The sequence below is a fragment of the Pseudomonas sp. CCC4.1 genome, assembly GCF_035019225.1.
Classification (GTDB): domain Bacteria; phylum Pseudomonadota; class Gammaproteobacteria; order Pseudomonadales; family Pseudomonadaceae; genus Aquipseudomonas; species Aquipseudomonas bubulae.
Genome location: NZ_JASJWL010000027.1, coordinates 1 through 56,633, shown reverse-complemented (window position 1 = coordinate 56,633; position 56,633 = coordinate 1). Strand labels below are relative to the sequence as shown.

At 59.3% G+C, this 56,633-nt stretch carries 52 protein-coding genes, 1 other RNA gene, 1 pseudogene and 1 riboswitch (1 of these 55 running past the window's edge); of the genes and pseudogenes, 34 read left to right on the top strand and 20 right to left on the bottom strand.

Annotated elements, in window-relative coordinates; genetic code table 11:
* A riboswitch (yybP-ykoY riboswitch) is annotated at window positions 1-20 on the bottom strand; it reaches 100 nt to the left of the window's first position.
* A gap of 50 nt (window positions 21-70) precedes the next feature.
* Window positions 71-1,069, bottom strand: coding sequence for a class I SAM-dependent methyltransferase (locus QN377_RS12940; protein ID WP_095001557.1), 999 nt, complete (start codon window positions 1,067-1,069; stop codon window positions 71-73).
* Window positions 1,070-1,099: 30 nt separating this feature from the next.
* On the bottom strand, window positions 1,100-2,065 hold the full coding sequence (locus QN377_RS12935) for a 2-hydroxyacid dehydrogenase (protein WP_322213572.1): 966 nt from the start codon (window positions 2,063-2,065) through the stop codon (window positions 1,100-1,102).
* 80 nt (window positions 2,066-2,145) lie between these two features.
* Between QN377_RS12935 and QN377_RS12930 the strand changes: the two genes are divergently transcribed.
* The 3 genes from QN377_RS12930 (at window position 2,146) to QN377_RS12920 (ending at window position 5,552) form a co-directional block, all read left to right on the top strand.
* Complete coding sequence (locus QN377_RS12930; RefSeq protein WP_016779501.1) at window positions 2,146-2,775, top strand: LysE family translocator; 630 nt, start codon at window positions 2,146-2,148, stop codon at window positions 2,773-2,775.
* Window positions 2,776-2,916: 141 nt separating this feature from the next.
* On the top strand, window positions 2,917-4,674 hold the full coding sequence (locus tag QN377_RS12925) for a DUF1302 domain-containing protein (RefSeq protein WP_322213568.1): 1,758 nt from the start codon (window positions 2,917-2,919) through the stop codon (window positions 4,672-4,674).
* A 155-nt stretch (window positions 4,675-4,829) separates the two neighbouring features.
* Complete coding sequence (locus QN377_RS12920; protein ID WP_095020339.1) at window positions 4,830-5,552, top strand: OmpA family protein; 723 nt, start codon at window positions 4,830-4,832, stop codon at window positions 5,550-5,552.
* A gap of 205 nt (window positions 5,553-5,757) precedes the next feature.
* Here the strand turns inward: QN377_RS12920 and QN377_RS12915 are convergent, their stop codons facing one another.
* Entirely contained in the window at window positions 5,758-6,192 is a 435-nt protein-coding gene (locus tag QN377_RS12915) for a YhcB family protein (RefSeq protein WP_016779504.1), read from the bottom strand.
* 139 nt (window positions 6,193-6,331) lie between these two features.
* Here QN377_RS12915 and QN377_RS12910 point away from each other — a divergent pair, with 139 nt between their 5' ends.
* The 3 genes from QN377_RS12910 to zapE all read left to right on the top strand — a co-directional run bounded on the left by QN377_RS12910 (window position 6,332) and on the right by zapE (window position 9,533).
* Window positions 6,332-6,967: an alpha/beta hydrolase gene (locus QN377_RS12910; protein ID WP_095001553.1), complete on the top strand. Its 636-nt coding sequence runs from the start codon at window positions 6,332-6,334 to the stop codon at window positions 6,965-6,967.
* A gap of 24 nt (window positions 6,968-6,991) precedes the next feature.
* On the top strand, window positions 6,992-8,347 hold the full coding sequence (locus QN377_RS12905; protein WP_095001552.1) for a tryptophan--tRNA ligase: 1,356 nt from the start codon (window positions 6,992-6,994) through the stop codon (window positions 8,345-8,347).
* A 91-nt stretch (window positions 8,348-8,438) separates the two neighbouring features.
* The gene (gene zapE, locus QN377_RS12900) at window positions 8,439-9,533 is read left to right on the top strand and encodes a cell division protein ZapE (protein WP_095001551.1); all 1,095 of its coding nucleotides are present in this window, start codon (window positions 8,439-8,441) and stop codon (window positions 9,531-9,533) included.
* A 43-nt stretch (window positions 9,534-9,576) separates the two neighbouring features.
* On the opposite strand, the gene QN377_RS12895 is transcribed toward zapE, so the two are convergent.
* The 3 genes from QN377_RS12895 to QN377_RS12885 all read right to left on the bottom strand — a co-directional run bounded on the left by QN377_RS12895 (window position 9,577) and on the right by QN377_RS12885 (window position 12,979).
* The gene (locus QN377_RS12895; protein ID WP_095001550.1) at window positions 9,577-10,599 is read right to left on the bottom strand and encodes an asparaginase; all 1,023 of its coding nucleotides are present in this window, start codon (window positions 10,597-10,599) and stop codon (window positions 9,577-9,579) included.
* A 135-nt stretch (window positions 10,600-10,734) separates the two neighbouring features.
* The gene (locus QN377_RS12890) at window positions 10,735-11,670 is read right to left on the bottom strand and encodes a GlxA family transcriptional regulator (RefSeq protein WP_169916835.1); all 936 of its coding nucleotides are present in this window, start codon (window positions 11,668-11,670) and stop codon (window positions 10,735-10,737) included.
* A gap of 268 nt (window positions 11,671-11,938) precedes the next feature.
* Window positions 11,939-12,979 (bottom strand): NADP(H)-dependent aldo-keto reductase, encoded by a 1,041-nt coding sequence (locus tag QN377_RS12885; RefSeq protein ID WP_322213566.1) that lies wholly within the window; start codon window positions 12,977-12,979, stop codon window positions 11,939-11,941.
* Between the two features lie 246 nt (window positions 12,980-13,225).
* Between QN377_RS12885 and rplM the strand changes: the two genes are divergently transcribed.
* The 7 genes from rplM (at window position 13,226) to QN377_RS12850 (ending at window position 18,135) form a co-directional block, all read left to right on the top strand.
* Window positions 13,226-13,654: a 50S ribosomal protein L13 gene (gene rplM / locus QN377_RS12880; protein ID WP_007917032.1), complete on the top strand. Its 429-nt coding sequence runs from the start codon at window positions 13,226-13,228 to the stop codon at window positions 13,652-13,654.
* Between the two features lie 14 nt (window positions 13,655-13,668).
* The gene (gene rpsI, locus QN377_RS12875; RefSeq protein ID WP_003216038.1) at window positions 13,669-14,061 is read left to right on the top strand and encodes a 30S ribosomal protein S9; all 393 of its coding nucleotides are present in this window, start codon (window positions 13,669-13,671) and stop codon (window positions 14,059-14,061) included.
* A gap of 255 nt (window positions 14,062-14,316) precedes the next feature.
* Entirely contained in the window at window positions 14,317-14,910 is a 594-nt protein-coding gene (petA, locus tag QN377_RS12870; protein ID WP_083369776.1) for a ubiquinol-cytochrome c reductase iron-sulfur subunit, read from the top strand.
* Complete coding sequence (locus tag QN377_RS12865; RefSeq protein ID WP_016779512.1) at window positions 14,910-16,121, top strand: cytochrome b; 1,212 nt, start codon at window positions 14,910-14,912, stop codon at window positions 16,119-16,121. Before petA ends, QN377_RS12865 begins: the two co-directional genes overlap by 1 nt.
* Window positions 16,121-16,900 (top strand): cytochrome c1, encoded by a 780-nt coding sequence (locus QN377_RS12860; RefSeq protein ID WP_095018292.1) that lies wholly within the window; start codon window positions 16,121-16,123, stop codon window positions 16,898-16,900. Before QN377_RS12865 ends, QN377_RS12860 begins: the two co-directional genes overlap by 1 nt.
* A 186-nt stretch (window positions 16,901-17,086) precedes the next feature.
* A complete protein-coding gene (locus QN377_RS12855; RefSeq protein ID WP_322213561.1) occupies window positions 17,087-17,704 on the top strand; it encodes a glutathione S-transferase N-terminal domain-containing protein in 618 nt (205 codons plus the stop codon).
* 17 nt (window positions 17,705-17,721) lie between these two features.
* Window positions 17,722-18,135 carry a ClpXP protease specificity-enhancing factor gene (locus QN377_RS12850; RefSeq protein ID WP_095018293.1) on the top strand — a complete coding sequence of 138 codons (414 nt, stop codon included), beginning with the start codon at window positions 17,722-17,724 and terminating at the stop codon, window positions 18,133-18,135.
* 53 nt (window positions 18,136-18,188) lie between these two features.
* Here the strand turns inward: QN377_RS12850 and QN377_RS12845 are convergent, their stop codons facing one another.
* From QN377_RS12845 to QN377_RS12830, 4 genes are all read right to left on the bottom strand, one after another.
* A complete protein-coding gene (locus tag QN377_RS12845) occupies window positions 18,189-18,770 on the bottom strand; it encodes a BON domain-containing protein (RefSeq protein WP_095001546.1) in 582 nt (193 codons plus the stop codon).
* Complete coding sequence (locus QN377_RS12840; protein ID WP_095001545.1) at window positions 18,767-19,360, bottom strand: phosphoheptose isomerase; 594 nt, start codon at window positions 19,358-19,360, stop codon at window positions 18,767-18,769. The genes QN377_RS12845 and QN377_RS12840 overlap by 4 nt, the downstream gene beginning before the upstream one ends.
* Before the next feature lie 134 nt (window positions 19,361-19,494).
* Window positions 19,495-19,860 carry a YraN family protein gene (locus QN377_RS12835; protein ID WP_095001544.1) on the bottom strand — a complete coding sequence of 122 codons (366 nt, stop codon included), beginning with the start codon at window positions 19,858-19,860 and terminating at the stop codon, window positions 19,495-19,497.
* Window positions 19,860-21,632, bottom strand: coding sequence for a penicillin-binding protein activator (locus QN377_RS12830; protein ID WP_095018294.1), 1,773 nt, complete (start codon window positions 21,630-21,632; stop codon window positions 19,860-19,862). The genes QN377_RS12835 and QN377_RS12830 overlap by 1 nt, the downstream gene beginning before the upstream one ends.
* Window positions 21,633-21,867: 235 nt before the next feature.
* Here QN377_RS12830 and rsmI point away from each other — a divergent pair, with 235 nt between their 5' ends.
* The 18 genes from rsmI to lpxC all read left to right on the top strand — a co-directional run bounded on the left by rsmI (window position 21,868) and on the right by lpxC (window position 41,400).
* Window positions 21,868-22,722, top strand: a complete 855-nt coding sequence (rsmI, locus tag QN377_RS12825) for a 16S rRNA (cytidine(1402)-2'-O)-methyltransferase (RefSeq protein WP_095001542.1) — start codon at window positions 21,868-21,870, stop codon at window positions 22,720-22,722.
* A 140-nt stretch (window positions 22,723-22,862) separates the two neighbouring features.
* An RNA gene (gene rnpB / locus QN377_RS12820) (RNase P RNA component class A) lies at window positions 22,863-23,216 on the top strand.
* Between the two features lie 357 nt (window positions 23,217-23,573).
* A complete protein-coding gene (gene mraZ / locus QN377_RS12815) occupies window positions 23,574-24,029 on the top strand; it encodes a division/cell wall cluster transcriptional repressor MraZ (protein WP_095001541.1) in 456 nt (151 codons plus the stop codon).
* Window positions 24,026-24,973: a 16S rRNA (cytosine(1402)-N(4))-methyltransferase RsmH gene (rsmH, locus tag QN377_RS12810; RefSeq protein WP_165446504.1), complete on the top strand. Its 948-nt coding sequence runs from the start codon at window positions 24,026-24,028 to the stop codon at window positions 24,971-24,973. The genes mraZ and rsmH overlap by 4 nt, the downstream gene beginning before the upstream one ends.
* Complete coding sequence (gene ftsL / locus QN377_RS12805) at window positions 24,970-25,263, top strand: cell division protein FtsL (RefSeq protein WP_019823808.1); 294 nt, start codon at window positions 24,970-24,972, stop codon at window positions 25,261-25,263. The genes rsmH and ftsL overlap by 4 nt, the downstream gene beginning before the upstream one ends.
* Complete coding sequence (locus tag QN377_RS12800; RefSeq protein ID WP_095018295.1) at window positions 25,260-27,008, top strand: peptidoglycan D,D-transpeptidase FtsI family protein; 1,749 nt, start codon at window positions 25,260-25,262, stop codon at window positions 27,006-27,008. Before ftsL ends, QN377_RS12800 begins: the two co-directional genes overlap by 4 nt.
* On the top strand, window positions 27,008-28,471 hold the full coding sequence (locus QN377_RS12795) for a UDP-N-acetylmuramoyl-L-alanyl-D-glutamate--2,6-diaminopimelate ligase (protein WP_095018296.1): 1,464 nt from the start codon (window positions 27,008-27,010) through the stop codon (window positions 28,469-28,471). The genes QN377_RS12800 and QN377_RS12795 overlap by 1 nt, the downstream gene beginning before the upstream one ends.
* Window positions 28,464-29,831, top strand: coding sequence for a UDP-N-acetylmuramoyl-tripeptide--D-alanyl-D-alanine ligase (locus QN377_RS12790; protein WP_322213558.1), 1,368 nt, complete (start codon window positions 28,464-28,466; stop codon window positions 29,829-29,831). The genes QN377_RS12795 and QN377_RS12790 overlap by 8 nt, the downstream gene beginning before the upstream one ends.
* On the top strand, window positions 29,831-30,913 hold the full coding sequence (gene mraY, locus QN377_RS12785; protein WP_095001537.1) for a phospho-N-acetylmuramoyl-pentapeptide-transferase: 1,083 nt from the start codon (window positions 29,831-29,833) through the stop codon (window positions 30,911-30,913). The genes QN377_RS12790 and mraY overlap by 1 nt, the downstream gene beginning before the upstream one ends.
* A 5-nt stretch (window positions 30,914-30,918) precedes the next feature.
* Entirely contained in the window at window positions 30,919-32,265 is a 1,347-nt protein-coding gene (gene murD / locus QN377_RS12780; protein WP_095001536.1) for a UDP-N-acetylmuramoyl-L-alanine--D-glutamate ligase, read from the top strand.
* Window positions 32,262-33,476, top strand: coding sequence for a putative lipid II flippase FtsW (gene ftsW, locus QN377_RS12775; RefSeq protein ID WP_095001535.1), 1,215 nt, complete (start codon window positions 32,262-32,264; stop codon window positions 33,474-33,476). Before murD ends, ftsW begins: the two co-directional genes overlap by 4 nt.
* The gene (gene murG / locus QN377_RS12770) at window positions 33,466-34,536 is read left to right on the top strand and encodes an undecaprenyldiphospho-muramoylpentapeptide beta-N-acetylglucosaminyltransferase (RefSeq protein WP_095026394.1); all 1,071 of its coding nucleotides are present in this window, start codon (window positions 33,466-33,468) and stop codon (window positions 34,534-34,536) included. Before ftsW ends, murG begins: the two co-directional genes overlap by 11 nt.
* Complete coding sequence (murC, locus tag QN377_RS12765) at window positions 34,529-35,989, top strand: UDP-N-acetylmuramate--L-alanine ligase (RefSeq protein ID WP_095001533.1); 1,461 nt, start codon at window positions 34,529-34,531, stop codon at window positions 35,987-35,989. The genes murG and murC overlap by 8 nt, the downstream gene beginning before the upstream one ends.
* Window positions 35,986-36,942, top strand: a complete 957-nt coding sequence (locus tag QN377_RS12760; RefSeq protein ID WP_088379010.1) for a D-alanine--D-alanine ligase — start codon at window positions 35,986-35,988, stop codon at window positions 36,940-36,942. Before murC ends, QN377_RS12760 begins: the two co-directional genes overlap by 4 nt.
* A gap of 4 nt (window positions 36,943-36,946) precedes the next feature.
* On the top strand, window positions 36,947-37,813 hold the full coding sequence (locus QN377_RS12755; protein WP_095001532.1) for a cell division protein FtsQ/DivIB: 867 nt from the start codon (window positions 36,947-36,949) through the stop codon (window positions 37,811-37,813).
* A gap of 15 nt (window positions 37,814-37,828) precedes the next feature.
* Window positions 37,829-39,088 (top strand): cell division protein FtsA, encoded by a 1,260-nt coding sequence (gene ftsA, locus QN377_RS12750; protein ID WP_016779533.1) that lies wholly within the window; start codon window positions 37,829-37,831, stop codon window positions 39,086-39,088.
* 73 nt (window positions 39,089-39,161) lie between these two features.
* The gene (ftsZ, locus tag QN377_RS12745) at window positions 39,162-40,376 is read left to right on the top strand and encodes a cell division protein FtsZ (RefSeq protein ID WP_095001531.1); all 1,215 of its coding nucleotides are present in this window, start codon (window positions 39,162-39,164) and stop codon (window positions 40,374-40,376) included.
* Between the two features lie 112 nt (window positions 40,377-40,488).
* Window positions 40,489-41,400: a UDP-3-O-acyl-N-acetylglucosamine deacetylase gene (gene lpxC, locus QN377_RS12740; RefSeq protein ID WP_019823785.1), complete on the top strand. Its 912-nt coding sequence runs from the start codon at window positions 40,489-40,491 to the stop codon at window positions 41,398-41,400.
* Between the two features lie 50 nt (window positions 41,401-41,450).
* On the opposite strand, the gene QN377_RS12735 is transcribed toward lpxC, so the two are convergent.
* The 8 genes from QN377_RS12735 to QN377_RS12700 form a co-directional block, all read right to left on the bottom strand.
* Window positions 41,451-42,995: a sensor domain-containing diguanylate cyclase gene (locus QN377_RS12735; RefSeq protein ID WP_306109649.1), complete on the bottom strand. Its 1,545-nt coding sequence runs from the start codon at window positions 42,993-42,995 to the stop codon at window positions 41,451-41,453.
* 35 nt (window positions 42,996-43,030) lie between these two features.
* Window positions 43,031-44,524 carry a GGDEF domain-containing protein gene (locus QN377_RS12730; protein ID WP_095018298.1) on the bottom strand — a complete coding sequence of 498 codons (1,494 nt, stop codon included), beginning with the start codon at window positions 44,522-44,524 and terminating at the stop codon, window positions 43,031-43,033.
* Window positions 44,525-44,609: 85 nt separating this feature from the next.
* Window positions 44,610-45,929 carry an OprD family porin gene (locus tag QN377_RS12725; protein ID WP_095018299.1) on the bottom strand — a complete coding sequence of 440 codons (1,320 nt, stop codon included), beginning with the start codon at window positions 45,927-45,929 and terminating at the stop codon, window positions 44,610-44,612.
* A gap of 191 nt (window positions 45,930-46,120) precedes the next feature.
* Window positions 46,121-46,345, bottom strand: coding sequence for a hypothetical protein (locus tag QN377_RS12720; RefSeq protein WP_095001528.1), 225 nt, complete (start codon window positions 46,343-46,345; stop codon window positions 46,121-46,123).
* Window positions 46,346-46,574: 229 nt separating this feature from the next.
* Entirely contained in the window at window positions 46,575-47,918 is a 1,344-nt protein-coding gene (locus QN377_RS12715; RefSeq protein WP_095018366.1) for a heavy metal sensor histidine kinase, read from the bottom strand.
* 28 nt (window positions 47,919-47,946) lie between these two features.
* On the bottom strand, window positions 47,947-48,621 hold the full coding sequence (locus QN377_RS12710; RefSeq protein ID WP_095001527.1) for a heavy metal response regulator transcription factor: 675 nt from the start codon (window positions 48,619-48,621) through the stop codon (window positions 47,947-47,949).
* Between the two features lie 8 nt (window positions 48,622-48,629).
* Window positions 48,630-51,725 carry a multidrug efflux RND transporter permease subunit gene (locus QN377_RS12705; RefSeq protein ID WP_095018300.1) on the bottom strand — a complete coding sequence of 1,032 codons (3,096 nt, stop codon included), beginning with the start codon at window positions 51,723-51,725 and terminating at the stop codon, window positions 48,630-48,632.
* Complete coding sequence (locus QN377_RS12700; protein WP_095018301.1) at window positions 51,722-52,867, bottom strand: efflux RND transporter periplasmic adaptor subunit; 1,146 nt, start codon at window positions 52,865-52,867, stop codon at window positions 51,722-51,724. The genes QN377_RS12705 and QN377_RS12700 overlap by 4 nt, the downstream gene beginning before the upstream one ends.
* A 271-nt stretch (window positions 52,868-53,138) precedes the next feature.
* Here QN377_RS12700 and QN377_RS12695 point away from each other — a divergent pair, with 271 nt between their 5' ends.
* From QN377_RS12695 to QN377_RS12690, 3 genes and pseudogenes are all read left to right on the top strand, one after another.
* A complete protein-coding gene (locus QN377_RS12695) occupies window positions 53,139-53,366 on the top strand; it encodes a hypothetical protein (RefSeq protein ID WP_095001524.1) in 228 nt (75 codons plus the stop codon).
* Between the two features lie 152 nt (window positions 53,367-53,518).
* Window positions 53,519-53,800: pseudogene (locus tag QN377_RS22865) on the top strand (PAS domain-containing protein); the annotation flags it as partial.
* 258 nt (window positions 53,801-54,058) lie between these two features.
* Entirely contained in the window at window positions 54,059-55,105 is a 1,047-nt protein-coding gene (locus QN377_RS12690; protein WP_370688595.1) for a methyl-accepting chemotaxis protein, read from the top strand.
* Here QN377_RS12690 and QN377_RS12685 read toward each other — a convergent pair.
* On the bottom strand, window positions 55,102-55,575 hold the full coding sequence (locus QN377_RS12685; RefSeq protein WP_095001522.1) for a GNAT family N-acetyltransferase: 474 nt from the start codon (window positions 55,573-55,575) through the stop codon (window positions 55,102-55,104). The two genes, QN377_RS12690 and QN377_RS12685, sit on opposite strands and share 4 nt — an antisense overlap.
* 5 nt (window positions 55,576-55,580) lie before the next feature.
* Complete coding sequence (locus QN377_RS12680) at window positions 55,581-56,480, bottom strand: chemotaxis protein (RefSeq protein WP_095001521.1); 900 nt, start codon at window positions 56,478-56,480, stop codon at window positions 55,581-55,583.
* Between the last annotated feature and the right edge of the window lie 153 nt (window positions 56,481-56,633).

The window sequence follows — 56,633 nt, the reverse complement described above, 5'->3', positions numbered from 1 at the left end:
TACTCCCCTAGGACGGAGCGGATTCTGCCTAGGCAAATCCGATCCGGCAAGCTCTTATTTTTCCGCAGGCTCAACGGCGCTTGGCGCTGTAAATCCGGAAACCCTGGCCCTCGGCCTTGACCGTGCAGGCACCGAAATGCTCTTCGATCAGCGGTTGATATCGCAGGAAGCTGTTGGCGACAATCCGTAGTTCGCCACCTGATTTCAGATGTTTCACTGCTTTTTGCAGCAAGTTTTCGGTGGCGTGGTAATCGGTATGCACCCCCACGTGGAACGGCGGGTTGCTCAGAATCGTGTTCAAACCCATGGGCGCGGCGTCGATGCCGTTGCCGGTAATCACTTCCCCTTCCAGACCGTTGGCCGCCAGGGTCAAACGGCTGCTGGCGGTGGCGAAGGCATCCACGTCGAGCAGGGTGACGTTGTTGTGCGGGTAGCGGCGCTTGACCGCAGCCCCGAGCACACCCGCACCGCAGCCGAAGTCCAGCACGTGGCCGCTGGGCAACTTGTCCAGATGCTCAAGCAGCAGGGCGCTGCCGCGATCCAGGCGACCGTGGCTGAACACGCCCGGCAGGCTCACGACCTTGAGCGGGCCTTCGGGCAGCGGCAGTTCGTAATGTTGCGCCAGGTCGTGCAGTACCGGCACGGGCGGGGCGTTATCCACCGTCACTTGCCACAGCTGGCAATGCCGCGCGCTATCGAGTTTGCGCGGCTTGCCGAACGGGATCAGTTGCTTGGACGCGCCTTCAATGCCACCCTTTTTTTCACCGACCAGAAACACGTCGGCACCCGGCAGGCGGGCGGCCACGGCCTTGAGCACGTAGTCGCTCAGTTCCTTGGACTTGGGCAGGAACACCACGGCGGTGTCGAACGCCCGCTCAGGGATATCGACACCGAACTGCACACGCCCGGCAAAGCGGGCGTCGAGCGCGGCCTGGTCGCCGGCATGCCAGCACCAGCCATGGGCATCGGGCAGTTCGCCCAGCAGTTCGTCAGCGGGCAAGCCGACCAATAGCACCGAGCCTTGAAAGTATTCAGGCTGACGAAGCAGTACTTCACTGCGCGGATCCATAATCTGCTCCTCAAAAAGGGGCGCAGTCTATCAACTGACGACCCGCAGCGCTGTACCGTTGAAGAACGCTTCGGCATTTTGCGCCAGTTGGCCGACGATGCGCTGGCGTGCTTCACGACTGCCCCAGGCACTGTGCGAGGTGATGATCAGGCGCGGAATGTCGGCCCCCAGCAATGGGTTGCCGTCGCGTGGTGGTTCGACGCTGAGCACGTCGGTGGCCGCGCCACCCAGATGGCCGCTACGCAGGGCGTCGGCGAGTGCCTGTTCGTCGATCATGCCGCCACGTGCGGTATTGACTACAAAGGCCCCGGGTTTGAGCAGTGCCAGTTCGCGGGCGCCGATAAAATTACGCGTATGCTCGGTGAGCGGGCAGTGAAAGGTCAGCGCGTCGACCTGGGGCAGCAGTTCGTCCAGCGTCAGGCGCCCGGCACGGGCCGGGCGCCCCGGGATCTGGCCGATCAGCACGCGCATGCCGAAGGCTTCGGCCAGTTTCGCGACCGCACTGCCCAGCTCGCCGTGACCGAACAGGCCCAGGGTCTTGCCTTCCAGCTCGACAATCGGGAAGTCCAGCAGGCAGAACTGCTTCGCTTGCTGCCACTGGCCGTCGGCCACGGCCTTGTTGTAATCGACCAGGCGCGTAGCCAGTGCCAGCAGCAGGCCGAGGGTGTGCTGCGCCACCGATGGCGTGCCGTAGCCCTGGCAGTTGGCCACGGTGATCCCCAGGGCTCGGGCGGCCTCAAGGTCGACGTTGTTGGTGCCGGTGGCCGCTACCAGAATCAACTTCAGGTCCGGGCAGGCAGCCAGGGTTTGGGCGTTGAGCAGCGCTTTGTTGCTGATGGCCACACTGGCGCCTTGCAGACGCTCGATCACATTGGCTGGCGTGGTGTCTGCGCACAGCTGCAAGTCGCCGAAGCTGCGACGCAGCGGGTCGAGGTCGAGATCGCCCAGGTCCAGTGAGGTGTAATCAAGGAATACGGCGCGCTGAGTGTTAGTCATCAACTGTACCTTTTGTGCTGTGAAATGAAGGCGTAATGTGGCGAGCCTAACAGAAGAAACAATTTGTAATGGAGCCGTGCATGTACTGGACAGAATTTTTGACCGTAGCCTTGATTCACCTGTTGGCGGTGGCCAGCCCCGGGCCTGATTTTGCCGTGGTAGTGCGCGAGAGCGTCACTCACGGCCGCCGTGCCGGGATGTTTACCGCGTTTGGTGTGGGCACGGCGATTTTTGTCCATGTCGGCTATTCATTGCTGGGTATCGGCATCATCGTGTCGCAATCGATTGTGCTGTTCAACGCCCTGAAATGGCTGGCAGCGGCTTATCTGCTGTATATCGGCATCAAGGCACTGCGGGCCAAACCGGCCGATCCTGCGGCGTTGGCGGCCAGCTTGCCGGTGGGCGAGCGCACGGCACGCGGGGCTTTCACGTCGGGCTTTGTGACCAACGGCCTGAACCCCAAGGCGACGCTGTTTTTCCTGTCGCTGTTTACCGTGGTGATCAACCCGCACACCCCACTGTCGATCCAGGCCGGTTATGGCGTGTACCTGGCAGTGGCAACCGGTGTGTGGTTCTGCATGGTCGCGATGCTGTTCAGCCATCAGCGCGTGCGTACAGGCTTTGCCCGCATGGGTCACTGGTTTGACCGCACCATGGGCGCGGTACTGGTGGCATTGGGCGTGAAACTGGCGTTTACCGAGATGCATTGACACACCTCGGTTCCGTAGCAGCTGCCGAGGAACGAAGGCTGCGTCCGGCAGCAGCTACGGGGAGATGGTCGGGTTCTTGTCAAAATCTGGATTTGCTTCATCCTTGCGGGCTTATTGCAGTGTGCCCACGGAGAAGTATCGATGTCCTCAGTCCACCGGTCCTGGCGTCGCGCCAGGCTGGCGCTGGCAGTCAGCCTTGCGTCGACGTCCGCTTGGGGCGTGAGCTTCAATCTCGGCCCGGTTGAGGGGCAGATCGATACCGAGCTGTCCATCGGCGCCAGTTGGTCCACCGCCAGGGCCGACAGCAAACTGATAGGCGCCAACAATGGCGGCACGGGGCAATCGGCCATTTCTGACGATGGCCGCCTTAACTTTAAACGCGGCGAAACTTTTTCGAAAATCTTTACCGGCATGCACGCACTGGAACTCAAGTCCGGCGACAGCGGCCTGTATGTGCGTGGCAAGTATTGGTATGACTTCGAGTTGCAGGACGACAGCCGCCCCTTCAAGCCCATCAGTGACTCAGGCCGCCGAGCCAGTGCGCAATCGGCCGGCGCGCAACTGCTCGATGCGTTCGTTTACCACAACTACGCCATTGCCGATCAGCCCGGCGCAGTCCGCTTGGGTAAACAGGTGGTCAGTTGGGGCGAAAGTGCGTTTATCGGTGGCGGCATCAATGCGATCAACCCCACCGACCCTGCCGCCTATCGTCGGCCTGGCACTGAGTTCAAAGATGGCCTGGTGCCGGTCAACCTGTTCTATCTCTCGCAAAACCTGACCGACAACCTGTCGGCTGAAGCCTTTTATCAGCTGGATTGGGAGCCGTCCGAAGCGGACAACTGCGGGACGTTTTTCTCCCGGTCAGACGTGATGGCTGACGGCTGCAGCGGCAATTACCGGGTCATGAGCAAGCGTTCGGCACTCGATGTGGCCGACCTCGCCGCGCTGACCGGTGCCGGGGTTGAGGTGAACGAGGAGGGCGTGCTGGTACGCCGTGGCGCCAATCGTTATGCGCGCAACAGCGGGCAGTTCGGGGTGGCCATGCACTATGTGTTCGAGCCGCTGGGCACCGAGTTCGGTGCCTACTTCATGAACTACCACAGTCGCGACCCGATCCTCAGCGCCAGCGCGGCGCCGCAGTCGGCCTATAAGGCGGCAGCAGGCGCCGGAGGGCTGGCGCCGATGGTTGTTGCCGGCAATTCGGGCTATTACGTTGAATACCCTGAAGACATCCGCCTTTACGGCCTGAGCTTCTCCACCACTTTATCCACAGGCACGGCCTGGAAGGGCGAGTTGAGTTACCGTCCCAATGCGCCGGTGCAACTCAACAGCAACGACTTGCTGTACGCCAATGTCACGTTGCTGCCCGGGCTTGCCGATGCATCGCCACTGAGCGTCACTCCCGACGCAGATGTGCAGGGCTATCGGCGCAAGGAAGTCACCCGGTTCCAGACGTCCCTCAGCCATGTGTTCGACAACGCGATGGGTGCCGATCACCTGACCGTGACCGGTGAAGTGGGGGTGACCCGGGTTGGTGGCCTGGATAGCCCTTCAGGGCTGCGTTACGGGCGTGATCCGGTGTTTGGCTCTGAAGGTAATGACGGCTTCACCACGGCCACCTCCTGGGGCTACCGTGGTCGCGCCGTGTGGGAATACAGAAGCGTTGTTCCCGGGGTGAACCTCAAGCCCAATCTGGGCTGGTCCCATGATGTCAGCGGCTATTCGCCGGGGCCCGATGCCAGCTTCGAAGAGGGCCGCAAAGCCATCTCCCTGGGGCTGGAGGGTGACTATCAAAGCACCTACACCGGCAGCCTGTCGTACACCAATTTTTTTGGTGGGCGCTACAACACCCTCAGTGACCGCGACTTTGTGGCGCTGACGATGGGTGTGAAGTTCTAGGCCGGAATTTGTTGGGAGGCGTTCGGGCGACTATTGTTTGTGGGGTGCGAATGTTTACGACCCAAGGAATTTTTACCGTTGGTCGTGTTCCAAGATTTATAAAGGTCTAATGCCAATGGCCTTTGCCCCTAGAAAGATTGATCAGGAGCTTCACCATGTTCATTTCGCGTCGTTTGATTGTTGCTGCAAGTGCGGTGGCCTTGCTGGCTGGCTGCGCTACGCCTAACCCGTATGACAACCAGGGCCAGGGGTCTTCCGGGACGGGCTTGAGCAAGACTGCCACCTACGGTGGCCTGGGGGCTCTGGCGGGTGCTGTGGCGGGTGCTGCCATCGACCATAACAACCGTGGCAAGGGCGCGCTGATCGGTGCTGCCGTGGCAGGCCTGGGTGCAGCCGGTTATGGCTATTACGCCGACAAGCAGGAAGCAGCCCTGCGTGCGAGCATGGCCAACACGGGCGTTGAAGTTCAGCGTCAGGGCGACAACATCACCCTGGTGATGCCAGGCAACATTACCTTCGCGACCAACTCGGCCAACATTGCGCCCAGCTTCTATCAGCCGCTGAACAACCTGGCGAATTCGCTCAAGCAGTTCAACAACCAGAACCTGATCCAGATCGTGGGTTACACCGACAACACCGGTAACTACAACTACAACATGCAGCTTTCCCAGCAGCGTGCGCAAAGCGTAGCGACCTACCTGACGTCTCAAGGTGTGAGCGGCCAGTACCTGTCAGTCAAAGGTATGGGCCCGGCTGATCCGATTGCCAGCAACGCCACCGCAGATGGCCGCGCACAGAACCGTCGCGTACAAGTGACACTGGCGCCAATCCCGGGCATGCAATACCAGCAGCCGGGTCAGGTGCAGCAGTACCCTTGATCATTACCTCGTAGCAGCTGCCGAAGGCTGCGTTCGGCTGCGCAGCAGTCGTAAACCCTGAGTGCGGGGTTTGGCTGATATTGCGACGACTTCGTCGTCGAACGCAGCCTGCGGCAGCGGCTACGGGGGGGCGCAAGACACACAACAAAAAGCCCCGCGATCCTTGCAGATCGCGGGGCTTTTTATTGGGCATCCGGCTGGGAAATTACTTCTTCAGGCCGTAATGCTCATCCAGCATGCCAGGACCGTTCGGGCTTTTTGGTGCGTAGTCCAATGGCGGCTCGGTGCTGTGCGGCGGGGTGATGCGCTCGCGATGCGGTTGTGGCACATCCGGGTGCAGGGCAGCCAGCAGGCGTTGGCGAGTCTGCTCGTCCAGGGCCAAACGGTTGGCGCCCTCGGCGAGGTGTTCTTGCACGTCCTGATAGCTCTGTGTGAGTTTCTTCACCAGGTTGGCGGTGGTGTTGAAGTGGGTAACCACTTCACTTTGGTAACTGTCAAAACGTTCCTGGATGTCGTCCAGCTGACGCTGCGTGCGGTTAGGCACGGCATTGGGCAGCAGACGAGCAACCAGAAAACCAATGGCGACACCGGCAACCAGGGCGAGAGTCGGCAACAACCAAATCAAGAGCGAGTGTTCCACGAGTCCTTCCTCTATAAACGGCTTTGCTTTACGTTAACGGCTCGGACCTGCGCTGTATACCGCGATGCACTCGCAAATATGTCAGACAGAATCTATCAGCTAGACGAGTCGACCCAATCTGAGGTCACGGAGTTCCCTCTTGCTTACCCGCGAAACCCCCGTAGTAATTGCTGGCCCGGTCGGCCAACTGGAAGCCTTGTACCTTGATTGTGCTGAGCCAAAGGGCCTTGCGCTGCTGTGTCACCCCAATCCGGTACAGGGCGGCACCATGATGAATAAAGTGGTTTCGACCTTGCAACGCACTGCCCGCGATGCTGGCCTGATTACCTTGCGATTTAATTACCGCGGCACCGGCGCCAGTGAAGGCAGCCACGATATGGGCACCGGCGAAGTCGACGATGCCTTTGCAGCAGCCCGGTGGTTGCGCGCCAGACACCCTGACTTGCCGATCACCCTGTTCGGTTTTTCGTTTGGTGGTTTTGTTGCCGCCAGCCTGGGTGGTCGCCTTGAAGCCCAGGGCGAAAAGCTTGAGCGCGTGTTTATGATCGCCCCTGCGGTGATGCGTTTGCGTGACGAAGATGCCTTGCCACATAACTGCCCGCTGACCGTTATCCAGCCTGAAACCGACGAAGTGATCGACCCGCAGCTGGTCTATAACTGGTCAAACGACCTGTCGCGCCCCCATGAGCTGCTGAAAGTGGCAGAATGCGGACACTTTTTTCACGGCAAGCTGCCCGAGCTCAAAGAGTTGGTAGCGCCACGCCTTTCGAATTGATTGCAGCCTGATAAGCGATTACCCATGACCTCTCGTACTCGTATCCTCACCGGCATCACCACCACCGGTACGCCGCACCTGGGCAACTACGCCGGGGCCATCCGCCCTGCGATCGTGGCCAGCCGCGACCCCAACGCCGATTCGTTTTACTTCCTGGCTGACTACCATGCCCTGATCAAGTGCGATGACCCGCTGCGCATCCAGCGTTCGCGTCAGGAAATCGCTGCAACCTGGCTGGCGGCCGGCCTTGATGTCGAGCGTGTGACCTTCTACCGTCAGTCCGATATTCCGGAAATCCCCGAGCTGACCTGGCTGCTGACCTGCGTAGCGGCCAAGGGCCTGCTCAATCGGGCCCATGCCTACAAGGCCTCGGTAGACAAGAACCTGGAAAACGGCGAAGACCCGGATGCGGGCATCACCATGGGCCTGTACAGCTACCCGGTGCTGATGGCTGCGGACATTCTGATGTTCAATGCCAACAAGGTGCCTGTGGGGCGTGACCAGATCCAGCACGTTGAAATGGCCCGTGACATTGGCCAGCGCTTCAACCACCTGTTCGGCAATGGCAAAGAGTTTTTCGCCATGCCCGAAGCGCTGATCGAAGAAAGCGTGGCCACTTTGCCGGGTCTGGACGGTCGCAAGATGTCCAAGAGCTATGACAACACCATTCCGTTGTTCAGCAGCGCCAAGGACATGAAAAGCGCGATTTCGCGCATCGTTACCGACTCCCGTGCACCGGGCGAGGCGAAGGATCCGGACAACTCGCACCTGTTCACCCTGTACCAGGCATTCTCCACGCCTGAGCAGTCGGTTGAGTTCCGCAGCGAGCTGTTGCAGGGCCTGGGCTGGGGCGAAGCGAAAGAGCGCCTGTTCAAGCTGCTGGACGCCGAGCTGGGCGAGTCCCGCGAGCGTTACCACGACTTGATGTCGCGTCCTGATGATATGGAAGACATCCTGCTGGCTGGCGCCCAAAAAGCTCGCAAGATCGCAGCGCCTTTCCTTGTCGAATTGCGTGAAGCCGTTGGCTTGCGCTCGTTTGTCAGTGCCGCGCAAACCACTGCTGCGAGCAAAAAGAAAGCCGCCAAGGGCCCGCGCTTTGTCAGCTTCCGCGACGAAGACGGCAGCTTCCGTTTCCGCCTGCTGGCCGCTGCTGGCGAACAATTGCTGCTGTCGCGCAGCTTTGCCGACGGTAAAACCGCCGGTCAGGTGACCAAGCAGCTGCAATCCGGCGAGCCTCTGGATGTGCGCAGTGACGCGTTGAGCTTCAGTGTCTGGCTGGGCGACACCTGCGTGGCTGACAGCCCGGTATTTGCCGATGCCACAGCCAGAGATGAGGCAATCGAAGCGTTGCGCCTTGCGCTGGTACCCGTTCAAGACTGAGAAAGTGCGACGTTTCGTCTCAGGTTTGATTGCCATTCCCAAGGGTCGTCGCTACAGTGTCGGCCCGTTTTTGTTGCCTTGCTAACGAATTATGACGCCTCTAGAACGATATCAAGCAGATCTGAAACGCCCGGACTTCTTCCACGATGCCGCGCAGGAAAACGCTGTGCGCCATTTGCAGCGCCTGTACGACGACTTGGTCGCTTCCTCGCAGAGCAAGCCGGGCCTTTTCGGCAAGCTGTTCGGCAAAAAGGAGCAGACGCCGGTCAAGGGCCTCTACTTCTGGGGCGGTGTAGGCCGTGGCAAGACATATCTGGTCGATACGTTTTTCGATGCCCTGCCGTTCAAGGAGAAGGTGCGTACCCACTTCCACCGCTTCATGAAGCGCGTGCATGAAGAAATGCGCACCCTCAATGGCGAAAAGAACCCGCTGACCATTATCGCCAAGCGTTTTTCTGACGAGGCGCGGGTGATCTGCTTTGATGAATTCTTTGTGTCGGACATTACCGACGCCATGATTCTCGGCACCTTGATGGAAGAACTGTTCAAAAACGGTGTCACCCTGGTGGCTACGTCGAACATTGTGCCTGACGGTTTGTACAAGGACGGCTTGCAGCGTGCGCGCTTCTTGCCCGCCATTGCGCTGATCAAGCAGAACACCGAAATCGTCAACGTCGATAGCGGCGTCGACTATCGCTTGCGTCACCTTGAGCAGGCCGAACTGTTTCACTTTCCGTTGAACGAAGAGTCCGAGAAGAGCTTGAGAGAAAGCTTCAAGGCGCTGACTCACAACTCCAACAGGGCGATCGAAAACGATGATCTGATCATCGAGAACCGCACCATCCGTGCCTTGCGTACCTGTGATGATGTGGCCTGGTTCGAGTTTCGCGAGTTGTGCGACGGCCCGCGCAGCCAGAATGATTACATCGAGCTTGGCAAGATCTTCAACGCTGTAATCCTCAGCGGTGTAGAGCAGATGGAAGTGAAAACGGACGACATCGCCCGACGCTTTATCAACATGGTCGATGAGTTTTACGACCGCAACGTCAAGCTGATCATCTCGGCTGAAGTCGAGCTGAAAGACCTTTACAAGGGCGGGCGCCTGAACTTCGAGTTCCAGCGTACCCTCAGCCGTTTGCTGGAAATGCAGTCCCATGAATATCTGACGCGGGCGCACAAACCCTAGTCAAAAAAAAAGGCCTGCATTGCAGGCCTTTTTTATGCCCGCCTCAGGCCTCGGCGGCCTTGAACCCCAGGCGCTGCACGTACTTGGCAATGTCGCGGGCATGCCCGCAACCTATCAGCAGCCATATCAGGATCCGCGCCTTGTACGGGCAGAGAAACCCGCACATCAGCGCGCCGCGGTCGATCAGGTCCATCTCGCTGCCGATAAACCCGTAAGACGCTTCGGCGGTGGGGCCTGAACCTGTTCGTGACGCCACCAGAACCGGAATTTCCGTGGTGACCTGTTCGATCAGGTCGACCCATTCGACACTGACATGCCCGGCCCCGAAAGCACTGACCACCAGCGCGTCATACCCCAGGGCCAGCACATGCTCCAGCAGTACCGTGTCGGCAGACAGTGTTGCTGGCAGCAATGCGACCTTGTGATGAATGCTGCGGGGCATGGGCAGGACAGTGCGTGCGCAGGCTTTGCGCAGATAAAGCACGCGATTTTCGAGCATTAGCCCGGCAGGGCCGAAAAACGGCGAGTTGAAGGCGTCCAGCGTTATTGATGAGCATTTGCGCACATGCAGCGGCTGGTGAATCTGGCCGTTCATTACCACTAGAACGCCTCGCTTGCGGCTCTGTGTATCGAGCGCAACCCTGGAGGCATCCAGCAGATTGGCGGGGCCATCTGCGCCGGGATGATCGCTGGGGTGCATGGCGCCGGTCAGCACAAGTGGCACATCGGCATCCCATAACAGGTCAAGGAAGAATGCAGTTTCTTCCAGGGTGTCGGTGCCTTGGGTGATGACGATGCCCAGCGCGCCCAGCTTCACTTGCTCCTGGGCCCATATCAGCACTTCAAGCAGCAGATTGAAATCCAGGGAGGCGCTGGGAACCAGGCACAGGGTCTCGATATGGACGTCCAGGCCTTCGTGCAGTTGCGAAATGCCGTCAAGCAGTGCTTCGCCAGTGATCACGGGTTGAGCGCCTGAGCCGGGCTGTGTTGTGCGCATGCTCACGGTGCCACCCAGGGCTCCTATGGAAAGGATGGGCAGGGAGTTGTGATTGAGTCTTTGCGCCATGCTGCGTACCTCCGCCAGTGGCCGGTGAAGCCTCTTCTTGTGAGTGCCCCTGGTTGGAGGGCATTTCATCAGAGGCTTTTTGGGCTGGCGGAGAAATCAGATTGTTCCGCTTGGTGTGTAGTACAACGCTTAGATTTAAGCGACCTGATTGAGGCCTGCATGCAGGAACTGCTGACGATACTGGTTTGGTGAAAGCTCTGTGTGTTGGCGAAACAGACGCGCGAAGAAGCTTGCGTCGTCGTAGCCCACGTCATAGCTGATGGTCTTGATGCTTTTGCGGGTGGCCGAGAGCAGGCCCTTGGCGGTTTCTATGCGCAGGCGTTGCAGGTAGTGCAAGGGTTTGTCGCCGGTGGCCAGCTGAAAGCGGCGCATGAAGTTGCGGATGCTCATGCCGTGATCGCGGGCGACATCTTCAAAGCGGAACTTGTCGGCGAAGTGCTCTTCGAGCCAATGCTGGATTTGCAGGATGATCACGTCCTGGTGCAGCTTCTGGCCGCCAAAGCCGATGCGCCCCGGGGTGTAATTGCGCTGTACTTCGTAAAGGATGTCGCGGGCCACGGCCTGGGCGATATTGGCGCCGCAAAAACGCTCGATCATGTAAATGTAGAGGTCGCAGGCTGAGGTAGGCCCGCCGGCGCAATAGAGGTTGTCGGCGTCGGTAAGGTGTTTGTCCTGGTTGAGGTGCACCAGGGGGTAGCGCCGGGCAAAGGTGTCGAAGAAACGCCAGTAGGTGGTGGCCTCTTTGCCATCGAGCAGCCCGGCTTCAGCGAGCCAGAAGACTCCGGTGGCTTCAGCGCACAGGACAGCGCCACGGGCATGCTGTTCGCGCAGCCAGGGCAGTACTTGCGGATAGCGCTGGCAGAGGGTGTCGAAATCGTCACCGAAGGCCGGCAGGATAATGATGTCGCTATCCTCCAGGCCGCCGTCCACAGGGAGCACCACATTGCTGAAGCTGGTGGCCGGTTTGCCGTCGGGGCTGACCAGGCGTGTCTCGAAAGTGGGGGTCAGGCCTTGTCCCAGCTGCTTGCCGTGACGCAGGCTGGCGAGGTGAAAGAAATCCTTGGCATGCATCAGGGTCGACGCGAAAACCCGATCGATGGCCAAAATGCTGACACGCCGCAGCGGCGTGGAGAGTTGATTAGACATAGACATATTTTGATTATTCTTATAGGTGAAATTGGTCAACTTACGGCTGGATCGTCTTATGTTTTTTCCTGTGTGTCCAGAGGTTGCTGCTTTTGTAGCCGCGGGCTTGCTCGCGATGGCATCCATGGGGTTTCTCTGAAACACCGCGTCGCCTGCATCGCGAGCAAGCCCGCTCCCGCAAGGGGGCGGTGGGTCAAGGTGCCGGGTTTGGCTGGTCCTTGTGGATGGCGTCGATACCGGCCAGCACCTCATCCGACAGTTTCAGGTCGAAGCTGGCGATATTGCTTTCGAGTTGCTCCATGGTCGTGGCACCAATGATATTGCTGGTGACGAACGGTTGTCGGGTGACGAAGGCCAGGGCCATTTGCGCAGGGTCCAGGCCATGTTCGCGGGCCAGTGCCACATAACGCTCGCTGGCAGCCACGGCCTGCGGGTTTGAATAGCGCGAGAAGCGGCTGTAGAGGGTCAGGCGGCCTTTTGGTGGTTGGGCGCCGCCACCGTACTTGCCCGAGAGCATGCCGAACGCCAGGGGCGAGTAGGCGAGCAGGCCGCATTGTTCGCGAATGGCGATTTCCGCCAGGCCCACTTCAAAGCTGCGGTTGAGCAGGCTGTAGGGGTTCTGGATCGATACGGCGCGCGGCCAGCCGCGACTTTCGGCCAGTTGCAGGAACTTCATGGTGGCCCACGGCGTTTCATTGGACAGGCCGATGTGACGGATCTTGCCGGCCCTGACCTGCTCGTCGAGTGCCTCGAGAGTGTCTTCCAGCGGGGTGAAGTCTTCGTCGGCGTTGTGGGTGTAACCCAACTGGCCGAAGAAGTTGGTGCTGCGCTCGGGCCAGTGCAACTGGTAGAGGTCGATCCAGTCGGTTTGCAGGCGCTTGAGGCTGGCGTCCAGGGCTTGCACGATATGGCTGCGGTTGTGCTTGAGGTGGCCGTCACGGATGTAGTCGATGCCGTTGCCGGGGCCGGCGATCTTGCTCGCCAGCACCCAGTCGGCACGATCACCGCGTTCCTTGAACCAGTTACCGATAAAACGCTCGGTGGTGGCGTAGGTTTCGGCCTTGGGTGGCACCGGGTACATTTCGGCGGTGTCGATAAAGTTGATGCCGGCTTTTTTGGCGCAGGCGATCTGCTCAAAGGCTTCGGTCTGGGTGTTCTGTTCACCCCAGGTCATGGTCCCGAGGGCGATTGCGCTTACTTTCAGATCGGTACGGCCAAGCTTTCGGTAGTCCATCGGGTGCTCCTTCGGGTAAACAAACATAAAAGCAGGTTGTAATTTTTTGCGCAATCTGGATAATTGCCCACCTCTTTCTGCAGTGGAAGTGATGCGCCGCCTGCCGAAGAATCTTGCCGTTGAACGGACGCGCTGACCCGAGCCCCCGATAGCGTCTGTATCCGGCTGCCTTTGACTTGTCAAAGTACGCACTATTCAGTAAGATCCGCCGTCTAATTTACAGGGCGGCCCCTGAGGCTATAAAGAATGAAAACTTTTACTGCTAAACCAGAAACAGTAAAGCGCGACTGGTTTGTCGTCGACGCTGCTGGTCAGACCCTGGGTCGTCTGGCCACCGAGATCGCGAGCCGTCTGCGTGGCAAGCACAAGCCGGAATACACTCCGCACGTTGACACCGGTGACTACATCGTTGTTATCAACGCTGAGCAAATCCGTGTTACTGGTGCTAAAACCACTGACAAGATGTACTACTCTCACTCCGGTTTCCCGGGCGGGATTAAGTCGATCAACTTCGAAAAGCTGATCGCCAAAGCTCCTGAGCGCGTGATCGAGACCGCGGTTAAAGGCATGCTGCCTAAAAACCCACTGGGTCGCGACATGTACCGTAAGCTGAAAGTCTATGCGGGCGCTGCTCACCCTCATACTGCTCAGCAGCCCCAAGAACTGAAGTTTTAACGGAATAGTTCATTATGTCGGCGACTCAAAACTACGGCACTGGCCGTCGTAAAACCGCAACCGCTCGCGTTTTCCTGCGTCCGGGTACCGGTAACATCTCCATCAACAACCGCACTCTGGAGAATTTCTTCGGTCGCGAAACTGCCCGCATGGTAGTTCGTCAGCCGTTGGAACTGACTGAGACTGTCGAGAAATTCGACATCTACGTCACCGTGATCGGTGGTGGTGTAAGTGGTCAAGCTGGCGCAATCCGCCACGGTATCACTCGCGCACTGATGCAGTATGACGAAACCCTGCGTGGCGCTCTGCGCAAAGCTGGCTTCGTTACTCGCGATGCTCGTGAAGTTGAACGTAAGAAAGTCGGTCTGCGTAAAGCGCGTAAGCGTCCGCAGTACTCGAAGCGTTAATTCGCAGCTTCGTTCAAAAAAGCCCAGCCTCCTTCGGGAGCTGGGCTTTTTTTATGGGCGATGATTTAGCGGTGTGACAACTTGCCACATCCAGCAAACGCCTATACTACAAGGCCTGTAGCCGCCCCAGAGCGGTAATTACCTTGTAAGACTAGGGGCTTTTCATTACCATTCTGCAAAATTTTTATAAGTAATAGATGCATATTTAGTAGATGCCTGATTTAACAGGCCACAAAGCTGATGGGAGAGGACTGAATGAGCAATGACGGCGTAAATGTCGGCCGGCGTCGCTTCCTCGTAGCAGCCACATCCGTGGTGGGTGCTGCAGGAGCGGTGGGGGCGGCGGTCCCGTTCGTGGGGTCGTGGTTTCCCAGTGCCAAGGCGAAAGCCGCTGGCGCACCGGTGAAAGTGAATATTGCAAAGGTTGAGCCAGGTCAGCAAATGATTGCTGAATGGCGTGGCCAGCCGGTATTCATCGTACGTCGCACCGAGGAAATCCTGGCAAATCTGAAGAAGATTGAAGGGCAGCTTGCTGACCCGGATTCCAAGCAATCTGATCAGCCTGCTTATGTAAATCCGGAGCTGCGGTCGATCAAGCCAGAAATTCTGTTGTTGATCGGTATTTGCACCCACTTGGGTTGCTCGCCTACGTTCCGTCCCGAGGTCGCGCCGGTTGATCTTGGCAAGGACTGGGTAGGCGGCTATTTCTGCCCTTGTCATGGTTCGCACTATGATCTGGCCGGCCGCGTGTACAAGGCCCAGCCAGCGCCGCTGAACCTGCCAGTGCCGCCGTACTACTATGAGACGGACAACATTGTCGTCGTTGGCCTCGATGGGGAGAACGCGTAATGAGCAAGTTCATGGATTGGGTAGATGCCCGCTTCCCCGCCACCAAAATGTGGGAAGACCACCTCAGCAAGTATTACGCTCCGAAGAACTTCAACTTCTTCTATTTCTTTGGTTCTCTCGCACTGCTCGTTCTGGTCAACCAGATCGTTACCGGTGTGTGGCTGACCATGAGCTACACGCCATCGGCAGAAGAGGCGTTTGCTTCTGTCGAATACATCATGCGTGACGTCGAATACGGTTCAATCCTGCGCTTGCTGCACTCTACCGGTGCATCGGCGTTCTTTATCGTCGTCTACCTGCACATGTTCCGCGGCCTGCTCTACGGCTCTTACCAGAAGCCCCGTGAGCTGGTCTGGCTGTTCGGCATGATGATTTATCTGGCCCTGATGGCTGAAGCCTTTATGGGTTACCTGCTGCCTTGGGGGCAAATGTCCTACTGGGGCGCCCAGGTGATTATTTCGCTGTTCGGTGCGATCCCGGTTATCGGTAACGACCTGACCCAGTGGATTCGTGGTGACTACCTGATCTCCGGTATTACCCTCAACCGCTTCTTTGCCCTTCACGTCGTGGCCTTGCCTATCGTAATTCTGGGCCTGGTGGTGCTGCACATTCTTGCCCTGCACGAAGTCGGCTCCAACAACCCGGACGGCGTGGATATCAAGAAACACAAAGACGAAAACGGCATACCGCTGGATGGCATTCCCTTCCACCCGTACTACACCGTGAAAGATATCGTCGGCGTAGTGGTATTCCTGTTTATCTTCTGCTCGATTGTGTTCTTCTTCCCGGAAATGGGTGGTTACTTCCTGGAAAAACCGAACTTTGAACAGGCTAACGCCTTTAAAACGCCGGAACACATTGCCCCTGTCTGGTACTTCACGCCGTTCTACGCGATCTTGCGTGCCATCCCGGACAAGCTGCTTGGCGTGATTGCCATGGGCGCCGCGATTGCCGTGCTGTTCGTGTTGCCGTGGCTTGACCGCAGTCCGGTCAAATCCATGCGCTACAAAGGCTGGATGAGCAAGGTATGGCTGTGGGTGTTCTGCATCTCCTTCGTGATTCTGGGTGTGCTGGGTGTCTTGGCTCCTACCCCGGGCCGCACGCTGCTGTCGCAGGTGTGTACGTTCCTGTACTTCGCCTACTTCATTCTGATGCCGTTCTACACCAGGCTTGAGAAGACCAAACCGGTTCCGGAAAGGGTGACTGGCTGATGAAAAAGCTATTTGCTGTATTGATGTTCGCGGTAATGCCTGTGTTCTCCTTTGCGGCAGAGCAAGGCGTGCAGCTCGACAAGGTCGACATCGATGTTTCTGACAAGGCGGCCCTGCAGGATGGTGCGCGTACGTTCGCCAACTACTGCATGGGTTGTCACAGTGCCAAGTTCCAGCGTTATGAGCGGGTCGCTGATGACCTGGGCATTCCCCATGAGGTCATGCTCGATAACCTGGTGTTCACCGGTGCCAAGATTGGCGACCACATGAAAATCGGCATGCAGCCCAACGACGCCAAGGCCTGGTTCGGTGCTGCACCGCCGGACTTGACGCTGGTAGCCCGTGTGCGTGGCACAGACTGGCTGTACAGCTACCTGCGTGCCTTTTACGAAGACCCGTCGCGCCCTTGGGGTGTGAACAACAAAGTGTTCCCGAACGTGGGCATGCCCAACGTGCTGGCACCGTTGCAGGGTCGTCAGGTTATCGGTTGCAAGCAAGTACAGATCGTCGAAGACGGCAAGAAGCAGTATGATCCGCTCACCGGCACGCCTTTGACCCATGAAGCGTGCGACCAGCTGACAGTGCTGCCAAAAACCGGCGCCCTGACTGAAGAGCAGTTCGATGAGAAGATCAAGAACCTTGTGACCTTCCTGGCCTACTCGGCCAACCCGGTGAAGCTGGAGCATCAGCGCATCGGTACTTACGTGCTGATCTACCTGGCCTTCCTTTTTGTATTCGCTTATCTGCTCAAGCGCGAATACTGGAAAGATGTGCACTGATATAGTTACACGCAATGCTGTTAATCGTGCGCGCCCAAGGGTGTCTCTGAAAAGGTAACAGTGCAGGGCGGGTGACAGGCGGGGTCAATGACCTTGCCTGTCACCTGGCCTGTGGTTATCAGAGGCTTTCCTTGGGCGCGTTCGTTTTTCCGCTCCCGATAATTTCAACAAGCGAGGAGGACCGCCATGGGCGTGACCAATCGGTTGGCCTGTTACTCCGACCCCGCCGACCACTATTCCCACCGAGTGCGCATTGTACTCGCAGAGAAAGGTGTCAGCGCCGAGATCATCAGTGTGGAGGCGGGCCGTCAGCCGCCGAAGCTGATCGAAGTGAACCCCTACGGCAGCCTGCCAACCCTGGTCGATCGTGACCTGGCGTTGTGGGATTCGACTGTGGTGATGGAATATCTGGATGAGCGCTATCCGCATCCGCCGCTGTTGCCGGTGTACCCGGTGGCACGGGCCAATAGCCGTCTGCTGATTCATCGTATTCAGCGCGACTGGTGTGCGCTGGTCGACCTGATTCTTGATTCGCGGACCAAGGAGCCGGCGCGCGTGCAAGCCCGCAAGGAGTTGCGCGAGAGCCTGACGGGTGTTTCTGCATTATTTGCCGACAAACCTTTTTTCCTCAGTGATGAGCAAAGTCTGGTCGACTGCTGTCTATTGCCGATACTCTGGCGTCTGCCTGTTTTGGGTATTGAATTGCCGCGGCCAGCCAAGCCGTTGCTCGACTATATGGAGCGCCAATTTGCGCGTGAGGCTTTCCAGGCGAGTCTGTCTGGTGTCGAACGCGACATGCGCTAAAGCTTTAGGAGCCCTCGATGAATTCAAGTCGACCTTATCTGGTGCGTGCGCTCTACGAGTGGATCGTTGATAACGACTGCACTCCGCACATGCTGGTTAACTCTGACTACCCCAAGGTGCAAGTGCCTGCGGGTTTTGCCAGTGACGGGCAGATTGTCCTCAATGTTTCGCCAACCGCCGTGCGTCAATTGCACATGGACAACGAAGCAGTAAGCTTTGAAGGGCGCTTTGGTGGTGTGCCACACACCTTGTACGTGCCTATTGCAGCCATTCTGGGCGTTTACGCCCGTGAGAACGGCCAGGGCATGGTGTTTGACCTGGAAGAGCCTCTCGGGGCTGATGACGAGGTTGAGCCGGGTGACGATAGTCCGCCGCCAGGCTCCGAGCCGCCGCGACCTACAGGCCGGCCAAGCCTGAAAGTGGTGAAGTAATAAAAAAGGCGACCTGAAAAGGTCGCCTTTTTTGTGTCTGGCAGCCGTGGCCGTCAGTCGATGTACTCAAACAGTTTGACGATTTTCTGCACCCCGGAAACACCTTGCACCAGGCTGGTGGCGCGGGCGGCCTCCTGTTTGGTGACCAGGCCGAGCATGTAGACGATGCCGTTCTCGGTGACGATTTTGATGCGTGAGCCAGGGATGGCGCTGTCAGTCAGCATCTGGGTCTTGATTTTGGTGGTCAGCCAGGCGTCGTTGTTACGCGCCAGGATTGACGAAGGAGCCATGACCTGCAGCTCGTTGTTGACCTTTTTCACCCGCTGGACTGAAGCTGCCGCCTGTTCGGCCTGGGCCTTGAGGTCTGCACGCGGGGTCTGGCCGGCCAGCAGCACGATACCGTTGTAGCTGGTGACGACGATGTGCGAACCGGTATCCAGATCCGGATTGGCCTTGGCCACGTTCACGGCGACCTTGGTTTCGATCAGCGAGTCATCGATTTTGCTGCCGAAGGTGCGGGTGCCGCGATCATCCTCGATAGGGGTGTCGCGGGTAGCGGTCAGTACCGAGCTGCAACCGGCGGTCAGACCAAGACACAGGGTCAGGGCTACCAGGCCTAGGCGATTTAAAGTCATTCTTCACTCCCGAACAATTGGCTGTCGATCAGATCGCACAAGCAGTGGATCGCCAGCAGGTGGACTTCTTGGATGCGTGCAGTGACGCTGGAAGGAACGCGGATCTCCACGTCCTCGGGTAGCAGCAGCGAGGCCATGCCGCCGCCATCACGGCCCGTCATTGCGACCACGATCATTTCGCGATCGTGGGCCGCCTGGATGGCCTGGATGATGTTGGCCGAGTTGCCGCTGGTGGAAATGGCCAGCAGCACGTCGCCGGGCTGGCCCAGGGCGCGGATCTGCTTGGAGAAGATTTCGTTGAAGCTGTAGTCGTTGGCGATCGAGGTGATCGTTGACGTGTCGGTGGTCAGTGCGATGGCAGGCAGGCTCGGGCGCTCGCGCTCGAAGCGGTTGAGCAGCTCGGATGAGAAGTGCTGGGCGTCGCCTGCCGACCCGCCATTGCCGCACGAGAGCATCTTGCCTTCATTGAGCAGTGCGTTAACCATCACCTGGCTGGCTTGCTCGATATGAGGGGCAAGCACTTCCATCGCCTGCTGCTTGGTGTCGATGCTGGCCTGAAAAAGCTGGCGAATCCGGGATTGCATGTCCATCTATGTGACCTTAAGTAGGGCGGCTGGTCGGGCGTGAACCAGGTGTTCCTGGGTGACTTCCCGGCACAAGAATGTGCAGCCCGCAAAGCAAAGCAAAATCGTTGAAAAAGGGAGCTGGAATCGGCCTGGCAGCGCTACTGGCTGTCAAAGGCATTCCGTAGCCAGTTCAGTCGGGGTGTTGTGCTGTCCATCGTCACCACGTCAAAGCGGCACGGGTGATTGGCCCAGCGTGTCTGTTGCTGCAAGAAATGCTGGGCGGCAAGTATCAGTTTTTGACGCTTGCGGCCGTCAATACTGGCCAGTGCGCCACCCCATTGCGCATGTTGACGGTAACGAACTTCGACGAATACTACTGTATCGCCGTCAAGCATGACCAGATCCAGCTCGCCGCGCCTGCATGCCCAGTTCTGTGCCAGCAGGCGCAAACCCTGTTGCTCAAGATGCCGCAGCGCGAGGCGCTCGGCATCCTTGCCAGTTTGCTGGCTTGAGCGTTCGGGCATCAGTTGGCGGTAGCCGGCAGGCGTTGAGGCTGGCCATTGGCGAATTCGGCCCATTGCAGTTGACGTTCTACACGTTGGGTCGGGCTCATGCTCAAGCTGCCGGACATACCGTCGATCCGGCTGTCGGGCAGGGCTTTAAGCTGGCCCAGGCTCGGTGCCAGGCGATAGGCGTCGATACCCATCGCATACAGGCGGCCCAGGCTGCCGCCTGCTTGCGGCCATTGTGCGGTCACTTGCTGGCGTAGCGGGTTGTTCGGGTCGAGGAGCCAGGGGGTCTCGCAAAAACGGATGCCGTTCATGTCGTTGTACTGGTTCTGGTCGCCGCTGGCGCTGAATACGTGGGAGGTTGCGTATACCGGCAGATCACCTGCGTACTGGTAGTTCAGCGTGGGTTTGATCTGCTGGGCCTGCTGCGGGGTCGCGGCGAGGAACAGGAACTGCATGTCCTGGCGACGCGTTGGTTCGCTCGAGCCGCCGTTTTTGCGCAGTTGCACCAGATCGGCCACTTGCTGGGCGAGGGCTACAGGTTTGTCGATATGTTCAACGCCAACGACGGTGCCGCCATGGGCTTCCCATTCCTGGCGGAATGCCTTGAGCACGCGATCGCCCCACTCACCGACCGGGACCATGGCGCCAGCGCGGGTCAGGCCGTCGGCCCGGGCGCGGCGAGCCACTTCGCGGGCTTCGTCTTCAGCCGCCAGACCGAACTGAAACAGTTGCGCCGGGCCTTGGGTGCCCTCGCTGTAGTTCAGGGCCAGGGTGGTAATCGGCAGTTGCGGGCGGCTGTTCAGTTGCTTGACCAGGTTTTTTTCCAGTGGGCCAACCACCAGTTGCACGCCGTCGGCTTGTGCCTGGCGGTAGAACTCGTCCAGCGAGGTCAGGCGCGAGCTGTCATAGAACTGAATGCTCGGCGGGTTCTGGCCGGCTTGCTGGGCCTGATAGTGTGCAGCCATAAAGCCATCACGCAGTGCTTTGCTCACCGAGGCCAGTTGGCCGTCCTGTGGCAGCAGCAGGGCGATCTTGGTCAGGGGCTGGCTGGCCAGCTCCTTGAGCTTGACCAGTGGGGTCGGCAGCTGGATAGCGGCCGGGTGGGCCGGGTTCTGTGCGCGCCATTGATCAATCGCGTTCTGTTGGTCTTGCAGGGTGCCGGCGCTTTTCACCGCCAGGGCCAGGGACATCCAGCCGCTCAGTACATCATTGCCCTGGGCGTGCAGTTGCTCGGCCGGCAAGCTGGCCACCAGTGCCCAGATAGCGTCGTTGTTGCTGTTGGCGGCATCGCCGGTCAGGTTCGGGCTCAGCGCTGCGCGTTCACGGGCGGCGGCCAGGGCCTGGCCGTCAGCCTCCAGGGCGCGGGCATGCACGGTACGGGTGCGCACTTGCAGGTCGACGGGCAGCTCGCCCAGGATCGATGTGCTTGGATGATTCAGGGCGGCGACTGCGGCCTTGGGATCATTGCGGTTCATCGCCAGTTCGGCTGCCAGGGTGTTGGCAAAAACCTGTTGTGCGGGCTTGAGCTGGTCCAGCGGGACCATGGCCAGGATCTGCGCGGCGCGGGCGTTGTTTTGCTGGCGCAGGGCAAGGTCGGCTGCCGACAGGCGCAACAGGGCGGCCTTTTCCGGATTGGTGCTCTCGGTGGCCTGCTGGAGCAATTGCTCAAGGCTGGCATCCGGGGTCCGTGGAAGTTCGCCAAGGCTGGACGAGGGCGAGCTGGCGCAAGCCGCCAGCAGGGCAGCAAGGCAGAGGGCAGTGAACAGCCGCAGGCAAGCGATCATGTAGTGTTCCTGATACTCGATCAAATGAGTTGGGAAGTGTACCCAAGCACTGGCCGGGGCGCGATGTTAGAGGCAATAAAGCCTGAATTTAGATGCGTTATGTACGTTGTGGCATTAAAAGTTTACCCGGTTGGCGTTTTGCGGCCTGCAGGGTGGGTGCGTTCATGAGGGCTCTACGCGCTACAATGGCGCCTTTAACTCTTATGAGGTGTGCGTTTTGACTGCTCCAGGTGATTTGAATTCCGTTCTTGGCTCACTTTATGTGGTGGCCACGCCCATCGGTAACCTGGACGACATCAGTGCGCGTGCGCTCAAGGTATTGCGTGATGTATCGCTGATTGCGGCCGAAGACACGCGCCACTCCCTGCGCTTGATGCAGCATTTTGGTATCTCCACGCCGCTGGGTGCCTGTCACGAGCATAACGAGCGTGATGAAGGCAGTCGGTTTATCCAGCGTTTGCTGGCGGGTGAAGATGTGGCATTGATCTCGGATGCCGGTACCCCGCTGATCTCCGACCCCGGTTATCACCTCGTGCGTCAGGCGCGTGCTGCCGGGATCAAGGTCGTGCCCGTGCCGGGAGCCTGCGCCTTGATCGCCGCCTTGTCGGCTGCGGGGCTGCCTTCTGATCGCTTTATCTTTGAGGGGTTCCTGCCGGCCAAGGCGGTTGGGCGTCGTTCGCGGCTGCAATTACTTAAGGAAGAGCCGCGCACACTGATTTTTTACGAGGCCCCGCACCGTATTCTTGAGTGCCTGCAAGATCTTGAATTGGTATTCGGGCCCGAGCGCCCGGCATTGCTGGCGCGTGAGCTGACTAAAACATTCGAGACGCTCAAAGGTTTGCCCCTGTCCGAGCTGCGCGCTTTTGTTGAAAGCGACAGTAACCAGCAGCGCGGCGAGTGTGTGGTTCTGGTTGCCGGCTGGACTGCGCCAGAAACGGAAGACGCGGTCAGCAGTGAGGCAATGCGTATTCTCGACTTGCTGCTTAAAGAAATGCCGCTCAAGCGTGCTGCTGCACTTGCAGCTGAAATAACCGGTGAGCGCAAAAACGTGTTGTACCAAGTTGCACTTGAAAAGCAGAAAAGTGAGTAACAATTGATATCGGGTGATGGCACTTTGATATTTCTTTGTGTTCTAGCCCGTGGCTAAAGGCCGCAAGTCAGGCAAATCAACCTGCCTTGCGGCTTTTAACGCTTGTTCTATACGCTCTGTACAGTTAATCTTCGCGCCGGAGAGTCGATTGGACAGTCGCTGCCCTCTATGAAAATTAGGGGGGGGAGGAAAGTCCGGGCTCCATAGGGCGAAGTGCCAGGTAATGCCTGGGAGGCGTGAGCCTACGGAAAGTGCCACAGAAAATAACCGCCTAAGCGCTTCGGCGCCGGTAAGGGTGAAAAGGTGCGGTAAGAGCGCACCGCACGACTGGCAACAGTTCGTGGCTAGGTAAACCCCACTTGGAGCAAGACCAAATAGGGTCCCAAGGCGTGGCCCGCGCTGGGACCGGGTAGGTTGCTAAAGATGTCCAGTGATGGCCATCGTAGACGAATGACTGTTCACGACAGAACCCGGCTTACAGATCGACTCTCCACCTTTTTTTCTTCTGTCTGCGCTGCAGGCAGATTGCTATATTCGCAATTGCCTTATCCCCCCTGCAATTCATCGCAAGATTATTTCCCGACGTAATGCCGAAAAGTTCTTACTCTTAACAAACTACTTTAAGTTTGAAGTCCAGAGCTTTGAATTTGCGGCACGTCGCGGGTCAAAAAATCTCTCCGCTTACTGCTCCACGTCTATTTCCCCTCCTAAATCTCCGTTATGTAAGGGTTTTCCTGTAGGCCGCTCCTTGACGGTGGTGTGGGCGCATTCCTATAGTGTGCATAAGTGGTGAAAAGTGGCGTGAAGTGGGTTTTTTAGACGTAAAACGCTAATATTTGGAGATGCGGCCAGTGTTTCGCGGAGCCAACGCAATCAGTCTCGATGCCAAGGGCCGTCTCGCAATGCCGAGCCGGTACCGTGACGAGTTGAATTTGCGCAGTTCCGGGCAACTGATCGTGACCATTGATGCCGTTGATCCCTGCTTGTGTGTGTACCCCCTCGATGAGTGGGAGTTGATTGAAACCAAGCTTCGGGCGTTGCCTTCGCTGCGTGAAGAAAACCGCCGCTTGCAACGTCTGTTGATTGGTAACGCCGTCGACCTTGAGCTCGATGGCAGTGGTCGTTTTCTGGTACCGCCCCGCTTGCGTGAATATGCCCGACTGGACAAGCGCGCAATGCTGGTGGGCCAGCTGAACAAGTTTCAACTGTGGGACGAGGATGCTTGGGAGGCGGTTTCTGCCGCTGACCTTGCAGCCATTCAACAACCGGGCGCGATGCCTGACGAACTGCGTGATTTAATTCTGTGACTATAGATAGCGGCTTCAACCACATCACCGTACTGCTCGACGAAGCCGTAGAGGCTCTCGCCGTACGCCCTGATGGATGCTATCTGGATGGCACCTTCGGTCGCGGCGGACATAGCCGCCTGATACTCCAGAAGCTGGGCCCTGAGGGGCGTCTGCTCGGGTTCGATAAAGATCCACAAGCGATTGCCACCGGGCAAGCGCTGGCGGCCGAAGACGGCCGCTTTGTCATTGTGCAGCGCAGTTTTGCGGAAATGGGATCCGAAATTGCTGAGCGCGGTCTGGCTGGCAAGGTCGACGGCGTGTTGCTTGATCTGGGTGTCTCCTCACCACAGCTTGACGACCCGGAGCGCGGCTTCAGCTTTATGAATGACGGCCCGCTGGACATGCGTATGGACCCTGATCGCGGTATCAGCGCGGCCGAGTTCGTCAACACTGCCTCCCAGGAGGAAATTGCCCGCGTATTCAAGGAATACGGCGAAGAGCGGTTTTCCGGTCGCATGGCCCGTGCGGTTGTCGAACGTCGCGATATCAAGCCGTTCGAGCGTACAGGCGACCTGGCCGAAGTGCTGAAAGTGGCCAACCCGGCCTGGGAGAAGGGCAAGCACCCGGCGACCCGCACTTTCCAGGGCCTGCGCATTCATGTGAACAACGAACTGGGTGACCTTGAGGCTGGCCTTGAAGCTGCCCTTGAGTCCCTGGCTATCGGCGGCCGCTTGGTCGTTATCAGCTTCCACTCGCTGGAAGACCGCATCGTCAAACTGTTTATGCGCAAACTGGTCAAGGGCGAGCCCGACAACCTGCCGCGCGGCTTGCCCGTGCAGCACGTTGCCTTCGAACCGAAGATCAAGATTCATGGCAAGGCACAGACCGCGTCCGATGCCGAACTCAAAGCCAATCCGCGCTCGCGCAGCGCTGTCATGCGCGTCGCGGAGAAGCTTCGTTGAACAAGCTCTTCGCCAAACCACTTCCCGGCGGAAGTTTTTTCATGCTGCTGTTGTTTATTGGCGTGCTGGTTTCGGCTGTGGGCGTTTCGTATAGCGCCCACTGGAACCGCCAGTTGCTCAACACCCTGTACGGGGAGCTGAGCGTACGGGACAAGGCGCAGGCCGAATGGGGCCGCCTGATTCTCGAGCAGAGCACCTGGACTGCCCATAGCCGCATCGAAACCCTGGCCAGCGAACAACTGAAGATGCGCATTCCTGGCGCAGCAGAAGTTCGAATGGTGGCGCCATGATCAAACTCGAAGGCGCGCTCTATCCGTGGCGTTTTCGTGTGGTGCTGGCATTGCTGGCACTGCTGGTAGGTGCAATCGCGTGCCAGATCGTTTATCTGCAAGTTATCGACCATGACTTCCTCAAGGGCCAGGGCGATGCTCGCAGCTTGCGGCATATCCCTATCCCTGCACACCGTGGCCTGATTACCGACCGCAATGGCGAGCCTTTGGCCGTGAGCACGCCGGTGACCACCCTGTGGGCCAATGCCAAGGAAATGCAGGTTGCCAAAGACCGTTGGCCAGCCCTGGCACACGCGCTTGGGCAAGACCCCAAGGTGCTGACCGCACGCCTGGAACAGCAAGCCAACAAAGAATTTATCTATCTGGTGCGGGGCTTGACTCCCGAGCAGGGCCAGGTGGTGCTCGACCTCAAGGTGCCGGGTGTTTATGGCATTGAAGAGTTCCGTCGTTTCTACCCTGCGGGTGAGGTGACGGCGCATATGGTCGGCTTTACCGATATCGACGATAAAGGACGCGAAGGCGTCGAACTGGCCTATGACGAATGGCTGGCCGGGGTGCCGGGCAAGCGGCAAGTGATCAAGGACCGGCGCGGGCGTCTGATCAAAGACGTGCAAGTGACCAAAAACGCCAAGGCCGGCAAGACCTTGGCGTTGTCGATTGACCTGCGCCTGCAATACCTGGCCAACCGCGAACTGCGCAATGCGCTGGTCGAGAACGGCGCCAAGGCTGGCAGCCTGGTGATCATGGATGTGAAGACCGGCGAGATTCTGGCCATGGTCAACCAACCCACCTACAACCCGAATAACCGTCGCAACCTGCAACCGGCGATGATGCGTAACCGCGCCATGATCGACGTGTTCGAGCCGGGCTCGACGGTCAAACCGATCTCCATGAGTGCCGCCCTGGAAACCGGGCGCTGGAAACCCACCGACAAGGTTGAGGTGTACCCGGGCACCTTGCAGCTGGGCAAATACACCATTCGTGACGTATCGCGCACTGAAGGTCCGGTACTCGACCTGACCGGCATCCTGATCAACTCCAGTAACGTGGGGATGAGCAAGGTGGCCTTCGATATCGGCGGTGAAGCGATCTTCCGCCAGATGGCCAAGATGGGCCTGGGCCAGGACACCGGTCTGGGCTTCCCGGGCGAGCGTGTGGGCAACCTGCCCAACTACCGTGAATGGCGCAAGGCGGAAACCGCGACCCTGTCTTACGGCTACGGCGTGTCCGTGACCGCGATCCAGCTGGTGCATGCCTTCTCGGCCCTGGCCAACAACGGCAAGCTCGCTCCGCTGACCCTGCTCAAGACAGACAAGGACAAACCTGTTCAGGCCGCTCAGGTCATGCCGGAGCAAGTCGCCAAGACGCTGCAGGGAATGCTCCAGGAAGTAATCGAAAACCCGCGTGGTGTATGGCGTGCCAAGGTTCCGGCGTATCACGTCGGCGGCAAGTCGGGTACGGCGCGTAAAACCACGGGTGGTGGGGTAAAAGGCTACGCAGTGAACTCCTACCGTTCCCTGTTTGCCGGCTTTGGTCCCATGAGCGACCCGCGGTACGCGATCGTCGTGGTGATCGATGAGCCGAGCAAGGCGGGCTACTTCGGTGGTCTGGTTTCGGCACCGGTATTCAGCAAAGTCATGTCCGGCACGCTGCGTCTGATGAACGTGATCCCGGATAACCTGCCAACGGCAGCGGAGCAACAAGCAGCGGCAGCCGCTGCAGCAGCCAAAGGAGGGCGTGGCTAATGTCCCTGAGCCTGAACAAGATTTTTCCTCACGCCGGTCACGATCTGCTGATCCGTGAACTGACCCTCGACAGCCGCAATGTACGCGCAGGTGATCTGTTCCTTGCGGTGCCTGGCGGCAAGCTCGATGGTCGTGAACATATCGCTGACGCCCTTAAGCGCGGCGCTGCTGCCGTGGCCTATGAAGTGGACGGCGCTGATGTGCTGCCTATCTCTGCTGTGCCGCTGATTCCGGTCAAGGGCCTTGCGGCCCAGCTGTCGGATATCGCCGGGCGTTTTTATGGTGAGCCCAGCCGGCATCTGAATCTGGTAGGTGTCACTGGCACCAACGGCAAAACCAGCGTCACTCAGCTGGTGGCCCAGGCGCTTGACCTGCTGGGTCAGCACTGCGGCATCGTCGGCACCTTGGGCACCGGTTTTTATGGCGCGCTGCAAAGTGGCCGTCACACCACGCCAGACCCGATTGCCGTACAGGCCATGCTCGCCGACCTGAAAAAGGCCGGGGCCAAAGCGGTAGCGATGGAGGTTTCTTCCCATGGCCTGGATCAGGGGCGCGTCAGTGCGTTGGCATTTGACGTCGCTGTGCTGACCAATCTGTCCCGCGACCATCTGGATTACCACGGCACGATGGAGGCTTACGCCGCCGCCAAGGCCAAGTTGTTTGCCTGGCCGGACCTGCGCTGCCGGGTGCTGAACCTGGACGATGAATTTGGCCGCCAACTGGCCGCTGAAAAGCATGAGTCGCGCCTGATCAGCTATAGCCTTGAGGACACAGGGGCCACCCTGTACTGCCGTGATGCCATCTTTGATGATGACGGTGTGCGGGCCACCGTGGTGACGGCGCAAGGCGAGCATCTGTTGCGCAGCTCGCTGCTGGGACGCTTCAACCTGAGCAACGTACTGGCTGCCGTTGGCGCCTTGCTTGGGCTGGACTACCCGCTGGACGAAATTCTCAAAGTGCTGCCCAAGCTGGAAGGCCCGGTCGGTCGCATGCAGCGTTTGGGTGGCGGCAACAAGCCGCTGGTGGTGGTCGACTACGCCCACACCCCGGATGCACTGGAAAAAGTACTGCTGGCCCTGCGCCCGCATGCCAAAGGTCAGTTGCTGTGCCTGTTTGGCTGCGGCGGCGACCGTGACCGCGGCAAGCGTCCGTTGATGGCGCAGGTGGTTGAGCGTTTGGCTGATGGTGTTCTGGTGACTGACGACAACCCGCGCACCGAAGCACCGGGGCAAATTTTTGATGATATTCGTGAGGGTTTTGTCGCGCCGCAGGACGTCACTTTTGTCGCCGGTCGCGGTGATGCCATTGCGCAGTTGATCGCCGGTGCCAGCGCCGCTGACGTAATCGTGCTGGCGGGTAAAGGTCATGAGGACTATCAGGAAATCAACGGCGAACGCCATGACTTCTCTGATCTGGTCGAAGCCGAAAAAGCCTTGAACACCTGGGAGGCTGCCCATGCTTAAGCCTCTGTTGCTCAGTGAAGTGGCTGCTGCCCTGCAGGGGCGTGTGGTCGATGTCGACTGCCGTTTCAGCGGGGTCAGCATCGACAGCCGGGCGATCAGCAAGGGTCAGCTGTTTATTGCGCTGACCGGCCCGCGTTTCGATGGCCACGACTACCTCAATGAAGTGGCTGCCAAGGGCGCCGTTGCCGCGCTGGTTGAGCGCGAAGTGCCGGAGTCGGTGCTGCCACAGCTGGTGGTCAAGGACACCCGCGAAGCTTTGGGTCGCCTGGGTGCGCTCAACCGTGCCGGCTACGACAAACCGGTGGCGGCGATTACCGGCTCAAGCGGCAAGACCACGGTCAAAGAAATGCTCGCCTGCATTCTGCGCACCCGTGGCCCGGTGCTGGCGACCAAAGGCAACCTGAACAACGATCTGGGCGTGCCGTTGACGCTGCTGGAACTGACAACTGAGCACACGGCTGCGGTTATTGAGCTGGGCGCTTCACGCCTCGGCGAAATTGCCTACACCGTGGCCATGACCCAGCCCCATGTCGCCGTGCTCAACAATGCCGGTACTGCCCACGTGGGCGAGTTCGGTGGCCCGGATAAAATCGTCGAAGCCAAGGGCGAAATCATCGAAGGGCTGAAGGCTGACGGAATCGCTGTCCTGAATCTGGATGACAAGGCATTCGCCATCTGGAAGAACCGGGCAGCGGGGCGCAAGGTGCTGAGTTTTGCCTTGAACAACCCTCAAGCCGATTTTTATGCCAGCGATCTGAGCCGTGACGCTCGCGGTTGCCCGGGCTTCACCTTGCACAGCCCGCTGGGTAGCGAGCAGGTCCAACTTAACCTGTTGGGCACCCACAACGTGGCCAACGCACTGGCCGCTGCGGCAGCTGCTCACGCCCTCGGCGTGTCGCTGTTTGGTATTAAAACCGGCCTTGAAGCCGTGTTGCCGGTAAAAGGTCGCGCTGTCGCGCAATTGACCGCCGCGGGCCTGCGAATTATTGATGACACTTACAACGCAAACCCCACCTCAATGTGCGCTGCCGTTGATATACTCGCCGCCTTTTCCGGCCGCACCGTCCTGGTGCTCGGAGATATTGGCGAACTGGGTGAGTGGGCGGAGCAAGGACATCGTGAAGTAGGCGCTTATGCCGCCGACAAAGTTTCAGCGCTCTATGCGGTGGGACCCATGATGGCTCATGCCGTCACTGCTTTTGGACACCAGGCTCGTCACTTCGCCAATCAGGCTGACCTGATCAAGGCGCTTCGCGCTGAGCACGAAACAAACACCACTATTTTGATCAAGGGCTCGCGCAGCGCTGCGATGGAAAACGTCGTTGCGGCTTTGTGCGGTTCCAGCGGGGAGAAACATTAATGCTGCTGCTGCTAGCGGAGTATCTGCAACAGTTCCATAAAGGCTTCGCGGTCTTCCAGTACCTGTCCCTGCGCGGGATCCTCGGGGTGCTGACCGCGTTGACCTTGTCGCTGTGTCTGGGGCCGTGGATGATCCGCACCCTGCAAAACCGTCAGATCGGCCAGTCGGTACGTAATGACGGCCCACAATCGCACCTGTCCAAATCGGGCACTCCGACCATGGGCGGTGCGTTGATCCTGTCAGCCATCGCCATCAGCACCCTGTTGTGGGCTGACCTGAGCAACCGTTATGTGTGGGTCGTGCTGATCGTGACCCTGTTGTTCGGCGCCATCGGCTGGGTGGATGACTACCGCAAGGTAATCGAAAAAAACTCCCGTGGCTTGCCAAGCCGCTGGAAGTATTTCTGGCAGTCGGTGTTCGGTCTGGGCGCGGCGATCTTCTTGTACGTGACGGCGCCAAGCGCGGTGGAAACCACGCTGATCCTGCCCATCCTCAAGGACGCCAGCATTCCGCTGGGCATCGGCTTTGTTGTTCTCACCTACTTTGTGATCGTGGGTTCGAGCAATGCGGTCAACCTGACTGACGGCCTCGATGGCCTGGCGATCATGCCCACCGTGATGGTCGGCGGTGCGCTGGGTATCTTCTGCTACCTGTCGGGTAACGTGAAATTTGCCGACTACCTGCTGATCCCTTATGTACCGGGCGCGGGTGAGTTGATTGTGTTCTGCGGCGCATTGATTGGCGCCGGTCTCGGGTTCCTGTGGTTCAACACCTACCCGGCACAAGTCTTTATGGGTGATGTCGGCGCACTGGCGCTGGGCGCAGCCCTGGGCACTATCGCCGTGATCGTGCGCCAGGAAATCGTGTTGTTCATCATGGGCGGTGTGTTCGTGATGGAAACCCTGTCCGTGGTGATCCAGGTAGCGTCCTTCAAGTTGACCGGCAAGCGGGTGTTCCGCATGGCGCCGATTCATCACCACTTTGAACTCAAAGGCTGGCCTGAGCCACGTGTGATCGTCCGCTTCTGGATCATTACCGTGATTCTCGTGCTGGTCGGCCTTGCCACACTGAAGCTGAGGTAGAACCTGTGTCTCTGATCGCTTCTGACCACTTCCGCATCGTTGTCGGCCTCGGCAAGAGCGGCATGTCCCTGGTGCGCTTCCTGGCGCAACGGGGCGTGTCGTTTGCCGTGGCAGATACGCGGGAAAACCCGCCGGAGCTTGCCACGCTGCGCCGTGACTACCCGCAAGTGGAAGTGCGTTGTGGCGAGCTGGATGTCGAATTCCTGTGCCGCGCCGACGAGCTTTACGTGAGCCCCGGCCTGGCCCTGGCGACTCCGGCGCTGCAAGCTGCTGCTGCCCGCGGCGTGAAACTGTCGGGCGACATCGACCTGTTCGCGCGTAACGCGAAAGCGCCTATCGTGGCAATCAGTGGTTCCAACGCCAAAAGCACCGTGACCACCCTGGTCGGTGAAATGGCTGCGGCAGCCGGCAAGCGCGTTGCGGTGGGTGGCAACCTTGGCACGCCGGCACTGGACCTGCTCAGCGATGATATCGAGCTGTACGTGATGGAGCTGTCGAGCTTCCAGCTGGAGACCACCAACCAGCTGGGTGCTGAAGTGGCCACAGTGCTCAATGTCAGCGAAGACCATATGGACCGCTACAGCGGCCTGCCTGCGTACCACCTGGCCAAGCACCGGATCTTCCGTGGCGCCCGGCAGGTGGTGGTCAATCGTCAGGATGCCCTGACCCGCCCGCTGATGAGCGAAGGTCAGCCGTGCTGGACTTTCGGCCTCAGCGCGCCGGACTTCAAGGCCTTCGGCCTGCGTGAAGAAAACGGCGAAAAATACCTCGCTTTCGAATTCCAGAACCTCATGCCCGTGCGCGAGCTGAAAGTGCGTGGCGCACATAATCAGGCCAATGCCCTGGCTGCCCTGGCGCTGGGTCACGCGGTTGGTCTGCCGTTCGACGCCATGCTCGCCAGCCTGCGCAATTTCACCGGTCTTGAGCATCGCTGTCAGTGGGTGCGCGAGCTGGATGGCGTGAGCTACTACAACGACTCCAAGGCCACCAACGTCGGCGCGGCACTGGCTGCTATCGAAGGGCTGGGGATGGACATGGATGGCAAGCTGATCCTTATCGCCGGCGGCGACGGCAAGGGCGCGGATTTCAGCGGCTTGCGTGATTCGGTTGCCAAGCACTGCCGCGCGGCAGTGTTGATAGGTCGTGATGCGGGGCTGATAGCCGACGCCCTTGGCGATGCCGTGCCGCAAGTGCGTGCCGGTTCGCTGGACGAAGCCATCGCACTGAGCCGCTCACTGGCGCAATCGGGTGATGCAGTCTTGCTGTCGCCAGCCTGCGCCAGTTTCGACATGTTCAAAAACTACGAAGAGCGCGGCCAGTTGTTCGCTCGCGCCGTGGAGGTGCTGGCATGATGTTCGGCATCCTCAAACCTTATCCTTCACCGCTGATTACGGGGCGTGGCATCGACCTCGACTTCCCGTTGCTCGCCGGTTGCCTGGCCTTGCTCGGTCTGGGGCTGGTGATGATCACGTCGGCTTCGTCCGAAGTGGCGGCGTTGCAGTCGGGCAACACCCTGTACCACATGATCCGCCACCTGTTTTACATCGTGCTCGGCCTGGGCGCATGCATCATGACCATGATGGTGCCGATCGCGACCTGGCAACGCATGGGCTTCATGTTGCTGATCGGTGCATTCGGTTTGCTGGTGGCCGTACTGATCCCGGGCATTGGCCGTGAGGTAAACGGCTCGATGCGCTGGATCGGTTTCAGCTTCTTCAACGTGCAGCCTTCGGAGATCGCCAAGGTCTTTGTGGTGATCTACCTGGCGGGCTACCTGGTGCGTCAGCAGAAGGAAGTGCGGGATAGCTGGATGGGCTTTTTCAAGCCATTTATCGTGCTGCTGCCAATGGCCGGCCTGCTGCTGATGGAGCCCGACTTCGGAGCCACGGTTGTGATGATGGGCGCCGCTGCTGCCATGCTGTTTCTCGGTGGTGTCGGCCTGTTCCGTTTCGCTCTGATGGTGGCGCTGGCTGTCGGCGCGGTGTTCGTGCTGGTACAGGCACAGCCTTACCGCATGGCGCGTTTGATTACCTTTACCGACCCGTGGTCCGACCAGTTCGGCTCCGGCTACCAGTTGACCCAGGCCCTGATCGCCTTCGGTCGCGGCGAGTGGTTTGGTGTCGGTCTGGGCAACAGTGTGCAGAAGCAGTTCTACCTGCCTGAAGCACATACCGACTTCGTGTTTTCGGTACTGGCAGAAGAGCTGGGTGTTGTCGGCTCGCTGCTGACCGTGGCCCTGTTCGTATTTGTGTGTGTGCGCGGCATGTACATCGGCATGTGGGCCGAGCGCGCCAAGCAGTATTTCTCGGCTTATATGGCCTACGGCCTGTCGTTCCTGTGGATCGGCCAGTTCCTGATCAATATCGGGGTAAACGTCGGCTTGTTGCCAACCAAGGGCCTGACCCTGCCGTTCCTCAGTTATGGCGGCAGCTCGCTGGTGATTTGCTGCGTGTGCATGGGGCTGTTGCTGCGCATCGAGTGGGAGAGTCGAACCCACCTGGGCAGTGAAGAGACCGATTTCAAAGAAAGCGACTTTGCAGAGGAGCCGACCCATGGGCGCTAACGTGCTGATCATGGCGGGCGGCACCGGTGGCCACGTGTTCCCGGCGCTGGCTTGCGCCCGCGAATTCGAAGCCCGCGGCTACACCGTGCACTGGCTCGGTACGCCCCGTGGCATCGAGAATGAACTGGTCGAGCCTGCCGGTTTCAAACTGCACCTGATTAACGTGGCGGGCCTGCGTGGCAAGAGCAAGCTGTCGTTGCTCAAGGCCCCTTTTGTACTGCTCAAGGCGCTGTTTCAGGCGCGCAGGATCATTCGTCAACTCAAGCCGGTGTGTGTGCTGGGTTTTGGCGGTTACGTGACCGGGCCTGGCGGCCTGGCGGCGAAAACCTGCGGTGTACCGGTGATCATTCACGAGCAGAACGCGGTAGCCGGTACGGCCAACCGCCTGCTGGTGCCGATGACCAGCCGGGTGTGCGAAGCCTTTCCCGGCACCTTTGCAGCCTCGCAGACGCTGCGTAGCACCGGTAATCCGGTACGCCCCGAGCTGTTTACCCTGGCGCCTCGGGCTGCGCTCGAAGGGCGCAAGGCGCGCTTGCTGGTACTGGGCGGCAGCCTCGGCGCCGAGCCGTTGAACAAGTTGTTGCCTGAAGCGCTGGCCAAGGTCCCGGCTGACGTTCGCCCTGAAGTGTTTCACCAGGCCGGCAAGCAGCATGACCGGATTACCGCCGAGCGCTATGTCGCGGTCGGCGTCGAGGCTGACGTACAGCCTTTTATCAAGGATATGGCCCATGCCTATGGCTGGGCCGACCTGGTGGTTTGTCGCGCAGGCGCGCTGACCGTCAGTGAACTGGCTGCGGCCGGTCTGCCTTCGCTGCTGGTGCCATTGCCCCACGCGATCGATGACCATCAGAGCCGTAACGCCGACTTTTTGGCACGCGAGGGCGCAGCCTTCCTGATGCCGCAAGCGACAACTGGCGCAGCCGAACTGGCTGCACGCCTGACAGAGGTTTTGATGCAACCGGAACGACTCAACAGCATGGCGGCCAATGCCCGCCGCCTGGCCAAACCCGATGCGACCCGCAACGTTGTAGATATCTGCCTGGAGGTGGCCAATGGTTGAGAATCAAAAAGCTATGCCACAACCGGAAATGCGCCGTATCCGTCGCATCCACTTCGTCGGTATCGGCGGCGTGGGTATGTGCGGTATCGCCGAAGTGTTGCTGAACCTGGGCTATGAAGTGTCGGGCTCGGACCTGAACGCTTCGCCTGTGACCGAGCGGCTCGAGTCCTTCGGCGCACACATTTATATCGGCCACCGCGCCGAGAACGCTGCCAACGCCGATGTGCTGGTGGTATCGAGTGCCGTGAATACCTCCAACCCCGAGGTTGCGAGCGCACTTGAGCGCCGCATTCCGGTGGTGCCTCGTGCCGAGATGCTGGCCGAGCTGATGCGCTATCGCCACGGTATCGCTGTTGCCGGTACCCACGGCAAAACCACTACCACCAGCTTGCTGGCCTCGGTGTTCGCGGCCGGTGGCCTGGACCCGACGTTCGTGATCGGTGGCCGCCTGAATGCAGCCGGTACCAATGCACAACTGGGTACCAGCCGTTACCTGATTGCCGAAGCTGATGAAAGCGATGCCAGCTTCCTGCATCTGCAGCCGTTGGTGGCGGTGGTCACCAATATTGACGCCGACCATATGGCGACCTACGAAGGCGACTTCAACAAGCTGAAGAAGACCTTCGTCGAGTTCCTGCACAACCTGCCGTTCTACGGCTTGGCCGTGCTGTGCCTGGACGATCCGGTGGTGCGTGAAATCCTGCCGCTGGTCAAGCGTCCGACCGTGACCTACGGCTTCAGCGAAAACGCTGACGTACGCGCGATCAATGTGCGCCAGCAGGGCATGCAAACCTTCTTCACCGTGTTGCGCCCTGACCGCGAGCCGCTGGATGTGTCGGTGAACATGCCGGGCAACCACAACGTGCTCAATGCCCTGGCCACCATCTGCATAGCCTCTGATGAAGGCATCAGCGATGAAGCCATCGTTCAGGGCCTGTCGGGCTTTGAAGGGGTGGGGCGACGCTTCCAGGTTTATGGCGAGCTGCCAGTTGATGGCGGCAGCGTGATGCTGGTCGATGACTACGGTCACCACCCGACCGAAGTCGCCGCGGTGATCAAGGCCGTACGTGGTGGCTGGCCGGAACGTCGCCTGGTGATGGTGTACCAGCCGCACCGTTTCAGCCGCACCCGTGACCTGTACGACGATTTCGTCCAGGTACTGGCCGATGCCAACGTATTGCTGTTGATGGAAGTCTACCCGGCTGGCGAAGAGCCGATTCCCGGGGCTGACAGCCGCCAGCTGTGCCACAGCATCCGTCAGCGCGGCCAGCTGGACCCGATCTACATCGAGCGCGGCGTCGAGCTGGCGCCGATCGTCAAGCCGCTGCTGCGCGCTGGCGACATTCTGTTGTGCCAAGGGGCGGGCGATATCGGCCGTCTGGCACCGCAACTTATCAAGAGCCCGCTGTTCGCCGGCGCTGTTGCCGCTACCAGTGAAGGAAAGTTGAAATGACTGCTGCCTATGCCAATCTGTTCTCGACCATTGCCCCAGCCGATTTCGGCCGTGTGGCCGTGTTGTTCGGCGGCAAAAGCGCTGAGCGTGAAGTCTCGTTGAAGTCGGGCAATGCCGTGCTGGGCGCGCTGCAAAGCGCCGGTGTGGATGCCTTCGGTATCGATGTGGGCGATGACTTCATCACCCGTATCACCAGCGAAAAAATCGACCGCGCGTTCATCATCCTTCATGGTCGTGGCGGTGAAGACGGCAGCATGCAAGGCCTGCTGGAGTGCCTGGGCATTCCTTACACCGGCAGCGGCATCCTCGCGTCGGCCCTGGCCATGGACAAGCTTCGCACCAAACAGGTGTGGCACAGCCTGGGTATTCCAACGCCACGTCACGCAGTATTGAGCAGCGAAGCCGATTGTATTTCTGCGGCCAAGGAACTGAGCTTCCCTTTGATCGTCAAACCGGCTCATGAAGGTTCAAGTATCGGTATGGCCAAAGTGAGTAACGTGGACGAGTTGATCGTCGCGTGGGCCGATGCCAGCAAGTACGACTCGCAAGTGTTGGTTGAGCAGTGGATCACAGGTCCCGAGTTCACCATCGCCACCCTGCGTGACCAGGTGTTGCCACCGATTGCCCTGGGTACGCCCCACAGCTTTTACGACTACGACGCCAAGTACGTGGCCAACGATACCCAGTATCGGATCCCGTGCGGCCTCGACAGTGCCAAGGAACAGGAGCTCATGGACCTCACGGCGAAAGCCTGCGAGGCGATCGGCATTGCCGGTTGGGGGCGTCTGGACGTGATGCAGGACACCGCAGGCCAGTTCTGGCTGCTGGAAGTCAACACCGCGCCGGGCATGACCGATCACAGCCTGGTGCCGATGGCGGCCAAGGCGGCGGGTCTGGATTTCCAACAGCTGGTGCTGTCGATTCTGGCGGCAAGTTTAGAGGCGCGGGGTTAAGTCCATGCAAGGTGCATCGCTTCGTCATCAACCACCCGCTCCCGGCCGCAAGCCGGTGCCGCGTGGCGCCAGCCGGATGGTGGCGAAAGAGCCGATGTCGGTGCGTTTGCCAAAAGCCAATTTCGGCTTTTTGAAAGCGTTGTTCTGGCCGGTGCTGCTGGTGGCGTTGGGTTATGGCACCTATGAAGGTGCGCAGCGCCTGATGCCCTATGCCGACCGCCCGATCACCAATATCAACGTGCAGGGCGATTTGACCTATATCAGCCAGCAAGCCGTGCAGCAGCGCATTGCCCCTTATGTGGCAGCGAGCTTCTTCACCGTAGACCTGGAAGGCATGCGCACCGAGCTCGAGCAGATGCCCTGGATCGCCCACGCCGAAGTCCGTCGCGTGTGGCCCGACCAGGTGGTGATTCGCCTTGAAGAGCAACTGCCGGTTGCGCGCTGGGGGGATGAGGCACTGTTGAACAACCAGGGCCAGGCGTTCACCCCGCGTGAGCTGGCCAATTACGAACATTTGCCGCAGCTGTTTGGTCCACAACGGGCTCAGCAGCAGGTGATGCAGCAGTATCAGGTGTTGAGCCAGATGCTGCGTCCGATGGGCTTTTCCATAGCCCGGCTGGAGTTGCGTGAGCGCGGTAGCTGGTTCCTGACCACTGGAGCCGGTAGTGCAGGGCCCGGGATCGAGCTGTTGTTGGGGCGCGATCATCTGGTAGAAAAAATGCGTCGCTTCATAGCCATCTATGAAAAAACGCTGAAAGAACAGATTACAAACATAGCGCGCATCGATTTGCGTTATGCCAACGGATTGGCCGTCGGCTGGCGGGAACCTGTGGCACCCACGATAGCCCAACCCGCTGTCGCGAAGAATTAAGAAGAGGCAGGACCCATGGCAAATGTGCAAAGCGGCAAAATGATCGTCGGCCTCGATATCGGCACCTCCAAGGTGGTTGCGCTGGTAGGCGAGGTCGGTGAAGACGGCACGATCGAAATCGTCGGTATTGGCACGCACCCGTCCCGTGGCCTGAAGAAAGGCGTGGTGGTGAACATCGAGTCCACCGTGCAATCGATCCAGCGCGCCATCGAAGAAGCGCAGCTGATGGCCGGTTGCCGGATTCACTCGGCATTTGTCGGCGTGGCCGGCAATCACATCCGCAGCCTGAATTCCCACGGCATCGTGGCGATTCGTGATCGTGAAGTCAGCACCGCCGACCTTGAGCGCGTCCTCGACGCCGCCCAGGCTGTCGCGATCCCGGCTGACCAGCGTGTGCTGCACACCCTGGCGCAGGACTATGTGATCGATAACCAGGAAGGCGTACGTGAGCCACTGGGCATGTCGGGCGTACGTCTTGAAGCCAAGGTTCACGTCGTGACCTGCGCCGTGAATGCCGCGCAAAACATCGAGAAGTGTGTACGCCGCTGTGGCCTTGAGGTGGACGACATCATCCTTGAGCAGTTGGCATCGGCTTACTCGGTACTGACCGATGATGAAAAGGAACTGGGCGTTTGCTTGGTTGATATCGGCGGCGGCACCACCGACATCGCGATCTTCACCGAAGGTGCGATTCGCCATACGGCAGTGATCCCGATTGCCGGTGACCAGGTGACCAACGACATCGCCATGGCGCTGCGTACACCAACGCAATATGCCGAAGAAATCAAGATTCGTTACGCCTGTGCACTGGCCAAACTGGCCGGTGCCGGCGAAACCATCAAGGTGCCAAGCGTGGGCGATCGCCCACCCCGTGAACTGTCCCGTCAGGCCCTGGCCGAAGTGGTCGAGCCGCGTTACGACGAGCTGTTCACCCTGATTCAGGCCGAGCTGCGTCGCAGCGGTTACGAAGACCTGATTCCGGCGGGCATCGTGTTGACCGGTGGTACTTCAAAGATGGAAGGCGCGGTCGAACTGGCCGAAGAGATCTTCCACATGCCGGTCCGTCTGGGTGTGCCGCACAGTTTCAAGGGCCTCACCGACGTTGTGCGCAATCCGATTTATTCCACCGCTGTGGGCTTGTTGTTGTACGGGCTGCAAAAGCAGTCAGACGGTATTTCGATATCGGGTATCAGCAACCGCGACAACTACAGCAGTGACGAACAAAAAGCCCCTGTGCTTGAGCGCCTCAAGCGCTGGGTACAGGGCAACTTTTAAAGCTTGAGCTGTAAACAGATTCAAAGCGGTAGAAGTAGGCGAAAAAAACTAGAGAAATGAAAGGAGAGGGACCATGTTCGAACTCGTAGACAACATCCCGCAAAGCCCGGTAATCAAAGTTATCGGTGTTGGTGGTGGCGGTGGCAATGCTGTTAACCACATGGTTAAGAGCAACATCGAAGGCGTGGAATTCATCTGCGCCAACACAGACGCACAAGCGCTCAAAAGCATTGGTGCGCGTACCATCCTGCAACTGGGCACTGGCGTGACCAAGGGCCTGGGTGCCGGCGCGAACCCTGAGGTCGGTCGTCAGGCTGCCCTGGAAGACCGCGAGCGTATCGCTGAAGTGTTGCAGGGCACCAACATGGTGTTCATCACCACGGGCATGGGCGGTGGTACCGGTACCGGTGCTGCGCCGATCATTGCTGAAGTGGCCAAGGAAATGGGCATCCTCACCGTTGCGGTGGTGACCCGTCCGTTCCCGTTCGAAGGTCGCAAGCGCATGCAGATCGCCGACGAAGGTATTCGTCTGCTGTCCGAAAGCGTCGATTCGTTGATTACGATTCCGAACGAAAAACTGCTCACCATCCTGGGTAAAGACGCAAGCCTGCTGTCTGCGTTCGCCAAGGCCGATGACGTACTGGCCGGTGCCGTTCGCGGTATCTCCGACATCATCAAGCGTCCGGGCATGATCAACGTCGACTTTGCCGACGTACGCACCGTGATGAGCGAAATGGGCATGGCGATGATGGGCACTGGCTGCGCCAGCGGTCCGAACCGTGCACGTGAGGCCACCGAAGCGGCCATTCGCAACCCATTGCTCGAAGACGTGAACCTGGAAGGCGCTCGCGGCATCCTGGTAAACATCACCGCCGGCCCTGACCTGTCCCTGGGTGAGTACTCCGACGTGGGCAGCATCATCGAAGCCTTCGCTTCGGAACACGCAATGGTCAAGGTCGGTACTGTTATCGATCCGGACATGCGTGACGAGCTGCATGTCACCGTGGTTGCTACCGGTCTGGGTGCAAAAATCGAGAAGCCGGTCAAGGTTGTCGACAACACCCTGCAGGCTTCGTACGCAGCTTCGGCAGCACACAGCGCCCCTGTTCGTCAGGAAACCCGTACCGAGCGTCAGGAACAACCGGTGGTCAACTACCGTGATCTGGATCGCCCGACCGTGATGCGCAACCAGGCCCAGCAAGGCGCGACGACTGCTGCCAAGCTCAATCCGCAAGATGATCTGGATTACCTGGACATCCCGGCTTTCCTGCGTCGCCAGGCTGATTAATGAAATCAATCAGGGGTATTAAGGTGATTGGTGTTCAGCAAAGGCTCGGTCTGCTATTATCGCCAGCCTTTGTTGATACCAGTTCGCAATTTGCGCTGAAGCGGCCAATGCCATGATTAAACAACGCACCCTGAAAAATATTATCCGTGCCACAGGTGTCGGCCTGCACTCCGGTGAGAAGGTCTACCTGACCCTCAAGCCTGCGCCTGTGGACACCGGCATCGTGTTTTGTCGTGCAGACCTTGACCCTGTTGTGCAGATCCCTGCGCGCGCGGAAAACGTCGGCGAGACGACGATGTCGACCACGCTGGTCAACGGCGATGTAAAAGTAGACACGGTAGAGCACCTGCTCTCGGCCATGGCTGGCCTGGGGATCGATAACGCCTACGTCGAACTCTCCGCGTCTGAAGTCCCGATTATGGACGGTAGCGCCGGACCTTTCGTGTTCTTGATTCAATCTGCCGGCCTGGAAGAACAGGACGCGCCGAAGAAGTTCATCCGCATCCTGCGTGAAGTGACAGTGGAAGATGGCGACAAGCGCGCCACTTTCGTCCCTTTCGAAGGCTTCAAGGTGAGCTTCGAGATCGATTTCGATCACCCGGTTTTCCGTAACCGCACCCAAAGTGCAACCGTGGATTTTTCCAGCACTTCGTTTGTAAAAGAAGTCAGCCGCGCGCGTACCTTTGGTTTCATGAGTGATATCGAGTACCTGCGCAAGCACAACCTCGCACTCGGCGGTAGCGTGGAAAACGCCATCGTGGTCGACGCGGATGGTGTACTGAACGAAGACGGCCTTCGCTATGAAGACGAATTCGTGAAGCACAAGATCCTCGATGCAATTGGCGACCTTTACCTGTTGGGCAATAGCCTGATCGGTGAATTCAAGGGCTTCAAGTCTGGCCATGCACTGAACAACCAGCTGATTCGCAAGCTGCTTGAACAGACCGATGCGTGGGAAGTCGTGACCTTTGAAGATGCCAGCACTGCACCGATTTCGTATATGCGTCCGGTTGCGGCAGTTTAAGTAAAACTTCTTTCTCTAGTTTTTGAAGGCCACCCTCGGGTGGCCTTTTTTTATGTTTCGTTTTTAGGTTTCAGCGCATTCAGGCCGGTTTCATTGATATCCATCACCCGATTGCGCCCGCGTTTTTTGGCCTGATAAAGCGCTTTGTCGGCAGTGCTGAGCAGTTCTTCCCGGTCGTCGCCGGGTTTGGCGTAGCGGGTGCAGGCGCCCAGGCTCACAGTGAGCTTTTTGGTGGTGGGGTCGACCGGCTCCATTTGCTCAACCGCGGCGCGAATTTTTTCTGCCAGCAGGCGCGTGCCTGCCGCGTCGGTTTCGGTCAGCACCACCGCGAACTCTTCACCGCCGTAGCGGGCCACCAGGTCGGCGGGGCGTCGCACATTGGCCTTGATGACCCGGGCGACCTGGCGCAGGGCCTCATCCCCTGCCTGATGACCATAAGCATCGTTGAAGGGCTTGAAGTGGTCGATATCAATCATGATCAGTGACAGCGGCGCGCCTGTACGTTGTGCGCGGCGCCATTCCAGATCCAGGGTCTTGTCCAGCATGCGCCGGTTGGCCAGTCCGGTCAGCGGGTCGGTGGCGGCCAGGGCCGCGAGTTCGCCTTCGGCGCGCTGGCGCAGGCGCAATTCGCGTACCAGCAGCCAGGTCAGCCACAGCAGGCCCAGGCACAGCAGCAGGGTTGCGCTGCCGATCAACAGGGCCGTGTGTCGCCAGTTGCTGAATATATGCTCGGTGGACAAAGCCACCACCACCAGCAAGGGTAACTCGCTGATCTGGGCGAAGTTGTAGAGGCGCTGCAGGTGATAGATACCGGACACGGCGGTAAAGCTGCCGTGGCGCTCGGTCAGAAAACGCAGGAAGATCGGCGTGTGCCCCAGGTCCTGGCCGGTATAGAACATGGTGGTGGCCGGGTACTGGATCAGCATGATGCCTTCGCTGCTGACCAGGCTGATATTACCCTTCGGGCCCAGGTCCAGGCCGCGAAACAGGTTCTGGAAGTAGCTCATCTTCATCAGGGCCACGGCGACGCCGCCAAACCTGCCGTCCGGGGTAGTGATCCTGCGGCTGAGTACCAGGCTCCAGTCATTGGGGGCATCGCTGGCAGGCAAGGGGCGGCTGATAAAGATGCCTTCAGTTTGCCCCTTGAGATGAACCTTGAACCAGGACTGTTGGCGAGCGTTGTTGAGTAGGGGCTCGACCGGGCGTGAGCCGGCAATCACCTTGCCGTCGGCATCCAGCACAAAAAAACCGGCATTGGACGGCGCCTCGGCCGCTCTGTCGAAAAGCAGGGGTTGTTGTGTCTGCGGCGAAAGCGAGGCCAGCGCCTGGCTTTGCACCAGGCTGACCAGGCTGTTGAGCGCCGAGTCATAGGTGGAAATGGTATTGCGGATATCACGGCTGATCAGCTGCACGATATTCAAGGCAGAGCGAGCCGCATCATCTTCGGTATTGCGGTATTCCCTGACCAGCAGGTAGCCGACGATGTTCACAATCGCAACCACCGACAAGGCGCTGGCCCAGACCAGCATGCGGCGGGTGATAACCGGTGTGCGCAGATGATATTTAATGGCTTGACCCTCTGAAGAAAAAACCATGTACAGCGGGCCTTTCATTCAAGGCTGGCACTCACTCAGGACAACTCTGCTGCACTGATTACGCAATTGCGCCCGGCCTTCTTGGCCTGATACAGGGCCTGATCGGCGCTGTTGATCAAGCCTGCTAGCTGGTCGCCCGGTTTAACCTGGCGGGTACTGACCCCCATGCTGGTGGTGAGCCGGCGATGGGAGGGCGTCAACGGTTCCAGTTGTTCGACGGCCTGGCGGATGCTCTGTGCCAGGTTGTACGCGCCACTGGCATCGGTATCGCTCAGCACCACTGCAAACTCTTCGCCACCATAACGGGCCGCCAGATCGGTGGAGCGGTGCATGCACTGCTGGATAGTCCGTGCCACACGTTTTAAGGCCTCGTCACCGTCCTGATGGCCATAGGTGTCGTTGAAATTCTTGAAATGGTCAATGTCAAACATGATCAGCGACAGCGGCTTGCCTGAGCGCTGCGCCCGCCGCCATTCCTGTTCCAGGGTCTGGTCCAGCTTGCGGCGGTTGGCCAGCCCGGTCAGCGGGTCGGTGGTTGCCAGCGCTTCGAGCTGGCGCTCGGCGCGTTGACGCAAATGCAATTCACGGCCCAGCAACCAGGTGAGGACAAGCAGGGCGCTACATAACATGAGCGTACCGATACCGACCAAAATGGCGTTACGCCTCCAGGCGCTGAACACATCCTCAGTGGCCAGTGAGACCACCACAATCAACGGCAGGTCACCGACCTCGGAAAAATTGTACAGCCGCTCATCGCCATCAATGCTGGAGAGGGCGATAAAACTGCCTCTGTGTTCTTGCAGAAAGCGGACAAACACGGGGTTGTTGCTCAGGTTGGTGTGCGCGTCGGCGGATGCCGGTTCCGGATGCTGGGTCAGTGGCGTGCCATCGGTACTGATCAGACGGATAAACCCATGGGGTTCCAGGTCGAGCCTCTGGAACAGGGTCTTGAAATAATCCAGCTTCATCTGCGCCACCGCGACGCCGAGAAACCTGCCGTCAGGCCCGGAAATCCGCCGGCTGAAGCTGATGCAGCAAATGCCATCGTTTTCAGCTGAGTCAAAAGGGTGGGAGATAAACAGGTTGGGGCTGTTCGAGTCACGGTGTTCCACAAAGCTTGGCCAGTGGCTGAAGTTTTCTTTGGGGCTGACTTCAGTGCGTGAGTCGGCGACCAGGTCGCCTTGGGCATTGAGCAGGTAAAAGCCGCCATTGGCCGGGGTCTGTTCGGCTTTATCGAACAACAGCATATGTTTCAGCGGCAGGGAGACACTGTTCAGGTCGCTGCGTTTAGATACGTCGATCAGTGCGTTGAGCGCTGAGTCGTAGAGATTTACCGTGTTTTGAACGTCACGCCCGACCAACTGCACGATATTGAGGGAAGTGCGGATGGCGGCCAGTTCTGCGGTGCGGTGTTCGCGTACCAGCAGGAAGCTGACGATGCTCAGAATGGCAATGATTGAAACGCTTGTGGCGCCGATCAGCAGGCGTAGGGTCAGCACGTTACTGCGCAAGATATGCTTGATGGCCATGCTCATTGTCGCCCTGGGTTCGGCCCCATAAAATGAACGCAATCATATGAAAAGGCCAGCTTTACGCTGGCCCTTTGTTCATGGATTAAAACACATCAATAGGATAGTCGATGATCACCCGATACTCATCCACATCGCTGTCCACGCTCTGGTAGGCCGTGTTGCCGCGGTTGGTGGCCCAGCGCAGGGTCACTGCCAGATCCTTGGCCTTGCCTTCCTGGATCACGTACTTGAGGCCCAGGTCGCGTTCCCAGTGATGGGCGTTCTTGCCTTCCGGGTTGTACCAGTTGCTGTAGCCGATGCTGTCGGGGTCGGCCTTGGTCAGGTCCAGCTCACCCCGTGAATACGACGCACTGGCGGTCAGGCCGGCGATTCCGAGGCCGGCAAAGTCATACTCATATTGCAGCTTCCAGGAACGCTCGTTCGGGCCGTTGAAGTCCGAATATTGCTGCGAGTTGTCCAGGTAAACGCTGTCGCCCTGATAGATATAGTCGAAAGGCGTGTTGCCATTGACCCGCTGGTACACCGCGGTCACCTTGTGGCCGTCAATGCCGAGGGCCAGGTGCAGGCTGAAGGTGTTGTTGTCGATATCGCCCAGCAGGGCCTTGCCGGTGTCCTGGGTGTGATAGTAGTGCAGGCCGGGGTTGAGGGTGATGCCCTCGCTCATCTCCCAGGTGTAGTCAAAGTCGTAGTAGTACTGGTTCCAGATATCCTGCAACTGGGCGGCGTAGAGGTTGCTGGTGATTTCTGGCACGCCGCTCCAGGACGCGCCGGCCCAGGTGATGTGCTTGCTGCTTTGATCGCCCAGGTCACCGTAGGTGGTGGTCAGGCGGCGCATGCCACTCTGGTTGTAAGGTTTTTCAAAACTGACCTGGCCGCCTTCGAACATCCAGCCTTCGAAGCTGGTGTTGGTCAGGCTGACACCGCGAAAGGTCTGCGGCAACATGCGGGTTTCACCGCCGGCTATTACCGGATTGGTGAGGAACATATCACCGGCTTTGAGCTCGGTATCAAAGGCGCGGATTTTCAGTGCGGCACCGGCAGACGAAAAGGCGGTAGGCGCTTTGCCGCTGCCATCACTGACTGGCAGGATGCTGCTGCCATCGGTGCCACCACCGCCATCGAGCTTGAGCCCGAGCAAGGCGTAGGCATCCAGGCCGAAACCTACCGTACCCTGGGTGAAGCCCGATTCGAGCTTGCCGACAAAACCCTGGCCCCATTCCTTGCTGTCATCAGCATGGGGGCTGCGGATATCGTGGTTCATATAGTAATTGCGGGCGTGGATCTTAAGGCTGGAACCTTCGATAAAACCGTCTTTGGTTGAGTCTTCGTCGGCGTGGGCGTAGGTGGGGATCGTTGCAGCCAGGGCAATGAATAACGGACTGAGTTTGTGTGAGTACTTCACCAGTTTGTTGCTCCTTGAAAGTGGCGGCAGTTTTTATTTTCTTTGCAAATTCTGTTCTTGTTCGAAGGGCTCCCAGTGTTGGCAGCGCTTTTTTTAAAACAAAAAAAAGCCGCTATGATAGCGGCTTTTGAAACAGTCAGTCACATGTGTGACAGATGACCGACTGGGTCGGGAAGTCTGCGAGTGAGCAATCAGCTGTCTTTGGCTTGATCGGAAACACTGGCTTTTGCCTGTGTAGGCTGCGGTTTTGCGTCGTTTTGATGGCGTGCTGTCAGCTCTGCCTGATGCTGTTCAAACGATGCCGCGCGGGCCGCATTTTGTGCGACGAATGCAGGGGACTCTTCCGCCATGGCCAAAGGCGACAACAACAAAGACGACAAAACGAAAACGCTAGCCATACCCATACTGCTGGACATTTCAAAGACCTTCTTGCTTAGCAAGTGCTGTGTGATGGGTTAAATCTATAGCGCCAGGCAGGGGCGAAAAAGCCTTGTTTTAGACAAGGACTTTTGCGTTTTGAGTAACAAATGCGAGGGCCGTGGACTAGAGCCTCGGCAGCTACAGGAAAACTGCAACTGTGGGAGCGAGCCTGCTCGCTCCCACAATAGGGCTTGACCTGCAACAGAGTATCTACAGTGCTACAGGTCAAGCGGGCAGATCCAACCCGAATGTATTGCGCCCGCCGTCGCTGTGCACAAACACCTCGCCGCCATGCATCTGTGCAATCGCCTTGACGATGGCCAACCCCAGCCCGTGGTTGGCACCGCTGTTGTGGCGGGCCGCGTCCACCCGGTAGAAACGCTCGAACAAGCGCGGCAAGTGTTCTGCGGCAATCGGTAGGCCGGGGTTGCTGATGCTGATTATGGCCCGCCCGGAATTCTGCTCGATCGACACCTCGATCGTTTGCCCGGCTTCGGTGTGCTGCACGGCATTGTTCAGCAAGTTGATCAGCGCCCGGCGCAGGTGGGGTTTTTCGATATTGACCCGGGCATCGCCGCTGACCCGCACCACAACCCGGGCGTCTTCAAGAATAAACTCCAGATACTCCAGGGTGGTCGCCACTTCATCAGCCAGGGAGGCGCTCGACAGCTTGCTGGCCTTGCTGCCCTGATCGGCGCTGGCCAGGAACAGCATGTCGTTGATGATGCTGCGCAGGCGCTCAAGCTCTTCGAGGTTCGACTGCAGCACTTCAAAGTAATGCTCGGCCGAACGCCCCCGCGTCAGCGCCACCTGGGTCTGGCCAATCAGATTGGTCAGCGGCGAACGCAGTTCATGGGCCACATCCGCATTGAATGACTCCAGCCGGGTCCAGGCCTGCTCGACGCGGTCCAGGGTCGAATTGAAGGCACTGACCAGTTGGTCCAGCTCCGGAGCCAGCGGTGCCAGGTGCAAACGCCCCGACAGGCGCGGTGGAGCCAGCTTTTGCGCTTCTTCAGACAGCTTGATCAGCGGCTTGAGGCCGATGTGCGCCACCCAATAGCCGAGCAATGAGGCCAGCAGTACGCCAATCGTTGCCAGACTTATCAGGGCAAGCAGCAAGTGATGCTGGGTCTGGCGAAAGGTCTGGGTATCGATGGCAATCAAAAAGCGCAGCGCCGGACGCTGCTCTTTGGCTGGAATTTCGCTGATCAATACTTTGAACGGGTAGGCCTGGCCGGGCAGGCGCAAGTCCCGCACGCCCACGGGTCCTTGGGCAAATTTGCGCACGGCTGCCTCGGGGTTGCCGTACTCATAGGCCGGGTCTGAACTGATCGCCCAAAACCGGATGCGTTTGTCCTCTTCGCTGAGCAGCTTGAGCTTGGTGCTCATCTTGGCCCAGTGCTCGGCGTTGCCGTAGCGGTTGATCGATGACTCAAGCACGCTGTAGCGGGCATCCAGCTCCGCTTCAGGCAGGCGGCCGATACTTTTGTCGACCTGCTGGTACAGCGCTCCACCAATCAGCACAAACACCAGCAACGCCACCAGGGCGAACATTGCGCTCAGGCGCATGGCGATGGAGTTCAGGGCGGCGGGGCGCTTAAACACTGCGCCGCTCCAGCACGTAGCCCATGCCGCGAATGGTGTGCAGCAGCTTGTGTTCGAATGGCCCGTCGAGTTTGGCGCGCAAGCGCTTGATCGCCACTTCGACCACGTTGGCGTCACTGTCGAAATTGATGTCCCAGACCATCTCGGCAATGGCGGTCTTGGACAGTATCTCGCCCTGACGACGGGCCAGCACGCTGAGCAATGAAAACTCCTTGGCGGTCAGGTCCAGGCGGGCTCCGGCGCGGCTGGCCTTGCGGCTGATCAGATCTATCCACAGGTCGTCGACGGTCACTTGCACCGGTTCGTGACCGCCGCTGCGGCGGGTCAGGGCTTGCAGGCGGGCGACCAGCTCCAGGAACGAGAACGGTTTGCCCAGGTAATCGTCGGCGCCTTCGCGCAAACCGCGTATGCGGTCTTCCACCCGTTCGCGGGCGGTGAGCATGATCACCGGGGTTTGCTTGCGCGCGCGCAAGGCCCGCAGTACGCCAAAGCCATCGAGGCCAGGCAGCATCACATCGAGCACGATCACGGCGTAATCGCTCTCCATTGCCAGGTGCAGACCTTCGATGCCGTCGCGGGCCACATCCACTGTGTAACCCTGCTCGGTCAGGCCGCGGTGCAGGTAGTCGGCGGTTTTTTCTTCATCTTCAATAATCAGAACGCGCATGACCCGCCTCAGTGATTCGTCGCCAGCAAGCTGACGGGTTTGGAACGATGGAACAGTCGTTCAAGCCACAAGTATATGACCGGCGTGGTAAACAGCGTCAGCGCCTGGCTCACCAGCAGCCCGCCGACAACGGCAATCCCCAGAGGCTGGCGCAGTTCGGCGCCGGTGCCGTAGCCCAGCATCAGCGGCAGGGCGCCGAGCAGCGCGGCGAGAGTGGTCATGATGATCGGCCGAAACCGCGTGATACACGCCTGGTAGATGGCCTCTTCGGGGCTCAGGCCACGGGTGCGCTGGGCATCGAGGGCAAAGTCGATCATCAGGATGCCGTTTTTCTTGACGATACCGATCAGCAGCACCAATCCGATCAGCGCCATGATCGAGAAATCCTGGCCACATATCCACAGCATCAGCAGCGCGCCAAGCCCGGCCGAGGGCAGGGTGGAGATGATGGTCAGCGGGTGTACAAAGCTCTCGTACAGCACCCCCAGAATGATATACACCGCCACCAGCGCCGCGAGGATCAACCACGGCTGGCTGGCCAGCGAACTTTGAAAGGCCTGGGCGGCGCCCTGAAAGTTGCCACTGATGGTGCCGGGCATGCCGATGTCGTTTTTTGCCTGATTGAGCATCAGCACCGCATCGCCCAGGGCCACGCCGGGGGCGAGGTTGAACGACAGGTTGGCGGCCGGGAACATGCCGTCATGGCTGATGGACAACGGCCCGCTGATGGGCGCATCGACCCTGGCCACGGCCGACAGCGGCACCATTTCCCCGGTCAGCGGCGAGCGCAGGTAGAAGTAATTGAGGCTTTCGGCCTTGCCACGCTGCTGCGCGTCGACTTCCAGAATCACGTTGTACTGGTTGGTCTCGGTCTGGAACTCATTGACCTGGCGCTGACCGAAGGCGTCGTACAGTGCTTCATCGACATCGGTGGCGGTCAGGCCAAAGCGCGCCGCCGCATTACGGTCAATGCTGATATGGGTGATGCTGCCCCCCAGTTGCAGGTCGTTGGACAGATCTCGAAAGGCCGGATTGGCGCGCAGTTTTTCGGTCAGGCGCTGGGTCCAGGTGGTGAGCGTCGGACCATCGTTGCTCTTGAGCACATATTGATACTGACTGCGACTGGGGCCCGAGCTGAGGTTGATATCCTGGCCGGCACGCAGGTACAGCACGATGCCAGGCACCTTGGCCAGTTGCGGGCGAATGCGGTCGATAAATTCGCTGGCCGACACGTCGCGCTGGCCGCGGTCCTTGAGAGCAATCCAGAAGCGGCCGTTGGCGATGGTCTGGTTGCTGCCGGTCACGCCCACGGCATGGGAGAACGCCTGCACGGCCGGGTCGTTGCCGATGATCTCGGCCAGCGCCAGATGCTTTTGCGTCATGTCCGGGAATGAAATGTCGGATGCCGCCTCGGTGGTGCCGAGTACAAAGCCGGTGTCCTGCACCGGAAAAAAGCCCTTGGGGATCAACACATAGCCGGCGATAGCCATGGCCAGGGTCACGGCGAAAATCCCCAGCATCAATCGCTGATGCGCAAGGGCCCGCTTCAGGCCTTTTTCATAGAGGCCCAGCAGGCGCTCGCCAAAGCCCGGCCTGGCATCGGGCTTGTGTTCCGGTGTGCGCATAAACAGCGCGGCCAGTGTGGGCGCCAGGGTCAGCGATACCACCACGGAAATCATGATGGTCGAGGTCGCGGTCAGGGCGAACTCCTTGAACAACCGCCCGACCACCCCGCCCATAAACAGCAGCGGGATAAATGCGGCCACCAGTGAGACGCTGATGGATACCACGGTAAAGCCGATCTCGCTGGAGCCCTTAATCGCTGCGTCGCGCATGCTTTCTCCGGCTTCCAGATGGCGGTGGATGTTCTCCACCACCACAATCGCATCGTCCACCACAAAGCCCACCGCCACCACAATGGCCACCAGCGTCAGGTTGTTGAGGCTGAAGCCCAGCACATACATCAGTGCGAAACTGGCGATCAGCGACACGCCGAGTACCGCCGACACAATCAGCGTGGCCGACCACTGGCGCAAAAACAGCGCCATCACCGCAACCACCAGCAGCACGGCGATCAGCAGGGTGATTTCCACTTCATGCAGGGAGGCGCGAATGGTCTTGGTGCGATCGCTCAGCACCGTCACTTCGACCGAAGCCGGAAGCATGGCCTGCAGACCGGGCAGGGCGGCCTGGATGCGGTCTACCGTGTCGACGATATTGGCCCCCGGCTGGCGCGAAATCACCAGGTTGAGCCCCGGCTGGTGGCCCGACCAGGCCTGAACATAGTCGTTCTCGGAACCGTTGATAACCCGTGCCACATCCCGTAGCTGCACGGGGGCGCCATCCTTGTACGAGACGATTAACTGGCCATATTCATCCGCGTCGAACAACTGGTCGTTGGTCGACAGCGTAGAAATGCTCGACGGGCCATACAGCGCGCCCTTGGCCAGGTTGAGGCTGGTTTGCTGGATCGCCAGGCGGATATCGGCCAGGGTCAGGCCGATGGCCGCCAGCTTGTCGGCCGAGGCCTGGACGCGGATCGCCGGGCGTTGCTGACCGGTGATATTGATCAGGCCCACACCATCAATCTGGCTGATTTGCCGGGCCAGCAGGGTTTCGACGTAATCGCTCAGTTCAGTGCCTGGCATCTGCAGCGAACTGATGCTGAGGATCAGTACCGGGCTGTCGGCCGGGTTGACCTTCTTCCAGGTCGGCAGGGTCGGCATGTCCTTGGGCAGTTTGCCGGACGCGGTGTTGATCGCTGCCTGAACCTCTTGCGCGGCGGTGTCGATGCTTTTGTCGAGGGTGAATTGCAGGGTCAGGGTGGTCGAGCCCAGGGCGCTGCTGGAGGTCATCTGGGTCATGCCGGGGATGGCGCTGAATTGCACCTCCAGGGGCGTTGCCACCGAAGACGCCATGGTGTCCGGGCTGGCGCCGGGCAATTGCGCAGATACCTGGATGGTCGGGAATTCCGCCTCGGGCAAGGGCGCCACGGGTAACCGGGGAAAGGCAATCAGCCCCACCAGCACCAGGGCGAAGGTCAGCAATACCGTGGCGACCGGGTGATCGACACACCAGGCGGACACCGAGCGGCTGCGGGTCATGGCTGCACCCGGGCAGCCGTTGGCCCGCTCAGGACTTCAACCCGCGAGCCGGACTTGAGCCGCGACTGGCCATCGCTGACCAGTGTGTCGCCGGGGTTGACGCCGGTGATGATGCTCAGTTCGGTGTCCTGAAAAGTCAGCTGCACGGGAACGGTTTCGACTTTGTCGCCGCTGACCCGGTAGACGAAGTAATTATCCAGCCCGCGCTGCACCACTTGCGGTGGCACCACCAGCGCGTTGCGGTCCAGTCCGGTCTGGATTTCGACATTGACCAACTGGCCCGGCCACAAGCTTTGCGTGGAATTGTCGAACTGAGCCTTGGCCTTGATTGTGCCGGTGGTTGCCGAGACCTGATTGTCGATCAGGCTAAGGCGGCCCTCGCCCAGTTGCGTGCCGCTGCTGCCGGTATTGCCGACAAAGGCTTTGACCCGGGCCGGTTGTTTGGCCGTGAGCAAGTCGTGGAGCAGGGGCAAGTGCTGCTGGGGCAGGGAAAACTCCACGGCAATGGGGGCGATCTGGGTCACGGAAAACAGCCCCTGGGCATCGCTGACCCTTAGAAAGTTACCCGCATCTACTGCGCGAATGCCCACGCGCCCGCTGACCGGGGACTGGATTTGCGTATAGGACAACTGCACCTGTGCCGCGGCAATCGCCGCCTGATCACCCTGTGCCGAAGCCTTGAGCTGATTGACCAGGGCTTGCTGTTGATCGAGGGTTTGCCGGGACACGCCATTGTCCACGCTCAACAACTGATAGCGCTTGAGGTCGGCCAATGCGACCTGCAGTTGCGCCTGGTTCTGTCCCAGTTGGGCCCTGGCCTGATCCAGGCTGGCCTTGATCGAGCGGTCATCGAGAGTAGCCAGCAGGTCGCCAGCCTTGACCGTCTGGCCTTCCTTGACCCGAATACCCGTGAGGATGCCGTCGATTTGCGGACGTATGATGACGCTGTGCAGCGACAGTACGGCGCCAATCCCGTTGATATAGCGCGGTACATCCTGTTGCAGGACTTGCACGACCCGCACCGGCACTGGCGCGCTACCTGCCGATTTGCCGGGCGCCGGGCGATTGAGCCACCAGACGCTGCTACCCATCAGGGCAATCAGCAGCGTGCCCAGCAAGATTTTTTTGGTTTTATTGGGCATGCCGGATAGACGCCGTGTGCGTGGAATGGGGGGCTTATAGAAAGGTTATAGCGTGTGGACCCGGTCATAACGGTGACGGCTAACTGACATTTCTGACAGCTTTAAGGTTTGTAGCAGCTGCCTCGTTCCTTCGGCAGCTGCTACGTCACGGGTTTTCACCGCGGGTTGGATTATTTTTACGACCAGCGAGTGCAACCTATACAGGGTGCGCAGGTATACTGGGCGGTCTTGCGCCATCCGGCCTGTTTATTTCCCGTATATCGGAGCTTTCATGACTTCTCCTACACCAACGACCGCTCCTGATGCCGTGAGCACCGAGAACCTCGATACCCCGGAAAAACCGGTCATTCCTGCGTTCACTTTTCCGTTCAAGCCATCGGAGTTTGCCAAGGCCAAGTCCCAGGGCAAGGCGTACTACCAAAAAAGCGGCCTCGGCGGTCATGATAAAACCCCTAACGCGCCCCCTCATGGCACCCGCAAAACCATGGGCAAACGCTAATTTTATGCCCTAAAAAGTGGCAATATGCCATTAGTGTTTGTTCAGGCCTGATTAACTCCTTTAGTCATGCGCCAGATCAGTATTTGCTTAATAGGTGCGCTTAGAGTCGACGACCCTGCCGACTCTTCTCTAATAATCCGAGCGCGCCCGTCATGAAAATCAATCTACCGATTACCGGCCGATCCGTTGATTTTGCCCCCGACGCCAACATCCTCTCCACCACTGATCTCGACAGCACCATCACCTACGCCAACCCTGACTTTATCGAGGTCAGCGGTTATGAACTGAGCGAGTTGCTGGGCACCCCGCACAACCTGCTGCGCCATCCCGACATGCCGCCCGCCGCTTTCAGCCATATGTGGCAGACCCTCAAGGCGGGGCGCTCGTGGATGGGGATGGTGAAAAACCGTTGCAGAAACGGTGATCACTATTGGGTCAGCGCCTATGTCACGCCGGTGATGAAAAATGGCGAGACCGTCGAGTACCAATCCGTACGGACCCACCCGACTCCTGAACGTGTCGCGGTCGCCGAGGCCCACTACGCCGCTCTACGCTCGGGGCGCAAGCCACTGTTGCCGGCCGGCTTACGCCTTGGCTTGGGGGGCAGGCTGGCATTGTTTGTCAGTGCCGTATTTGGCGCCGTTACAGCCGTGGGCACGCTGTGGCTGGCCAGCGTTGACGCACAGGCCGGGCTGTTGATCTGGCTGCTGGGCAGTCTGTTGAGTTCGCTGGCCATTGCCTGGTTACTGCGGCCTTTGCATGCATTGACCCGTCGCGCCAAAGGCGTTGGCGACAATCCGTTGAGCCAGCAGATTTATACCGGGCGCCGTGATGAGTTCGGCCAGATCGAGTTTGCCCTGCATATGCTTGAGGCCCAGGTCGGCGCTGTGGTGGGGCGTATCGGTGATGCCTCGCAGCGATTGGCCGGGCACGCCAGCGAACTGGTTCAGCATCTGCAAAGCAGCCATGCCAGCACCTTGAATCAACAGTTGGAGACCGATCAGGTGGCCACTGCTATCAACGAAATGGCGGCGAGTGTGGCGCAGGTAGCGATCAACGCCCAGCAGGCGTCGCAAGCAGCCGATCGGGTGCAAAGTGAAACCCGTGAAGGCCATCAGCTGGTGACGCAAAGCCGCAGCACGGTGCAGCACCTGGCGACGGAGCTGGAGCGAGCCACCGAGGTGGTGCATCACCTGGAAAGTCACAGCAGCGATATTTCCTCGGTGCTGGAAGTGATCCGCAGTATTGCCGAACAAACCAATTTGCTGGCGCTCAACGCCGCTATCGAAGCGGCCCGCGCAGGTGATCAGGGCCGCGGCTTTGCCGTGGTGGCCGATGAGGTTCGTGGTCTGGCCCAGCGTACGCAGCAGTCGACCAGTGAAATCCAGGCCATGATCAGCGCTCTGCAAGAAGGTGCCCGGGCGGCGGTGCAGGTCATCCAGCAAAGCAGTGAATACGCTCAGAGCAGTGTCAATCAGACCCAACTGGCCAGTTGCGCGCTGGACGGGATCAGTGCACAAGTTCAGAAGATCACCGAGATGAGTGTGCAGATCGCCTCGGCGGTCGAAGAGCAAAGCGTGGTCAGTGAAGATATCAACCGTAATATCGCCGGGATTCGCAGTGCCTGTGACGTCACTGTGGATGCCGGGCAACAGAGCCATCGCCATTCAGGGGATGTCGCCGAGCTGGCCGCAGGTTTGCGCTCGCTTGCGCAAGAGTTCTGGCAAACCCGGCGCTAAAGCGCCTCGCGCTGGATCAGGGTCATGCCGTGCTTGTCGTACAGGCGCCGGGCGTTGTGGTTGTGCTCCATGACCTTGAGATCCAGACAAGCCTCACGGCGCTGGCGGAAAACGGCAAAGACATGGTTGAGCAGTGCGCCGCCCAAGCCCCGGCCCCGGTGGTGCGGGTGTACCGCCAGATCCTTGAGGTAGGCGCTGGTCCAGGCCTGGGCAACCGCAACGGCCTGGCCCTCCAGGAGGATCACAAAACACAGTGCGGGATCGTACTCGGGGTCATGCTGCAGGCCGTGTTGCCAGTCCTGCAGGGTTTGCATGCTGCCGGTGCCGTCGGTATGGCTCAGGCTGATCAGGGCATGTACCGGTTGCAGCAGCTCCTCGGTGAGCGTTACCAGGGTGAAGCCCTGGGGCCAGTGGGCCGGTGGCAATGGCTGGCGCAAATCTTTGCGCAGCAACAGGCAATACTGGCTCATGCTACTCAGTAACCTTGCTCGGCAACCGTGCGCGCGGCGAGGATCAAGCACTGTGTAAGCTCCGGTGAAGAGAACTTGGTCAGCACCGCATTGGCCCCCGCCAGGCGCGCCTTTTCGCTGTTCATCGCACTGTTGAGCGAGGTGTGCAGCAGCACATACAGATGGGCAAAGTCCGGGGTGTCGCGCACGGTACGGGTAAAGGCGTAGCCATCCATTTCCGACATTTCGATATCCGACACCAGCACGTTGATCTGATCCGGCGTGCCTTGCAGCTCCAGTAACCGCTCGATGGCTTCCTTGGCGCTGCGTGCGGTGTGGCAATGCAGGCCCAGGTTGCGCAGGGTAATGACCGACTGTTGCAGGGCCACCTGACTGTCATCCACCACCAGAATTCGGGCATTGGCCAGCAGTTTTGACTCTTCTTTACTGAGGCTGTCGCTGGCGTCCTCGACCTTGGCCGGGGCGATGCCGTGGATCACTTTTTCGATATCCAGCACTTGCACCAATACACCGTCGACCTGGGTCACACCGGTGATATACGAGCGCTTGCCGGAGCCGTAGGGCGGCGGACGGATATCGGTGCTCAGGCAGTGCACGATTTTGCTCACCGCCTGCACATGCAGCCCCTGTTTGGAGCGGCTGACATCGGTGACGATCAGGCAACCAGCATCCGGGTCGAGCAGCGGCTGCTCGCCGATGGCACGGCTCAGGTCGATTACCGACAGTGCCGCGCCGCGCAACACGGCGATGCCTTTAACATTGGGGTGGGACTCGGGCATTTTGGTCAGCGGCGGACAGGGAATGATTTCACTGACCTTGAGCAGGTTGATCGCCAACAACTTGCCGCTGCGCAGAGTGAAGAGCAGAAGGGAGAGTGAGTCTGCGCGGGCATTGTTCGATGACATAAAAATCTTCTGTGCTGGGAGCGATACGGGGTTATCGACCTGAATGTTACGGGCTTTAACCGGCCAGCATAAATCCCCTTGTAGATACTCTGTTGCAGGTCAAGCCCTATTGTGGGAGCGAGCCTGCTCGCGAACGACCTTCGCGAGCAGGCT

Excerpts from the sequence above, each read along its gene's own strand:
- QN377_RS12940 (WP_095001557.1), bottom strand. The coding sequence starts at position 1,069 with ATGGATCCGCGCAGTGAAGTACTGCTTCGTCAGCCTGAATACTTTCAA.
- QN377_RS12935 (WP_322213572.1), bottom strand. The coding sequence starts at position 2,065 with ATGACTAACACTCAGCGCGCCGTATTCCTTGATTACACCTCACTGGAC.
- QN377_RS12930 (WP_016779501.1), top strand. The coding sequence starts at position 2,146 with ATGTACTGGACAGAATTTTTGACCGTAGCCTTGATTCACCTGTTGGCG.
- QN377_RS12925 (WP_322213568.1), top strand. The coding sequence starts at position 2,917 with ATGTCCTCAGTCCACCGGTCCTGGCGTCGCGCCAGGCTGGCGCTGGCA.
- QN377_RS12920 (WP_095020339.1), top strand. The coding sequence starts at position 4,830 with ATGTTCATTTCGCGTCGTTTGATTGTTGCTGCAAGTGCGGTGGCCTTG.
- QN377_RS12905 (WP_095001552.1), top strand. The coding sequence starts at position 6,992 with ATGACCTCTCGTACTCGTATCCTCACCGGCATCACCACCACCGGTACG.
- zapE (WP_095001551.1), top strand. The coding sequence starts at position 8,439 with ATGACGCCTCTAGAACGATATCAAGCAGATCTGAAACGCCCGGACTTC.
- QN377_RS12895 (WP_095001550.1), bottom strand. The coding sequence starts at position 10,599 with ATGGCGCAAAGACTCAATCACAACTCCCTGCCCATCCTTTCCATAGGA.
- QN377_RS12890 (WP_169916835.1), bottom strand. The coding sequence starts at position 11,670 with ATGCATGCCAAGGATTTCTTTCACCTCGCCAGCCTGCGTCACGGCAAG.
- QN377_RS12885 (WP_322213566.1), bottom strand. The coding sequence starts at position 12,979 with ATGGACTACCGAAAGCTTGGCCGTACCGATCTGAAAGTAAGCGCAATC.
- rplM (WP_007917032.1), top strand. The coding sequence starts at position 13,226 with ATGAAAACTTTTACTGCTAAACCAGAAACAGTAAAGCGCGACTGGTTT.
- rpsI (WP_003216038.1), top strand. The coding sequence starts at position 13,669 with ATGTCGGCGACTCAAAACTACGGCACTGGCCGTCGTAAAACCGCAACC.
- petA (WP_083369776.1), top strand. The coding sequence starts at position 14,317 with ATGAGCAATGACGGCGTAAATGTCGGCCGGCGTCGCTTCCTCGTAGCA.
- QN377_RS12865 (WP_016779512.1), top strand. The coding sequence starts at position 14,910 with ATGAGCAAGTTCATGGATTGGGTAGATGCCCGCTTCCCCGCCACCAAA.
- QN377_RS12860 (WP_095018292.1), top strand. The coding sequence starts at position 16,121 with ATGAAAAAGCTATTTGCTGTATTGATGTTCGCGGTAATGCCTGTGTTC.
- QN377_RS12855 (WP_322213561.1), top strand. The coding sequence starts at position 17,087 with ATGGGCGTGACCAATCGGTTGGCCTGTTACTCCGACCCCGCCGACCAC.
- QN377_RS12850 (WP_095018293.1), top strand. The coding sequence starts at position 17,722 with ATGAATTCAAGTCGACCTTATCTGGTGCGTGCGCTCTACGAGTGGATC.
- QN377_RS12845 (WP_095001546.1), bottom strand. The coding sequence starts at position 18,770 with ATGACTTTAAATCGCCTAGGCCTGGTAGCCCTGACCCTGTGTCTTGGT.
- QN377_RS12840 (WP_095001545.1), bottom strand. The coding sequence starts at position 19,360 with ATGGACATGCAATCCCGGATTCGCCAGCTTTTTCAGGCCAGCATCGAC.
- QN377_RS12835 (WP_095001544.1), bottom strand. The coding sequence starts at position 19,860 with ATGCCCGAACGCTCAAGCCAGCAAACTGGCAAGGATGCCGAGCGCCTC.
- QN377_RS12830 (WP_095018294.1), bottom strand. The coding sequence starts at position 21,632 with ATGATCGCTTGCCTGCGGCTGTTCACTGCCCTCTGCCTTGCTGCCCTG.
- QN377_RS12800 (WP_095018295.1), top strand. The coding sequence starts at position 25,260 with ATGATCAAACTCGAAGGCGCGCTCTATCCGTGGCGTTTTCGTGTGGTG.
- QN377_RS12795 (WP_095018296.1), top strand. The coding sequence starts at position 27,008 with ATGTCCCTGAGCCTGAACAAGATTTTTCCTCACGCCGGTCACGATCTG.
- QN377_RS12790 (WP_322213558.1), top strand. The coding sequence starts at position 28,464 with ATGCTTAAGCCTCTGTTGCTCAGTGAAGTGGCTGCTGCCCTGCAGGGG.
- mraY (WP_095001537.1), top strand. The coding sequence starts at position 29,831 with ATGCTGCTGCTGCTAGCGGAGTATCTGCAACAGTTCCATAAAGGCTTC.
- ftsW (WP_095001535.1), top strand. The coding sequence starts at position 32,262 with ATGATGTTCGGCATCCTCAAACCTTATCCTTCACCGCTGATTACGGGG.
- murG (WP_095026394.1), top strand. The coding sequence starts at position 33,466 with ATGGGCGCTAACGTGCTGATCATGGCGGGCGGCACCGGTGGCCACGTG.
- murC (WP_095001533.1), top strand. The coding sequence starts at position 34,529 with ATGGTTGAGAATCAAAAAGCTATGCCACAACCGGAAATGCGCCGTATC.
- QN377_RS12760 (WP_088379010.1), top strand. The coding sequence starts at position 35,986 with ATGACTGCTGCCTATGCCAATCTGTTCTCGACCATTGCCCCAGCCGAT.
- QN377_RS12755 (WP_095001532.1), top strand. The coding sequence starts at position 36,947 with ATGCAAGGTGCATCGCTTCGTCATCAACCACCCGCTCCCGGCCGCAAG.
- ftsA (WP_016779533.1), top strand. The coding sequence starts at position 37,829 with ATGGCAAATGTGCAAAGCGGCAAAATGATCGTCGGCCTCGATATCGGC.
- ftsZ (WP_095001531.1), top strand. The coding sequence starts at position 39,162 with ATGTTCGAACTCGTAGACAACATCCCGCAAAGCCCGGTAATCAAAGTT.
- lpxC (WP_019823785.1), top strand. The coding sequence starts at position 40,489 with ATGATTAAACAACGCACCCTGAAAAATATTATCCGTGCCACAGGTGTC.
- QN377_RS12735 (WP_306109649.1), bottom strand. The coding sequence starts at position 42,995 with ATGGTTTTTTCTTCAGAGGGTCAAGCCATTAAATATCATCTGCGCACA.
- QN377_RS12730 (WP_095018298.1), bottom strand. The coding sequence starts at position 44,524 with ATGGCCATCAAGCATATCTTGCGCAGTAACGTGCTGACCCTACGCCTG.
- QN377_RS12720 (WP_095001528.1), bottom strand. The coding sequence starts at position 46,345 with ATGTCCAGCAGTATGGGTATGGCTAGCGTTTTCGTTTTGTCGTCTTTG.
- QN377_RS12715 (WP_095018366.1), bottom strand. The coding sequence starts at position 47,918 with ATGCGCCTGAGCGCAATGTTCGCCCTGGTGGCGTTGCTGGTGTTTGTG.
- QN377_RS12710 (WP_095001527.1), bottom strand. The coding sequence starts at position 48,621 with ATGCGCGTTCTGATTATTGAAGATGAAGAAAAAACCGCCGACTACCTG.
- QN377_RS12705 (WP_095018300.1), bottom strand. The coding sequence starts at position 51,725 with ATGACCCGCAGCCGCTCGGTGTCCGCCTGGTGTGTCGATCACCCGGTC.
- QN377_RS12700 (WP_095018301.1), bottom strand. The coding sequence starts at position 52,867 with ATGCCCAATAAAACCAAAAAAATCTTGCTGGGCACGCTGCTGATTGCC.
- QN377_RS12695 (WP_095001524.1), top strand. The coding sequence starts at position 53,139 with ATGACTTCTCCTACACCAACGACCGCTCCTGATGCCGTGAGCACCGAG.
- QN377_RS12685 (WP_095001522.1), bottom strand. The coding sequence starts at position 55,575 with ATGAGCCAGTATTGCCTGTTGCTGCGCAAAGATTTGCGCCAGCCATTG.
- QN377_RS12680 (WP_095001521.1), bottom strand. The coding sequence starts at position 56,480 with ATGTCATCGAACAATGCCCGCGCAGACTCACTCTCCCTTCTGCTCTTC.